Below are 56,946 nucleotides of genomic sequence, written 5' to 3'. Positions count from 1 at the left end.
CATGCGGGGACGGATGGCGGGGTGGTGACGTTGATGCTGCCCCTGGTGCTCGCGTCCTGCGCGAGTCCGTCGCCGAGCGGTCACACGTGTGTGGACACGGTTGTGCTCTCGTCGCCGATCCCTTCCTGGCTGCCGCTCGCAATCCTCGCGGTCATCATCGTGATTGCCGTCGTCGTCAGCTTGATCATGACGCGCCGGAGGCGGACGTGACCAGTGGTACCGATGTCATCTTCATCGGCGGGCGATCCGGGGTCGGGAAGACGAGCGTCGCGGCCGAGGCTTCTCGGATTCTGGCGCACGTAGGCATCCGCCATGCCGTCATCGAGGGCGACAACCTGGACCAGGCGTATCCCGAGCCCTGGCGCAACGGGATCGACCTGGCGGAGCGCAATCTGGCAGCGATGTGGAGGAACTACCAGGCGGTCGGATACTCGCGCCTCCTCTTCACCAACACGGTCAGCGTGCTGCAGCTGCCGGAGTTGAGCGCAGCGCTCGGTGGAGAAGTGCGCGCGTTCCCTGTGCTGCTGATGGCCACCGACGAAACGGTCGCCGACAGGTTGTCACTCCGTGAAGTAGGGAGCGCCCTTCGGGAGCACATCGACCGCAGCCGAGCGGCGGCGGCACAGCTCGACGCGGCCAGCGATGCGCACCGGATCCGGACCGATGGACGTTCCGTCGCAGAGGTGGCGCAAGACGTGCTGGCAGCCGCCGGGTGGGTCCCGTCCGGCGCACATCGCTAAGCCGGAGACCCACGCCGTGCCGATCCCGGGACGGCGTACCCTTCAGGTGTGAGCGAGCTGGAGCCACGCAAGAGCCGGAGTCTTCGCGGCTTCCGGAAGAAGGCCGTCGTCCCGCGGCGCATCCCGAGCGAGGTCGTCCCGGTGCCCTTCGAGGAAGTGAAGGACTTCGTTCGCGACGCCCTGCGGGGAACCAGCCTGCGGGATCCGTTCGCGCAGATACTCGGTGGCTACGCGCTGTTCGCGCCGCAAGTCCGTTTCGTTCCGGTGGATGAGGGGCACACTCGCGTCGAGTTCGACGCGGTTGGACGGGTCGGCGGTGCCGAGACGCTGCTGTACACGCGTCGACTGGGCGAGATCGACCGCTTCTTCGTCGCGCTCCGGGACGAGCTGGACCGGCGCGAGCAGCGGCACCGCCCGCCGACAGGAGACCGGACCATCGGCGACGGCACCTGAATCAGTCGGAACTCCACACCGGACGGGCCTGAGACGCCAGCTGAAGAAGCGGTGCGCTGTCCAGCACGACGTGCGACTCCGGTATGTCGAAGGCCGGCCACTGGACGACAACCTCGAGCGGACCCTCGGGAGGCAGCGGCCAGAGCCACATGCCGTCATCGAACCGGTAGGTGTCCTCGCCACCGCCGCCTCCTCCGCCAGAGCGGGTGAGGCTGTGCTTCTCGGGGGTGACACCGAACATGCCGGGCCCAATATCGGCGATCAGCTGTTGGCCGTCACCGAGAACGACGCCGTAGCGGAGTCGCTTCGGATCCCAGCCGCCGAAGTGATCGTGCATCCGGAACTGCAATCCTTGCCATTCCTGACGACTCCTGCCTGCACGTCGAATACGGCGGTCGATGAGGAACTCGACGCCGTTGCTGTAGACGCGGGCCATGCTCAGGATGAGGGCGACGGTGTCGTTACTGGCGATCGTCTCACCGATCGGGAAGATGGCGGCGAGCTCGTCGTCGGAAGGCTTCCACCATGGCGCAGCGACATGCTCGCCGCTCTCGGTGTCGTCTTCGGGTGGGTCAGGCGGGAAGAAGCTCACAGCGCCCAGACGACCACACAGCGGCTCTCTCTCGCAAGAGCCGATCGACTCGCGGTCTGTACCCCTCTGGCGTCAGGTGTAGCGTCGCCTCGTGACTCGCCAGAATCCCGAAGTTGTGGATCGTTTTTGTGTCCGACCATGAAGACGGGGTCCCGACACCGGATGTCCCTCATCACTGACCGGCGGTGTCGGGCAGCCCGCGGCCGGCGTGGAGTAGCCGCGTTGGTGTGCATCCTGACTGCAAGTCTTCTCGCTGGTTGCTCCCCCTTCTACCCTGCATGCTCCATGCCCGACATCCGCCCGCCTCACATCGCTGTCGAAGCGTCGATCTGGCTCCGTCTGCATGCCGGCGGGACGGTTCACGCCTGTTTCGCCGGCTCCTGCGACGATGAGGACGGAACCAGGCCGTCGTTCGAGGTGCTGGCCCCGAGAGATGTCGACCTCGAGCAGAAGCACGACCTTGTCGTCACGCTGACCGACGAGACGGGCACGACGACTCGGACCGCACGGATGGCGCTCGAGCTCGTCCCGGGTCAGAAGGGTGCGGCATGTCCGATGCCCGACCAGTGGAGCCGACAAGTACTCATCGGGACGGACGGACAGATCCAGGTGGGCGGTGCCGATGACGGGCGCATCATCGTCCCGACTCCGGCGGGTACGGTCGGTTCGTAGACCGGCACACGAGCCCAGGTCCCGCCGTCTCAGCGTCCCCGGCGGACATTCTTCGCTCAAACGACAAAACCCCCGATTTCTCGGGGGTGTCTTTCTGTGGGCGATACTGGGATCGAACCAGTGACCTCTTCCGTGTCAGGGAAGCGCGCTACCGCTGCGCCAATCGCCCGAGCCTGAACGCGAAGCTCAGGATCGAGGTGGATACGGGATTCGAACCCGTGTATACGGCTTTGCAGGCCGCTGCCTCGCCTCTCGGCCAATCCACCGAACGCCACAACACGGAAAAAACCGTACCGTACTTGAGAGAACCCGATCCGAAGATCGGGCCGACTCGAGCGGATGACGAGACTCGAACTCGCGACCCTCACCTTGGCAAGGTGATGCGCTACCAACTGCGCTACATCCGCATTTCGCGCCCCAGTTCCCTGCGGCACTTGAAAGACTCTATCCGATTCGCAGCGGCAAAACAAAACCGGTTACGCCCGCCGGGTGTGTCGTTTGGAGGGGTCGTGTCGATGTGCATCGGGCCCCCTGAGTCGGCTAGTATCGAATCTCGCAGCCGCTCGGCGGTTGCTCTGGGCGATTGGCGCAGTTGGTAGCGCGCTTCCTTCACACGGAAGAGGTCATCAGTTCGAGTCTGGTATCGCCCACCATACGAAACCCCCGGTCACGCCGGGGGTTTTCGTGCGTTCGGGCCCCCGGCTATCGAAGGAGATCGGGTGCCGGATCTCCTTCGATAGGCAGTGGTGAAGGAGATTCGGCCGGGATTCGTTCGACTCTCCTACGGAAACAGACGGGCAGCAGGACCGGCCGCTACCGCCAGCCGTAGCGGGCCGACAGCGCGGCCCGCACCGTGTCGAAGCGGCGCGCGTCGAGAGCGGCGCCCTCTCGGCGCATCCCCGACTGCTGCACCCGGAACACCCGATCGAGCCGCGCGAAGCTGGGCCGGTGCCGGCCATCCCACTCCCCCGAGCCGATCGCCAGATACTCAGGCCGGCCCGGGTGCTCCTGACTCGTCAGCGCCACCGCCAGCACCGCGCCGGACGGCTCGGTGGCGACCACCAGCACCGGGCGGTCCTTGCCGCGGCCGTCGGCCTCCTCGTACGGCACCCACGTCCAGACGATTTCGCCCGGGTCGGCGTCGCCGTCGAGCCGGGGCTCGTACGAGGTGCGGATACGGCCGAGACCCCGCGGGTCGACCTGCACCGTCGCACCCGCACCCGCGGACCCCGGCTCAGCGCGCGGACCCGGGGCCCGGTTCTCCCCCGACGGGCGGAACAGCCCGCTCAGGGCGGACAGGATGCGTCTCATGGATGCCACGAGCGGCACCATAGCGGACCCGCGTGAGCCCGACCGTGAAGCGCAGCGCCAGTGCGAGCAGGAGCGACACGGTCGTCGCGTACAGCAGCACCGACATCCCCGCGATCCCCTGGGCGATGAACAGGTCGAAGTTGCCGCTGTCGACCATCCCACTACCGGTCGCGAAGAGCCCGGGGAACAGGAGACCGACGAGCCCGCCGACGATGGTGATGACGCACAGTGTCAGGGCCGGTCCGAAGCGGGCCCGGGAGGCGAGGTCGACCATGGTCGCGCACGCCAGCGCCGACAGGGCGCCGACGAGCATCGACCAGCCGAGGGTCAGGGCCCCGGAGGCGGCGGTCGCGCCGACCAGCCCCGCGAAGGCTCCGCAGAGGGCACTCGTGAGGGTCGGGTGCCGCAGCAGGACCGCATCCACCAGCATCCACATCAGGACGCCGGTCGCGGAGGCGATGAACGCGCTCATCGCCATCAGCGGCGCGTACTCGTCGAGCGCGCCCTCGGAGCCGACCACCAGTCCGAGCCAGCCGACCCACACCATGGCGCCACCGATCGAAACGAGCGTGGGGCGGCTCGGGTGCGCGGGGAGATGTTCCAGCCGCCCACACGCCAGCAGGATGCCGACTGCACTCCCGCCCGCGGCCACGACGACGAGGGCGCCGCCGAAGTCCACCACCTTCAGGCCCGCGATGGCCCAGCCGTCCTCCAGCGAGAACACTCCGTAAGCGACGGGGACGACGACCAGCGGCAGCCAGAGGATCGAGAACAGGATCCATGCGCGCAGGGTCAGCCGCGAGGCGACGGCGACTCCGACGATCGCGGCGCAGAGCACGACCACGGCGATCAGGTACCCGGCGTGGGCGGCCGGGTACGGGGATGACGCCGCCGGGTGGACGCCCGCGACCGACGCGAGTCCTGGATCCGGCCTGCCGGCCAGGTGCGGCAACAGCGGCGGCCCGGTGATCAGCCCGTACCCGCCCAGCACGGCCAGCGGGATGACGACCGCGGCACCGACCAGGACGAACCGGAGTGCGCGCGCGGCCCTGGCCCGGCCTGCCATGCCGCCGGCGAAGAAGGCCAGCCCGAAGGCGGCCAGCAGAACGAGCGCGCCACAGAAGAACAGGAGCAGCGCATCCACCTGGTCGGGTGTCGCGTGTGCCATGTGCTCCCTCGCCTCGAGAATCCCCACCTCACCCTAGCGACGCTTCGGATGCGCTCACCGCACGACGAAACGGGGCGCCGCCTCCCGGCGACACCCCGTTCCGCTTTCGCGTCCGATGGTCGGATCAGACCGTCTCGAGCGAGTAGCCCTCTTCGCCGTGCACCACGGTGTCGACGCCGGCCAGCTCGTCCTCGTTCTTGATGCGGAACCCAATCGTCTTCTGGATGATCCAGCCGATGGCGTACGCCAGGACGAAGGAGTAGATCAGCACCGAGAAGGCACCGAGCGCCTGCACACCGAGCTGCTGGAAGCTGCCGCCGTACAGCAGGCTCGAGAACGGCTTGGAGGCGTCGCCGTCCACGTGGGTGAAGCCGAAGAAGCCGATCCACAGCGTTCCGATGATGCCGCCGACGAGGTGGATGCCGACCACGTCGAGCGAGTCGTCGAAGCCGAGGCGGAACTTCAGGTCGATAGCGAGGGCGCAGACCGCACCGGCGACGAGGCCGAGGACGATCGCCCAGCCCGGCGTCAGGATGTTACAGGCCGGGGTGATCGCAACCAGACCCGCTACGGCGCCGGAAGCGGCACCGATGGAGGTGGGCTTGCCGTCCTTGAACTTCTCGACGATCAGCCAGCCGATGGTGGCGGCCGCGGGCGCTGCCAGCGTGTTCACCCAAGCCAGAGCGGCGACCCCGTCCACTGCGGCCTCCGATCCGGCGTTGAAGCCGAACCAGCCGAACCACAGCAGGGCAGCGCCGAGGAGGGTCAGCGGCACGTTGTGCGGCTTGTTCATGCCCTTCTGGAAGCCGACGCGCTTGCCGAGCACCAGGGCGAGGGCGAGTCCCGCTGCACCGGCGTTGATGTGCACCGCCGTGCCACCGGCGAAGTCGTTCACGTGGAGGCCCGCGACGATCCAGCCCTGGGAGAGGTTGAAGACCCAGAAGGCGACCGGGAAGTAGACGAGCGTGACCCAGACGCCGGCGAAGACCATCCAGGAGCCGAACTTGGCGCGGTCGGCGATCGCGCCGGAGATCAGGGCGACGGTGATGATGGCGAAGGTGGCCTGGAAGCCCGCAAACGCGAGGCCGCCGAGGTCGGGAGTGATGCCGTCCTTACCCATCAGGCTCGAGAGGAACCAGTCGGGGGTTCCGAGGAGGCCGGGGATGCTGGGCGTGCCGAAAGCGAGTCCGTAGCCGTAGAGCACCCAGAGGACGCCCACCAGGGCCATCGCTCCGAAGCTCATCATCATCATGCTGATGACGCTCTTGGCGCGGACCATGCCGCCGTAGAAGAAGGCGACGCCGGGGGTCATCAGCAGGACAAGGGCTGCGGCGACAAGGAGCCAGAGGGCGTTGACCGTCCCTGCCTCCGCGTAGTCCGCTGCTGTGTGGAGCACCATGCGAATTGTCTACCTCTCTGTGCTTCTGCCCCGCGGGGTGACGCGATCCCGATCCGGGTGGGGGGCGCTTTCGGGGTGGGCCCAGTCTTGACGCGAGAGGTTTCGTCAGAGGGATGCTCGTGTTTCGCGAGTGTTACGCATCCTCACGGTGTGTAAACACTGTGTTTCGGGACCCTGCCGATCCGCTCAGCGGTCCGTCACGAAATGCCGGGAGGCCGTCGTCGAGTGACTCAGGCGGCCAGCTTCTCCCGCACCTGGCGCTTGGCGCGACCGAGCAGGGCGGACATGCCGCGGAGGCGCAGCGGCGACACGGCCTGCGTCAGCCCGAGGCTCTGCGGGTACTCGTCGGGCACGGCGAGGACCTCGTCGGCGGTGAGGCCGGCGAGGCCCTGCACGAGAATGGATGCGAAGCCGCGCGTCGTCGGCGCCTCGCGCGGCGCCGTGGCGAACAGATGCACGATCTGTTCGCCGTCAACCTCCACGAAGATGTAGACCGGCGCCTGGCACTCCTCCACCCGCTCGAGCAGGTCCGGGTGGTCGCGGTAGCGCTCCGGCAGCTCCGGGAGTTCGTCCGAGAACTCCAGCAGCAGCTGCAGGCGGTCGTTCTGCTCCAGTGCCTGGAAGTCGTCGCGGATCTCGGCGAGCGCGCGCGTCAGTTCGGTCATCCCTTAAGGCTACGTCCGTTTTGGAGACGCAGGAGCAGCGTGCAGGATCAGCGCGCGGGAACCTCGCCCGGCTCGGCCCCGGTCGCGATGGGGACGCGCACGGCGGAACCCCACTCCGTCCACGAGCCGTCGTAGTTCTTGACGTTCTCGAAGCCGAGGAGGTGCGTGAGCACGAACCAGGTGTGGCTCGACCGCTCCCCGATGCGGCAGTAGGCGATCACGTCGTCGCCGGGAACGAGCCCCGCGCCGTCGAGGTACACCTCCTCCAGTTCCGCGCGGCGCTTGAACGTCGCATCCGGAGCCGCGGCGCGGGCCCACGGAACCGACTTCGCCGAGGGGATGTGACCGGCGCGCAGGGCGCCCTCGGTCGGGTAGCCGGGGATCTCCGTCCGCTCGCCGCTGTACTCCTCAGGCGAGCGCACGTCGATCAAGGCCGCTCCCCCCGAAGGAACGAGTCCGAGGTGAGTTAGCACGTCCTCCTTGAACGCGCGGATGACGGAGTCGTCGCGCTCCACCACCGGGTACTCGACGGGCGCCGGCTTCGGGACCTCGCGGGTGACCTCCCGGCCCTCGGCGATCCACTTGTCGCGACCCCCGTCGAGCAGGCGGACGTCTTCGTGGCCGAACAGGGTGAACACCCAGAGCGCGTACGCGGCCCACCAGTTGTTCTTGTCGCCGTAGATGACGACCGTGGTGTCGCGCGCGATGCCCTTGGACCCGAGCAATTCGGCGAAGCGCTCGGCGCTCACATAGTCGCGGATCACGGGGTCGTTGAGGTCGGTGTGCCAGTCGATCTTCACCGAGCCCGGGATGTGACCGGTGTCGTACAGCAGCACATCCTCGTCGGACTCCACCACCGCGAGCCCCGGTTCACCCAGGTGCTCTGCCAGCCATTCGGTGGTCACGAGACGCTCCGGGTGGGCGTAGCCGGCGAACTCGGGCGACGGGTCGGTTGCGATGGTCATGCTTCGGTGTCCTCCAGGGATCGGTCGAGATCGCGGGGCTAGGCTGGGAGGCCTGCGACAGCTGCGAATCTATGTCCAGCGTAGGCGGCCCGGAACGGCCGCGGTAAGACTTCGACACAAAGGTGCACAACCCGTCATGACCCTCGAACAGACCGGCGCCCTCCCCCGTCTCTCCGACCGCTCGCCGGCCATCACCGGCGCGGAGATCGCGGAGAGTCTGGTCCCGCCGTCGCAGTTCGAGCACGCCACCTTCGAGTCCTACCGTCCTGATCACGACTACCCCTCGCAGGCGGAGGCGGTGTCCCTGCTGAAGCTGTTCGCGAAGACGTGGGAGCCGCAGCGCCCCGCCGGGCTGTTCAGCCGCAGCCGCAAGAAGGTCGAGGCGATGAAGCCGGGTGTGTACCTGGACGGCGGCTTCGGCGTGGGTAAGACGCACCTGCTCGCGGCGCTCTGGCATGAGGCCCCCGGCCCCAAGTACTTCGGCACCTTCATCGAGTACACCGCCCTCGTCGGCGCGCTGGGATACGCGGGCGCGGTCGACCTGCTCCGCGGATCCACCCTGATCTGCATCGACGAGTTCGAGCTCGACGACCCGGGCGACACGATGATGATGACCCGGATGCTGGGAGAGCTGGTCGCGTCCGGAACCCGCATCGCCGCCACCAGCAACACGCCTCCGAACGCCCTGGGCGAGGGCCGCTTCGCCGCCAGCGACTTCCTGCGCGAGATCCAGTCGCTGTCTGCGAACTTCCAGACGATCCGGATCGACGGACTGGACTACCGCCGCCGCGACACCACGGGCGCCGCGATCACCGTTGAGCAGCCGGAGTACGAGCGCGCCCTTGCGGCGATGGCCGCCCGCGGCGAGACGGTGACGAGCGATGGCTTCCAGGACCTCATCGCGCACCTGGCGACGGTCCATCCGTCCCGATACATCAAGATGATCGGCGGCGTGGATGTGATCGGCCTGCGGGATGTGGAGGTCCTGCACGACCAGATGGCGGCCCTGCGCCTCGTGGCCTTCATCGACCGCGTCTACGACGCCGAGATTCCGATCGTGCAGACCGGCGTGCCGCTCAGCGAGGTGTTCGACGACGAGATGCTCGGCGGCGGCTACCGCAAGAAGTACCTGCGCTCGACGTCGCGCATGATCGCGCTCACCGCGGGTGAGCTTCCGCCGCACGACGAGTAGGCACGTTCTCGGCGAGCCAGCCGGCGATCGCAGCCGTCCACTTGGCCTCGTCGTAGTTCCAGAGCTTCGTGTGGAGGGCCGTGTCGAACGGCACCAGCGTGACGATGTCGCTGCGCGCCTCGGCGAGCGCGCGGGAGCCGGTGGACGGCACGAAGCCATCGTCGTCGCTGTGCAGGATGAGCATCGGCAGGCTGAGCTCGGAGGCGCGAGCGACGAAGTCCATGCTGCGCAGGTCGATCGGCGCGCCCTGGCCCGTGATCGGCCCGCTCCACTCCGCCTCGATGAGGCGCAGGGCCGCGCGGGTCATCACATCCGGCAGTCGTAGGAGGTTGCCCTGGTACTCGAGCGTGTCGATCCAGTCGATCACCGGCGACTCGAGCACGATGCCGGTCACGTGCTCCAGCGACCGGGAGCGCGTGATCGTCTGCAGCACGACCGCTCCGCCCATCGACCAGCCCATCAGCACGATCGACCGGGCGCCGTGCTCCACGGCGTAGTCGATGGCCGCCTCGATGTCGCGCCACTCGGTCCCGCCGAGCCCGTAGCGCCGGTCGGCGCTCTCCGGCGCGTCCCCGTCGTTGCGGTAGGAGGCGAGCAGGCAGCTGAAGCCGGCGTCGTGGTACACCCGCACGGCACGCAGCCCCTCCTGTCGGGACGCGCCCCAGCCGTGCACCTGGATGACCCAGCGGCCCGGGTCGGCATCCTCCGGCGCGGGGAACACCCACGCGGGCGCCTGACCGAGGTCTGTCGGGATCTCGACGCTCGTGACCGGGAGACCGAGCTCCTCCGGCTCCAGGTAGTAGTAGCCGCTGATCCGCGCGCGGCCGGCCCGCAACTGCCCGAACTGGATGCGCTCGAGCTCGCGCGTGACGCTGCCGTCCCCGCGCTCGATGAGTCCCCCGACCTTGGCGAAGCAGGTGTCGCCTCCCCACCACATCCCGAAACGGCCGGGCATGGCTGCGTCCGGCGTCTCCCGCAGGGTCACCGTGCCGAGGGTCTCGTCGAACGAGCGGATGGTCTGGTTCTGCGGGCGCCGGCGCACCGGCGTGATCACGGTGCGGGCGACCCGGGTGGTGGCCCAGGCGGCGAGTCCTGCGGTCGCCAGGACGAGCCCTCCTGCGACGAACGCCGCCGTGCCGACGGTCTTCCCGATCGCTGATCCCGTACCCGTGCCCGCCATAGTGAGCAGCGTACCGGCGGGCCTCCGCACACGCCCTCAGGAGTTCCCCAGGCGGCGTGCCTTACTGCCGCGACACCCGAAAGGCTTCTAGTGTTCGAAGCGTGCCGACACCGACATCCCCACCGCAGCATCCGGCGGAGTTCGCCACGGCGCTGCAGTCCATTCGCGCCGCAGTGTCGCGTCCGGAGCTCGTGATCGAAGAGATCCCCGCTCCCGCGCAGCTCGCGCCGTTCTCCGTCGCGCTCGCCGCGGACGTGCGACCGGCCCGGCACGGCAGCGACTCCGACCTCGGCACCGGACGCTTCATCCTGCTGTACGACCCGGACGAGCCGGAGGCGTGGGGCGGCCCGTTCCGCATCGTGTGCTTCGCCCAGGCGCCGCTGGAGACCGACATCGGGCTGGATCCGTTCCTGGCCGACGTCGCCTGGTCCTGGCTGGTGGATGCGCTGGACGCCCGGCACGCCCGCTACACCGCGGCGAGCGGGACGGCCACCAAGGTCATCTCCACCGGGTTCGGCGAACTCGCTGCCCAGGGTGACGGCGCCCAGATCGAGCTGCGCGCCTCCTGGAGCCCGCTCGAGTCGGACGTCTCCGCCCACGTCGAGGGATGGGGCGAGCTGCTGTGCATGCTCGCCGGCCTGCCCCCGACCGGCGAGGGGGTGAGCCTGCTCAGTTCCCGGGCGGCGACGCCCAGAAAGGCGCCGCGTGGCTGAATACACGGTCATCGATTCGCGCACCGCCTATCTGGCTGCCGTCGACCGCATCGTCGAAGGGACCGGCCCCGTCGCCGTCGACGCCGAGCGCGCGAGCGGTTTCCGCTACTCCCAGCGGGCGTACCTCATCCAGGTGTTCCGTCGCGGCTCCGGCACGTTCCTGTTCGACCCGCCCGCGGTCGGCCGTTTCGACGAGCTGAACGAGGCCATCCACGATGACGAGTGGGTGCTGCACGCGGCCACCCAGGATCTGACCTGCCTGCGCGAAGTCGGCCTGGACCCGTCGATCGTCTTCGACACCGAGCTCGCCGCCCGCCTGCTCGGGATGCCGCGTGTCGGGCTCGGGACGGTCGTGGAGGAGCTCCTCGGCATCCACCTGGCGAAGGAGCACAGCGCCGCCGACTGGTCGACGCGTCCCCTGCCGCAGCCGTGGCTCGACTACGCAGCCCTCGATGTGGAACTGCTGCCGGACCTGCGCGATTCGATCGCCGCACTCCTCGACGAGGCCGGGAAGACCGACATCGCCCGGCAGGAGTTCGCCGACGAGCTGGTTCGCGAGCTGGTCCCCGTGCGCAGCGAGCCCTGGCGGCGGCTGTCGGGCATCCACTCGATCCGGGGTATCCGCAACCTGGCCGTCGCACGCGAACTGTGGCTGGCGCGGGATTCGCTGGCCCGCGACACGGACACCGCCCCCGGCCGCCTGGTGCCGGATGCGTCGCTCACCGCTGCCGCGAAGGCGATGCCGGATAGCAAGCGCGCCCTCGCCGCGATGCGGGAGTTCACCGGTCGCGCCAGCCGCACGGAGCTCGACCGCTGGTGGGCGGCGATCGAGGCCGGCCGCACCACTGACGACCTCCCCGTGCTGCGCGGCAACGGCGACACCCTCCCTCCACCGCGCGCCTGGTCGGACCGGAACCCGGAGGCGGATGCCCGCCTCAAGGCCGCCCGCACGGCGCTCGGCACCGTGTCGGAGGAGCGCGCCATCCCCCTGGAGAACCTGCTGACGCCGGACACCCTGCGCCGTGTCGCGTGGACTCCCCCGGCCGAGATCACGCCGGAGAGCGTCGGGGAAGCGCTCGCGGCGCACGGCGCCCGCCCCTGGCAGGTTGCCGCAACCTCACAGGTGATCGCCCAGGCTTTTGTGGAAAGCACCCAAACGGCCGACGAGGGTCCCGAACCGATTTCGTAGGAAGGATCAAACGATTCTTTTCGTGCACAGCGGTGTACCTAGGATCGTTTCCGACCTTGAAATGGGAGGCACTGTGGCCGAGAAGAACGATGTCGTGTTCGTCGACGGAGTCCGCACTCCGTTCGGACGGGCCGGCGAAAAAGGGCAGTACTGGAACACCCGCGCGGACGACCTCGTCGTGAAGGCGATGATCGGTCTGCTGGAGCGCAACCCCCAGGTGCCCAAGGACCGGATCGACGACGTGGCCATCGCCGCCACCACCCAGCAGGGCGACCAGGGCCTGACCCTCGGCCGCACCGCCGCGCTCCTCGCGGGCCTGCCCAAGTCGGTCCCGGGATTCGCGATCGACCGGATGTGCGCGGGCGCCATGACCAGCGTCACCACCCTCGGCTCCGGCGTCGCGTTCGGCGCCTACGACCTGGTGATCGCGGGCGGCGTCGAGCACATGGGCCGGCACCCGATGGGCTTCGGCGCCGACCCCAACCCCCGCTTCCTCTCCGAGAAGATGGTCGCCGAGGATGCGCTGAACATGGGCATGACCGCCGAGCGCATCCACGACCGGTTCCCGGCCCTCACCAAGGAGCGCTCCGACCGCTTCGCCATGCGCAGCCAGCACAAGCTGGCGGCCGCCTACGAGGCCGGCAAGATCCAGCCGGACCTGGTGTCCGTCGCCATCCGCTCGGAGTCCGGCTGGGGCCTGGCCACCGAAGATGAGGGGATGCGCCCGCAGACCACCATGGAGGGCCTCGCCACCCTGAAGACCCCGTTCCGCCCGCACGGCCGCGTGACGGCCGGCAACTCCTCGCCGCTGACCGACGGCGCGACGGCCAGCCTGCTCGCGTCCTCCGACGCCGTGAAGGAGCTGGGTCTCGCCCCGAAGATGCGCATGGTGAGCTTCGCGTTCGCCGGCGTCGAGCCGGAGATCATGGGGCTGGGTCCCGTCCCGTCCACCGAGAAGGCGCTCCGCAAGGCAGGCCTCACCATCGACGACATCGGCCTGTTCGAGCTGAACGAGGCGTTCGCCATCCAGGTGCTCTCCTTCCTCGACCATTTCGGGATCGACGACGAGGACCCGCGGGTCAACCAGTGGGGCGGAGCGATCGCGATCGGCCACCCGCTCGCAGCGAGCGGCGTGCGCCTGATGATCCAGCTGGCGGCCCAGTTCGCCGAGCACCCGGAGGTGCGGTATGGCATCACGGCGATGTGCGTGGGCCTTGGCCAGGGCGGCACCGTCATCTGGGAGAACCCGAACTACGACAAGCGCGCCGCGCGGAAGGGCTGAGCCACAGTGACCGACTACAGCACGATCGATTTCGGCCCGCTCGCGGCGCTCACCGACGACGAGGTCGTCACCCACTCCCCGGTGAAGGATGTGCGGCTCCCGAGCGGCAAGACCCTCGCCCTGGTCACCCTCGACAACGGCCGCGACCACACGCGTCCGAACACGATGGGTCCGGCCACCCTGCTGGAGCTGGGGAAGACCTTCGACCAGCTGGCCGAGCGCGCGAAGAAGGGTGAGATCGACGCGGTCGCCGTCACGGGCAAGCCGTTCATCCTCGCCGCCGGTGCCGACCTCAGCCGCGTGAACGAGATCCCGAGCGTGGAGGTCGCGAAACTGCTCCCCCAGCTGGGCCACTACGTTCTCGGCAAGCAGGCGACCCTGGGCGTTCCGTCGTTCGTGTTCACGAACGGCCTGGCACTCGGCGGCGGCGTGGAGATCGGCCTCAACGCCGACTACCGCACCATCGACCGCAATGCGGCCGCTTTCGCCCTGCCCGAGGTCTTCCTGGGCCTCATCCCGGGCTGGGGCGGCGCGACCATCCTCCCGAACCTGATCGGCATCGAGAACGCCCTCAAGGTGGTCATCGAGAACCCGCTGAAGCAGAATCGGATGCTGAAGCCGCAGGAAGTCTTCGACCTCGGCATCGCCGACGCGATCTTCGACTCCGCCAACTTCCTCGAGGACTCGCTGAAGTGGGCCGACAAGGTCCTCACCGGCGAGGTCGTCGTCAAGCGACCGAACGAGCCCGGCAAGATCGAGCGCATGGTCAAGTGGGATGCCGCCATCGGCATCGCCCGCAAGATGCTGGAGTCGCGCATCGGCACCATTCCGAAGTCGCCGTACAAGGCGCTCGACCTGCTGAAGGCCGCCAAGTCGAACGACCGCGAGGCCGGCTTCGCCCTCGAGGATGACGCGCTCGCGGAGCTCATCGCGGGCGACCAGTTCCAGGCGAGCATCTATGCCTTCAATCTCGTGCAGAAGCGCGCCAAGCGCCCAGCCGGCGCGCCCGATAAGAAGGTCGCGAAGAAGGTCACCAAGATCGGCGTCATCGGCGCCGGCTACATGGCCAGCCAGTTCGCGCTCCTGTTCGTGCGCCGGCTGCGCGTGCCCGTGGTCATCACGGACCTCGACCAGGCGCACGTCGACAAGGGCGTCGCGTACATCCACGAGGAGATCGGCAAGCTGCAGGAGAAGGGCCGCATCTCCCCCGATGAGTCCAACCGCCTGCGTGCGCTGGTGACGGGCACGACGGACAAGGCCGACTTCGCCGACTGCGACTGGGTCATCGAGGCCGTGTTCGAGGAGCTCGGAGTCAAGCAGGACGTCTTCGAGCAGGTGGAGCAGTTCATCTCCGACGAGGCGGTGCTGGCGACCAACACGTCCTCCCTCTCGGTCGAGCAGATCGGCGCGAAGCTGAAGCACCCGGAGCGCCTGGTCGGCTTCCACTTCTTCACCCCGGTCGCGGTTATGCCGTTGATCGAGGTCGTCAAGACGCCGCTCACGGACGAGGCCACCCTGTCCACCGCGATGGTCACAGCCGCTGCTCTGAAGAAGAACGCCGTCATCACCGCCGACACCCCCGGCTTCGTCGTCAACCGCGTGCTGGCGAAGATCCTCGGGGATGCGATGCACGCCGTCGACGACGGCACGCCGTTCGAGGTCGTGGACGAGGCCATCGCGCCGCTCGGCCTCCCGATGCCCCCGTCCGTCCTGCTCGACCTCGTCGGGCTGAAGGTCGGTGCGCACGTGCTCGACACCCACCACGCGGCGTTCCCCGACCGGTTCTACCGGTCGGAGAACCTCCACAAGCTGGCCGAGTACGGCACGCTGCTGGAGAAGGACGCCAAGGGCAAGGTGAAGGGCCTCGACAAGGGTGCGGCGAAGATCGTCTCGGGCGGCAAGAACCCGTGGACGAAGGAGCAGATCCTCCGCACCCTCGAAGACGGCCTGGCCGACGAGATCCACCGGATGCTGGTCGACGACCACGTCGTCGAGGCGCCGGAGGACATCGACCTCTGCATGATCCTCGGGGCGGGCTTCCCCTTCCAGATGGGCGGGATCACGCCGTACCTGGATCGCGTGGGTGCGTCCGAGCGCGTGTTCGGTGACACCTTCCACCACCCGCCGGTCAAGGGCGTCGCGTAGCCCCGCGGCTTCATTCAGCGAAGGCCCGTCCCGGAGATCCGGGGCGGGCCTTCGTCATGAATTCCCGAACCGTGAGTCCGAATAGGTGAGGGCGTGCCCTCCGGATCGATGACACGACCTCTCCGGCTCACCGGGTGGAGGACACAGCCACCGACGTTCGATGACGAACGAAAGCGGGACTCATGAACAGGACGCGGTTCACGGAGACAACGTCACATCCTGACGTTCACAAGGGCGCGATCTACGACCTCGTCGAGGACTTCGTCGTCTCACTGCTCATCGGTGGTGCCATGGCGGCCGTCTTGGTAATGGTCGACGCGCCGTCCCGAACCGTTCTTGCGACGGTGCTCGGCGCACCGGCGGTGTACTTCATCGGGCAGCGGTTCCGCCGATACCGCTCGCGGAAGCAGTCCGTACGGAGTTGACGCGACACGCCGTCCGGCCGAGCGGCCGGACGGCGTGTCGCGTCAAGACGGCGGTCAACGCACGGCGTGTCGCGTCAAGCGGGAGGTCAGCGGTTGAGCGGGGACATGTCCGGGTAGCGGTCGCCGACGGGCGCCGCGACCTCGTCCAGCCGGGCCAGCTGCTCGGGGCTGAGCTGCAGGTCGGCAGCCGCGACGTTCTGCTCCAGGTTCGCGACCTTCGTGGTGCCCGGGATCGGGGCGATGTCGTCGCCCTTCGACAGCAGCCACGCGAGGGCCACCTGGCCGGGCTTCGCGCCCACCTCGCGCGCGACCTCATCCACCTGCTCCACGATGCGGATGTTCGCCTCCAGGTTGTCGCCCTCGAAGCGCGGGTTGAACCGGCGGAAGTCATCCTCGGAGAGCTCGTCGAGCGAACGGATGGTCCCGGTCAGGAACCCGCGGCCCAGCGGCGAGTAGGGCACGAAGCCGATGCCGAGCTCGCGGACGGTCGGCAGCACCTCCGCCTCGGGGTCGCGTGTCCACAGGGAGTACTCGGTCTGGATGGCCGTGACCGGGTGCACCGCATTCGCGCGGCGGATCGTCGCCGGCGCCGCCTCGGACAGGCCGTAGTGCCGGATCTTGCCCTCCTCGATCAGCTCCTTCAGGGCGCCGACCGTCTCCTCGATGGGCGTGTCCGGGTCCATCCGGTGCTGGTAGTAGAGGTCGATGTGGTCACTCTGCAGCCGCTTCAGCGAGCCCTCGACGGAGAGTCGGATATTCGCCGGCGACCCGTCCATCCCGCGCTCGTCGTTCTCGCGGTGCTTGATCGTGCCGAACTTCGTGGCGATGACGACGCGGTCGCGACGTCCGTCGGCGAACGCCTTCGCCAGCAATTCCTCATTGGTGTACGGGCCGTAGATCTCGGCGGTGTCGAAGAAGGTCACCCCGAGATCCATCGCGCGGTGGATGGTGGCGATCGATCCGGCCTCGTCGGTGCCCGCACCCGTGTAGAAGGCGGACATGCCCATGCAGCCGAGGCCGAGCTGCGAGACCTCCAGCTTTTCCGTTCCCAGTGCGATCTTCTTCATGCGTGATTCCCTTTCGTGACCTTGCCGACCTGCTGCCGGTAGAGGTCGATCTTGTAGTCGATGGCCGCCAAACTCGCCGTCATCTCCTCCAGTTGCCGCATGACCGCCATGCGGTGCAACAGGAGCAGCTCGAGTCGCTCGACTTCCGTCCCCTCGCCCTCCCGCGCGAGCACGACGTACTCGCGCATGGTGGCGATCGGCATCGCGGTCGACCGCAGCCGGGTGAGGAACGTCACCCACGCGACGTCGGCCTCGGTGTAACGGCGGTGGGTCGAGGATGCGCGCTCGACCGGCGAGAGCATCAGGCCTTCGCGCTCGTAGTAGCGCAGCGTGTGGGTGGTGAGTCCGGTCCGCTCGGCGACGTCGGAGATCGACATCGCCGTCCGTGTGTCGGTCATACCGCCACGATAGGACTTAGAGTGCACTCGAAGTCAAGGCGACGGCGTCGCGGCTTCCTCAGGGTCAGCTGCGGCGCTTCTTCGCGGGGACGTCGGCGTCGGCGGAGGCTTCCTCGTCGGGCAGCGGGCGCGCGATCGGCACCCGGCTGCCGAGCACCTGCGCGACGAGGTCGCGGGCGATCTTCTGCGGCGTGAGCCCGGCATCCTCGAGGATCTGGTCGCGCGTGGCATGGTCGATGAACGCGTCGGGCAGGCCGAGCTCGTCGACCGCCGTGTCGATGCCGGCCTCCCGGAGATCCTGGCGGACCCGCGTGCCGATGCCGCCGACACGGATGCCGTCCTCGATCGTCACGACGATGCGGTGCTCGGCGGCCAGCGACAGGATGCTCTTCGGCACGGGCACCACCCAGCGCGGGTCGACGACCGTCGCGCCGATCCCTTGGGCGGCCAAGCGGTCGGCGACCTTCAGGCCGAGGTCGGCCATCGGGCCAACGGTGACCAGCAGGACGTCCTTCCGCTCGCCCTCGCGCAGCACGTCCACGCCGTCGTCGAGCCGGCGCAGCGCCTCCAGGTCGGGCTGCACGGAGCCCTTCGGGAAGCGCAGGACGGTCGGGGCGTCATCCACCGCGACAGCCTCCGCCAGCTCCTCCCGGAACCGGGTGCCGTCGCGCGGAGCAGCAAGCCGGATGTTCGGCACGACCTGGAGGATGGCGAGGTCCCAGATGCCGTGGTGACTCGGGCCGTCGGGGCCGGTGACCCCGGCACGGTCGAGTACGAAGGTGACGCCCGCCTTGTGGAGCCCCACATCCATGAGCACCTGGTCGAACGCGCGGTTCATGAAGGTGGCGTAGATCGCGACGACGGGATGCAGCCCACCGAAGGCGAGGCCGGCGGCGCTGGCCACGGCGTGCTGCTCGGCGATGCCGACGTCGTGGACGCGGTCGGGGAAGCGCTCCGCGAACCGGTGCAGGCCGGTCGGGCGCAGCATCGCCGCAGTGATGCCGACGATCTTCGGGTTCTTCTCGGCGAGCCGGACGATCTCGTCGGCGAAGACGCCGGTCCACGACGGCTTGCTCGATCCCTCCATCGGCTCACCGGTCTCCGGGTCGATCTGCCCGACCGAGTGGAACTGGTCGGCGGCGTCGCGCAGGGCCGGCTCGTAGCCGCGGCCCTTCTGCGTGATCGCGTGCACGATGACCGGGGCGCCGTAGTTCTTCGCCTGACGCAGCGCCTCTTCCATCGCCTCCAGGTCGTGACCGTGCACCGGCCCGATGTACTTGATGTCGAGGTTCGAGTAGAGGGCTTCGTTGTTGACGAAGCGGCTGAGGAAGCCGTGCAGGCCGCCCCGCACACCGCGGTAGAACGACCGGCCCGGCGTGCCCAGCTTGTCGAAGGCGCGCTGGGAGGTCAGGTAGAGGTTGCGGTAGCTCCTCCGGGTGCGGACCGTGTTCAGGAAGCGCGCCATCCCGCCGATCGTCGGGGCGTAGGAGCGGCCGTTGTCGTTGACGACGATGATCAGCCGTCGGTTGTTGTCGTCGGAGATGTTGTTCAGCGCCTCCCACGTCATCCCGCCGGTGAGGGCGCCGTCGCCGACCACGGCGACGACATGGCGGTCCCCCTGGCCGGTGAGCTCGAACGCGCGCGAGATGCCATCCGCCCAGGACAGCGACGAGGAGGCGTGGGAGCTCTCCACGATGTCGTGCTCCGACTCGGACCGCTGCGGGTACCCGGCCATCCCGCCGCGCTGACGCAGCTGCGAGAAGTCCTGCCGACCGGTGAGGAGCTTGTGCACGTACGACTGGTGCCCGGTGTCGAACACGACGGCGTCATGCGGGGAGTCGAAGACGCGGTGGATGGCGATGGTCGTCTCCACGACGCCGAGGTTGGGGCCGAGGTGCCCGCCGGTCTTCGCCACATTCGCGACGAGGAACGCCCGCACCTCGGCGGCGAGCTGGACGAGCTCGCGATCCGTCAGGCGGTCGAGGTCGCGCGGACCGTGGATGGTCTCGAGAATGCCCATGAAATCGAGTCTAGGCTCCGATCCCGGTCCCGTCCTGATCGTCGTGTTCGCCAGGGAGCCCATCCAGGGCTTCCACGGGCGCATGCGCCGTCTGGTGCGCGCAAGAGCGCGCTCGCTACGATCACGGCAACGGCCGGGAGGAGCACGACATGGCTGGTCGATGGGGCGCGGTCACGGCTCTCGGTGCGGCGCAGTTCGTGATGGTGCTCGACAGCACCGTGATGAACGTCTCGATCTCGCAGGTGGTGTCGGACCTCGACACCACGATCGCCGTGATGCAGTCCGCGATCACCTTCTACACACTGACGATGGCGGCCTTCATGCTGCTGGGCGCCAAGCTCGGCGAGCGCTGGGGACGGCGGCGCGCGCTCGTCATCGGCTCCATCATCTACTCGATCGGGTCCGCGACGACGGCGCTCAGCGTGAACGCGGCGATGCTCGTCATCGGGTGGTCGGTCGTCGAGGGTCTCGGCGCGGTGCTGGTGATCCCCGCCATCGCCGGGCTGATCGCCGACAACTACTCCGGGCACGCCCGCGTCACCGCCTTCTCGATCATCGGCGCCGCCTCCGGGGTCGCCGTCGCCGTCGGGCCGCTGGTCGGTGGATTCGTGACAACCTACGCGAGCTGGCGCTACGTCTTCGCCGCCGAGGTGGTCGTCATGGCCGTGGTGCTCATCTTCAACCGGGTGATCCGGCATTCCGGCGAGCCGCTCCCGACGCGCATCGATGTGCTGTCGGTGATCCTGTCCGCCCTGGCACTCTTCCTCATCGTCTACGGTCTGCTGCAGACCAAGACCTGGGGATGGATCCTGCCCACCACGGACACCCAGTTGTTGGGCCTTTCGCCCGTCCCCTTCATCGTCGCTGCCGGCGCTGTGCTGCTCTGGGTGTTCCTGCGCCGCCAGGGTATTCTGCGGCGCAGCGGGAGGACGCCCTTCCTCAACACCGACATGCTGACCATTCGGCACCTGCGCGCTGGGGTGGGCAGCATCGGCCTCCAATACACGGTCACCGCCGGCCTGTTCTTCATCGTCCCGGTCTATCTGCAGTTCACCCTCGGCCTGAACGCCGTGAATACCGGGATCCGCCTGTTCCCGCTCTCGGTCGCACTCGTGCTGTTCTCCATCATCGGCACGGCGCTGGCTCGCCGCCTCTCCCCCAAGCGCATCGCCAGGATCGGACAACTGCTCCTGGTGCTGGCGTCCCTGGTCCTGCTGTTCTCCATCGACCCGGAGCTGCAGAATGGTGTCTTCGCGACGGGCATGTTCCTCGCCGGGGCGGCGCTCGGCCTCCTGGCCTCGCAACTCGGGAACGTCACCATGTCCGCCGTCGACCGCAGCGAGCTCAGCGAGGCCGGTGGAGTCCAGGGTGTGTTCCAGAATCTGGGCTCCTCGCTCGGTACGGCGATCCTGGGCTCCATCATGATCGCCGCTCTAGGGTCGCTGTTCCTCGGCGGCGTCGCAGCGAGCGCGTTGCCGCACGACGTGCAGACCGAGGTCACCCAGCGCACCGAGAGCGGCGTGCCGATCGTCGCGGTGTCCGAGGTCCCCCGGATCGCGAAAGCCGCCGGGCTGAGCGACGAGCAGGGTCGGCAATTGACCGACCTCTACCAGGACGCGCAACTGCAGGCGCTGCGTCTCTCCTTCGCCGTACTGACCCTGATCTCGATCTCCGCGCTCGCGTTCTCCCGCAACCTGCCCTCGACCGTCGCGGCCCAGGAGGACGCGCCTGCCGGGCGGACGGGCCCGAGCCGCGACAGCGCTCCCGCCGCCTGACAGAAATGCCCGGGACCAGCGGCCCCGGGCATTCCGTTGATGCGCGTCCTTAGACGAGGCTCCGCAGCACGTACTGCAGGATGCCGCCGTTGCGGTAGTAGTCCGCCTCACCGGGGGTGTCGATGCGGACGACCGCGTCGAACTCGACCGGCTGCCTGCCTGCCGGCGAGTGCTCGCTCGGCTCGGCCACCACGTGGACCGTCTTCGGTGTGGTGCCCTCGTTCAGCGCTTCCAGCCCCGTGATCGTGAAGACCTCAGTGCCGTCGAGACCGAGCGAGTCGGCGGTCTCACCGGCCGGGAACTGCAGCGGGACGACGCCCATGCCGATGAGGTTGGAGCGGTGGATGCGCTCGAAGCTCTCGGTGATGACCGCGCGGACACCGAGGAGGCTGGTGCCCTTCGCCGCCCAGTCGCGGGAGGAGCCGGAGCCGTACTCCTTGCCGCCCAGGATCACGAGCGGGGTGCCCTGCGCCTGGTAGTTCTGCGACGCGTCGTAGATGAACGACTGGGGCGCGCCCTCCTGGGTGAAGTCGCGGGTGTAGCCACCCTCGACCCCGTCCAGCAGCCGGTTGCGGAGACGGATGTTCGCGAACGTGCCGCGGATCATCACCTCGTGGTTTCCACGGCGCGAGCCGTAGGAGTTGAAGTCCTTGCGTTCGATGCCGTGCTCGGTCAGGTACTGACCGGCCGGGCTGTCGCCCTTGATGGAGCCTGCGGGCGAGATGTGGTCGGTGGTGACGGAGTCGCCGAGCTTGGCAAGCACCCGGGCGCCGACGATGTCGCTGACCGGGGTGGTCTCGAGCGTCATGCCGTCGAAGTACGGGGGCTTCCGCACGTAGGTGGACTTCTCATCCCACTCGAAGATCGAGCCGGTCGGGGTGGGCAGCGACTTCCAGCGCTCGTCGCCTTCGAAGACGGACGCGTACTGGTGGACGAACATCCCCTCGTTGATGGACGAGTCGATGGTCTGCTGGACCTCGGCCGCGTCGGGCCAGATGTCCTTGAGGAAGACGTCGTTGCCCTCGGTGTCGGTCCCCAGCGGGTCGACCTCGAAGTCGAAGTTCATCGAACCGGCGAGAGCGTACGCGATGACGAGCGGCGGGCTCGCCAGGTAGTTCATCTTGACGTCCGGGTTGATCCGGCCCTCGAAGTTGCGGTTGCCCGAGAGCACCGCGGTGACGGCGAGGTCGTTGTCGTTGACCGCCTGCGAGATCTCCTCGGGCAGCGGGCCCGAGTTGCCGATGCAGGTCGTGCAGCCGTAGCCGACCGTGTAGAAGCCGAGCGCCTCCAGGTCTTGCGTCAGGCCGGCCTTCTCGTAGTAGTCGGTGACGACCTTCGATCCAGGCGCCAGGGTGGTCTTGACCCACGGCTTCGCCTTGAGGCCCTTCCGCGCCGCGTTGCGGGCGAGGAGGCCGGCGGCGAGCATGACCGACGGGTTGGAGGTGTTGGTGCAGGACGTGATCGCCGCGATGGCGACGGCACCGTGGTCAAGGACGAAGTCCGCGCCATTCTCGGACAGGGTGACCGGGGTCGGGTTGGAGACGATCTTCGGCGCGTGGCTGTGGTGCGTGTGCTGGTGGGTGCTGCGCGCATCCTCCGGCTGCAGCTCGCCCGGGTCGGAGGCCGGGAACGACTCCGAGATGGTGAGGTCGACCAGGTCGTGGGAGACGTCGGCGTAGTCGACGAGGTCCTTCTCGAACTGGTCCTTGGCGTGGCTCAGCTCGATGCGGTCCTGCGGGCGCTTCGGGCCGGCGATGGACGGGACGACCGTGGAGAGGTCGAGCTCGAGGTACTCGCTGAAGACCGGCTCGACCGAGGGGTCGTGCCAGAGCGTCTGCGCCTTGGAGTACTCCTCGACCAGCTGGACCTGCTCCTCACTACGGCCGGTGAGGCGCAGGTAGTCGAGGGTGACCTCGTCGATCGGGAACATCGCGGCGGTCGAGCCGAACTCGGGGCTCATGTTGCCGATGGTCGCGCGGTTCGCGAGCGGGACCTCGGCGACGCCGGCTCCGTAGAACTCGACGAACTTGCCGACGACACCGTGCTTGCGGAGGATCTGCGTAATGGTGAGCACGACATCCGTCGCGGTCACACCGGTCGGGATGGCACCGGTCAGCTTGAAGCCGACGACCTTGGGGATGAGCATGGAGACCGGCTGGCCGAGCATGGCCGCCTCGGCCTCGATGCCGCCCACGCCCCAGCCGAGGACGCCCAAGCCGTTGACCATCGTGGTGTGCGAGTCGGTGCCGACACAGGTGTCCGGGTAGGCGAGGAGTTCGCCGTCGATCTCGCGGGTCATGGTGACGCGGGCCAGGTACTCGATGTTGACCTGGTGCACGATGCCGGTGCCCGGCGGGACGACCTTGAAGTCGTCGAACGCGGTCTGGCCCCAGCGGAGGAACTGGTAGCGCTCGCCATTGCGCTCGTACTCGAGGTCGGTGTTGCGCTCCAGCGCGTCCGCCTGGCCGAACAGGTCGGCGATGACGGAGTGGTCGATGACCATCTCGGCCGGGGCGAGCGGGTTGATCTTCTTGGGGTCGCCGCCGAGAGCGGAGACCGCCTCGCGCATGGTGGCGAGGTCGACGATGCAGGGGACGCCGGTGAAGTCCTGCATGATCACGCGGGCCGGCGTGTACTGGATCTCGGTGTCGGGCTCGGCGGCCGGGTCCCACCCGCCCAGGGCGCGGATGTGGTCGGCGGTGATGTTCGCGCCGTCCTCGGTGCGGAGCAGGTTCTCGAGCAGGATCTTGAGGCTGAAGGGCAGCCGCTCGTACCCGTCCACCTGGTCGATCGAGTAGATCGTGTAGTCCCTCGACCCGACGGTCAGCGTCTTCTTCGCGCCGAAACTGTTCGTAGCAGCCACAATGCCCTCTCCTTCATCGGCAGGCGATGTTCACGCACGCCTCGTCCATCTTCCTCGTCCGTCGAAGCGCCTTTCCAGCAAGGTAAGCCTAAATCCTGATGCTGCAAAAGTATCTTGACGTCGAGATAAAACTACCACGTTCAGATGCGGTCGAAGACCAGCCCGCGCCGCTTCGCGAACCGGTAGAAGAGCTCGACGCCCGCCGCGCCTACCGCGCCTACCGCGATGCCCCAGGCCAGTGCCCCATCGGCCTTCAGATGCATCTCGAAGAAGGTCGAGGTGAACGGGATGATGCACACCAGCGCGAACGCGACGGCGACCGCCGCGAGCAGCAGCCAGCGGATCCCGGTCAGCGGGCGAGTCAGCACGCACAGGATCCACAGCGACACGCAGAACAGCGCGACGGTCGTCACGCTCCGCGCCTCATGCAGCGGGATACTGCGGTAGAGCGGCGCGTACGCGACGATCGCGGTCATCCCGGCGATCAGTCCGGTCGGGACGGAGTACCTCAGCACCCGGCCGAGCACCCCCGGCGTGTAGATGCGCCGGTTGGGCGCCAGCGCGAGGAAGAACGAGGGGATGCCGATCGCGAGCGTCGACACCAGGGTCAGCTGCCGTGGGAGGAACGGGAACGGCCACAGCACCACCGCGCTGACGAGGGCCAGCAGGATGCCGTAGGTGGTCTTCGCCAGGAAGATGTTGGAGACGCGCTCCACGTTGGCGATCACCCGACGGCCGAAGGCCAGCACGTCCGGCAGCCGGTCGAACCGGTCGTCCAGCAACACGACGCGCGACACCGCCTTGGTCGCGGCCGTACCGGTGCCCATGGCGATGCCGAGGTCCGCATCCTTCACCGCCATGGCGTCGTTGACGCCGTCGCCGGTCATCGCGACCGTTCGTCCGCGCTCCTGCAGCAGACGGACGGCCGTGCGCTTCTGATCCGGACTCACCCGTCCGAGCACGCTCGCGGTCTCGAGCGCCTGGGCGAGCGCTTCGTCGGTCGTGAGGGTGGTGGCGTCGACCGTCTCGCCCTCCAGCTGCAGTTCCCGCGCGATCGCGGCAACGGTGACGGGGTTGTCGCCCGACATGACCACCACCCGCACGGACTGCTCGCGGAAGTACGCGAGCGTGTCGCGCGCCTCGGGCCGCACCGTCTCGGCCAGCAGGACGAGCAGGGCGGGCTGCACCCGCATCCCCGTCAGAGGGGTGTGGACGTCTGCCGGCAACGGGTCGAGCGCCCGCGCGAGCGCCAGCGTGCGCAAACCGGTCGCGGCCAGCGCGGTCGCCCGCTTGAGCACGTCGGGATGCCCCTCCAGCACCCGCTCGGGTGCGCCCAGGACCCAGCCGGTCTCGTCCCCGTCCACCGTCATCGCAAGGGCGCTGTACTTGGTGGCGGAGCTGAAGGGGATGCGTCGCGACACCCGGAACCGGTCGCTGCGGAAGTGCGAGCCCAGGATCCCCGAGGTCGCGTTGCCCGCTTCGTCCGACCCGAACGCCGCCAGCGCCGTCTCCGCCAGTTCGGTGTCAGCTGCACCGGCGCAGACCTCGGTGCCGTGCAGCGCCAGCTCGCCCGTCGTCAGGGTGCCCGTCTTGTCCAGGCACAGCACATCCACCCGGGCGAGGACTTCGACGGCGGCGAGCTCCTGCACGAGCACCTTGCGGGCGGCCAGCTGGATGGCGGCGACACCGAAGGCGAGGCTGGTCAGCAGCACCAGGCCCTCGGGGATCATCCCGACCACTGCGGCCACGGCGTCCAGCAGTGCCCGGCGCCAGCGGTCGTCGGCGAACACCTCCGAGAACCCGCCGTACGCGAATACCCGCCCGAGCAGCGTGATCAGGATGAGCGGGCCGAGGATCCACGAGAGGTAGACGAGGATGCGGTTGGTCGCCTCCCGCAGCTCGGAGCGCACCAGCGAGTGCTTTCGGATCTCACTGGTCAGCTTGCTCGCGTACGAGTCGGCGCCGACCGCGGTGACGACGGCGAGGCCGGTGCCGGTGACGACGTGCGAGCCGGAGAGCAGGGGCGCGTCGGCGTCTTTGAACGTCGGATCGGATTCGCCCGTCAGCATGGACTCATCGAGTGACAGACCGGTGCTCTCGACCACGACCGCATCGGCCGGCACTTGGTCACCAGGCCGGAGGACCAGAAGGTCGTCGAGGACGACGTCCTCCAGCGCGACGGTCACGACCTCGCCGCCGCGGCGCACGCGGCTGTGCGGGGCCGCCAGGAGGGCCGCGCGGTCGAGCACGCGCTTCGCCCGGTACTCCTGCACGATGCCGATCAGCGCGTTGGCGACGACGATGCCGAAGAAGAAGCCGTCACGCAGGTCGCCGAGAAGCAGCACGGCGACGAAGCAGGCGGTGAGGATGCCATTGAACAGCGTGAAGATGTTCTCGCGCAGGATGTCGCCCACCGACCGCGAGCTCGGCTGCGTCTGGGTGTTGACTCGGCCGTCGGCGACCCGTTCGGCCACCTGCGACGCGGTCAGGCCCTGCTGCGTCCCCGCCTCGAGCATCGGTCCCCCTCCGTCGCGCCGCGAGCTGTGTCTACTTGTTCGGACGTGCTTCGGCGCTGGTTCGTGACGGTTTCTGGGGGAACTGACCCTTCACGACGAACCAGGTGACGAGCAGGAGCGGAGCGTAGAGCGGCACGCCCATCAGGAGCTTGGTGAGCGCGAGCGCGCTCGTCGCCGCATCCGTGTGCGCCAGGTACAGCGGGACCTGCACCACCAGCCGCGCGACGAACAACAGCAGCCACAGCAGAGTCAGCGCCTGCATGACGCGGTACTTGCGCTTGTCGCTGCGCCACGCGACGCCGTCGCCCATCAGGTAGCCGGCGGCCAGGCCGATGATCGGCCAGCGCACCAGCATCGAGATCAGGATGCCGGCAGCGTAGGCGGCGTTCGTCCAGATCCCGAGCAGGAAGTTGTCTTCGCCGCGACCGGTGATGAGCGCGAGGATGGCAGAGACGCCGACGCCGATGAGCCCGGCCATGGCCTGGGTGACCGGCGTCTTCCCGATGATGCGCACCGCGGTGAACACGACGGCGACCGCCACCGAGCAGCCGATCGAGAGCGGCACGTTCTGCGTGAAGGTGAACAGGATGAGGAACACCAGCCCGGGCAGGATGGTCTCGCACAGTCCGCGGATGCCGCCGAGGGCGCCCATGAGGGCGGCACCGGTCGAGGCGTCCGTCTCGGCGAGCTGGCCGAGTCCCGAGCGTCGGGCAGCCGCGGCGATGCTGTCGCCGAGCGCCGGCGCCGGGGCGCCGTCCGCGCCTGCCCCATCCGTCTCGCGTTCGGGTCGGTCGTGATCGGTCATTGCGCGCCTACAGAGAGGAGTAGTCGTTCTCGGTGCCCGCAGTGGGTGCGGCGGGCATCCGGAGCGGGATGAGGTCGCGCGGGGGCATCGGGACGGACCCGCGCACCACCACGATGCTGCGGAAGAGGTCTTCGACGAGCGCCGCCGCCTCCGGCTGCACCGCCGCGTCGCCCGCGATCACGCCACGCAGGAACCAGCGCGGGCCGTCGACGCCCACGAAGCGCGCGACACGCGTCTCGACCGGGCCGCCCTGCGGCGCCGCCACGGGGATCTCGGCCACGAGCTCGGGCCCGAAGGCGCCGTCGCGCTCGGTGACGCGCCCGCCCTGGCGCTGCACCTGGTCGGTGATCTGGTCGCGGATCTCGTGCCACAGCCCGGAGGAGCGGGGTGCGGCGAACGGCTGCACCTGCAGCGTCGAATTCGCGTAGTCGAGGCCGACGGCGACGACGCGCTGCGTCTCCTCCTCGACCTCCAACCGCAGGTGCAGGCCTTCGCGCGGCAGGATCTTCACGCCGCCGAGGTCCACGTACGGCCGGACCGGGTTGGCCTCGCTCTCGTCGAGCGGCCCCTCGGTCGCGCGGTCCTCCGGCGCCGACTTCTCGAACTCGACGGCGTCGCCATCCTGCTGTTCGAGCTCTGCGGCCTCCTCGGACCCGCGAGGGGTGTCGCTGATGTCGCTCACGCGTGTTCTCCTGCCTCGGTCACGGTGTACCCGGACGAGCCGAAGCCCGCGGTGCCGCGGTGGCTGTCCGGGAGGGAGTCGACGGGGATGAACCGGGCTCGCGTGATCGGCATGACGATCAGCTGGGCGATCCGGTCGCCGACGGCGATATCGTACGGCATCGACCTGTCCGTGTTGAGGAGGGTGACCCGGATCTCGCCGCGGTATCCCGCATCCACCGTTCCCGGCGCGTTGACGATCGTGAGGCCGTGCCGCATGGCCAGGCCGCTCCGGGGGACGACGAACCCGGCGTAGCCCTCCGGAAGCGCGATGGAGACGCCGGTCGGCATGGTGAAGCGCTCCCCCGGGCCCAGCGTCACGGCCTCCGCGGCGCAGAGATCGGCGCCGGCGTCTCCCGGGTGCGCGTACGCGGGTGAGACAGAGGCGATGATCGGGACGTCGACGGATTCGGTCACGTGTCAGAGGCTAGTGCAGAAGTCTGATCGAATAGAGGTCATGGACCTGTACCGAGAACGGCTGTGGGCGACCCCCTGGCTCTTCATCTCGACCCTGCTCGTCATCCCGGCCGTCATGCTGGTGTTCGCGCCGATCAACTTCACCGTGGGCGTCGTCCTGGCGGTCCTGATCTACGTCGCGTTCGCCATCTTCCTGATCGCGACGGCGCCGGTCATCCGGGTGACGAAGGAGGAGCTGGTCGCCGGCCACGCGCGCATCCCGCTCGCCCTCACCGGCGAGCCGACGGCGTACAGGGGCGAGGAGGCGACGCAGCAGCGCGGACGCCTGCTCGACGCCCGGGCCTGGCTGCTCATCCGCGGCTGGATCAAGCCGGTCGTCAAGGTGCCGCTGGTCGACCAGGACGACCCGGCGCCCTACTGGCTCCTCTCAACAAGAAACCCGGACCAGCTGGTCCGGGTTCTCGATGAGGCTCGCCTCAGTTCTTAGTGTCGACCGACGTCAGGCGGCGCACTCCACGCAGATCGGACCAAGCTTGGTGTCGTGGTCGATCTGGGAGCGGTGCTTCACCAGGAAGCAGTTCACACAGGTGAACTCGTCGGCCTGGGGAGGCAGCACGACGACGTCGAGGTCGAGGTCAGAGAGGTCGGCACCGGGGAGCTCATATCCGCCGGGGTTGTCGGCGTCTTCGACGTCCACGACACCCGACATCTTGTCCGGGACACGCTCCTTGAGGGCCTCGATCGACTCGGAGTCGTCCTCGGTCTTCCGCGGTGCGTCGTAATCCGTTGCCATGCCCATCCACTTCTCGTCGTAACGGCCGATTCTCGCAATCGGCGGCCATAGTTTGCATCAATCGCACCCGAATAGCAAAACTACGCAGGAGCCTTTCAGCGATTGCTCGGTGTGCAACTTCCGGCACGCCCGCTGTATTCCCCGAAATGCCTTCCGTGCCGTGGCATCCTGAGGCCGTACGTACGAGCTCGGAAGGCAATCCACATGCAGGATTTGAAGGTCATCGGGGTCGAGAACGGTGCACTCGTCGCCGTCGGCGACGACGGTGAGCGGTTCCGCATCGCCGTCGACGAGGCGTTGCAGTCGAAAGTGCGCCAGGTGCGTCAGGAGACGCCCGCCGACGCCCCCAAGCTCTCACCGCGCGAGGTCCAGGCGCACATCCGCTCAGGGATGTCCGCAGAGGACGTCGCAGCGGTCACGGGAGCGCCCCTCGAGTACGTGCAGCGGTTCGAGGGACCCATCATCGCCGAGCGCGAGCACATCGTTGCCAGCGCCCTCAGCGTCCCGGTGCACACCTCCGATGCGGTCGATCCGCTGGGCGACCCGGAGACCTTCGGCACCGTCATCCGCGAACGCCTCGCCTCGCTCGGCGTCGCGGGCGAGCGCTGGGCGAGCTGGAAGGACAGCGAGACCGGCTGGATCGTGAAGCTCGAGTTCACGGCCGACACGATCGACCACGACGCCCGCTGGACGTACGACGCGCGCAAGCACGCCCTGGCCCCGATCAACTCGGAGGCGACCACGCTCTCCCAGGCAGGCGAGCTGCGCGGCGGGGCGCTCATCCCCCGGCTGCGCGCCGTGCTGCCCAACGAGGGCGAGCCGGACAACTCCCGCTTCGACAGCGGAGCTTTCACCTTCCCCGCGCCCGCCGCCGACCTCCTCGGCCCGGAGATCACCGCACCGATCGAGCCGCTCCCGCAGGGCCGCACGCCCGGCGCGAACAACTCCATCACGGTGTCGGCGATCAAGCGTGCCGACGACGGTGCCCCGCGCGACCTGCACCAGACCGCCGACCTGCTGGAGGCACTGCGCCGCCGTCGAGGCGAGCGCGAAGCGGCCACCTATGAGGAGCGGCCGACGCTCTCCGAGCCGCAGCAGTCGGCACCGGCGGCTCCAACTGCTCCGCAGGCTCCGCAGGAGACCGCTCCGCTCGACCTGTCGCCGTTCCGCGTCATCGACGAGCGGCCGCCGGCGGCTCAGCCGCCGGTCTCCCAGCCGCCGCTCTCCCAGCAGCCGCCGCTCCCCCTCGACGTGCCGCCCGCGTCGAGCCCACGCTCGAACGACTCCGGCCCGCAGCCGTCCTCCCGTAGGAAGGGACGCGCTTCGATGCCGAGCTGGGATGAGATCGTCTTCGGCGCCCGCACGGACGACGACCTGGCGTAGTCGCTCGCGCATCCGGTAGCGACTGAACTCAGCCTGCCGCTCCGAACCGCAGCAGCGGAACCCGCGTCTCCTCCGGCGTGAGCGAACCGTGCTGGCCGACCATGTTGCGGCCGGTGCGCTGCGGGTCGCGGCCGTCGTAGTAGGCGATCCGTTTGCGGGGGGCGACCAGCACATCCCCGATCCGCGGAGCCACCTCCGGGTGCACCACCGGGCCGAACCACCCTGCGTCGATCGCCTCCGACCGGGTGGCGACCCAGGAGCGGTCGCCCTCCGCGTCGCGCCAGCGCTCAGCGACGGCGGTCGCCGACGCTCCCTCGTCGAGGTACACGTGAAGCAGCCGCGGCTCTCCGGCGATCTCGGCGACCTCGGTCAGAAGCTCGGGCGCGGTGTCGTAGAGGATGTGGCCGCTCTCGGGCACATCCACCACTCCGTGGTCGGCGGTCAGCAGAGCCCCGCGACCCGGCCCGAGCCTGCGAGCGAAGTCGGCGACCAGCGCATCGAGGGTCTCCAGGGCGGCCGTCCAGTCCGACGACTCCCAGCCGCGCGCATGCGCAAGCTGGTCGAGCTCCGCGACGTACAGGTAGGTCAGGCCGGGGCCGGACGCCGCAAGGGCCTCCGCGGCGGCGTCGAAGCGGCCTGCGAGTGACTGCACACCGACGAATTCCGCCCCGCGCAGCACCGCGGCCGTGAATCCCGAGCCGGTGAACTTCGGCAGTCCGATCGCGCGCGTCTTCACGCCCTGCTCGGCCGCGTGCTCGAACACGGTGCGCGACCGCTGCCAGACGGCAGGATCCATCCGCTCGTCCCAGCCGTTCAGCTGGTTGGTCAGGCGGCCGGCGGCGTCGCGCACCCGATAGCCGACCAGGCCGTGCTCGCCGGGCGTCGTGCCGGTCGTCAGGGTGGCGAGCGCCGCGGCCGTCGTCGTCGGAAAGCCGGCGTCGATCGTCGTGGCCTTCCCGAGCATGGGCGCCAGGGTGCGGGCGTGACCGGCACGGGCACGGAGTGCCGCGGCTCCCAGGCCGTCGACGACGATGACGACGACATGCTCCAGACGGGGCAGCCCCAGGTCGTTCTGTGCACCGGAGAGCGCGGCCAGCGAACTCGGCAGAACCGTGGCGAGGCTCGCTCTCGTCGTGAAGGCGGCCGGTAGCATGGGTGGCATCCGGCCCAGTCTGGCACAGCCATCGCGCCGCCGGCCGAGCCGCCCCACCGCGACTCCCCGCCCCTCCCGAGATTGCACGAATGACACCAGCAGACGACCAGCCCGCCGCCGGAACGACGGAACGCATCGAAGACGTCGACGTCACGACAGAGATGCAGGGCTCGTTCCTCGAGTACGCCTACTCGGTGATCTACTCGCGCGCGCTGCCGGACGCCCGCGACGGCCTGAAGCCCGTGCAGCGCCGCATCCTGTACATGATGACCGAGATGGGCCTGCGTCCCGACCGCGGCCACGTGAAGTCGGCACGTGTCACCGGCGAGGTGATGGGAAAGCTCCACCCGCACGGCGACAGCGCGATCTACGACGCACTGGTCCGGATGGCGCAGGACTTCACCCTGCGAGTCCCGCTCGTCGACGGCCACGGCAACTTCGGTTCGCTCGACGACGGCCCGGCCGCCGCCCGTTACACCGAAGCGCGGCTCGCCGCCGCTGCACTGGCGATGACAGAGGACCTCGACGAGGACGTCGTCGACTTCGTCCCCAACTACGACAACCAGCTGATGCAGCCGGACGTGCTTCCCGCCGCCTTCCCGAACCTGCTCGTCAACGGCGCCAGCGGCATCGCGGTCGGCATGGCCACCAACATGGCGCCGCACAACCTGATCGAGGTCGTGGGCGCTGCCCGTCACCTGCTGGAGAACCCGGACGCGACCCTCGACGACCTGATGGCGTACGTCCCGGGTCCCGACCTTCCCGGCGGCGGAACCATCGCCGGGCTCGCCGGCGTGCGCGACGCCTATGCGACGGGCCGCGGCAGCTTCCGGATGCGCGCCAAGGTCACCGTCGAGTCGATCACCGCGCGCAAGAGCGGTCTGGTCGTTACCGAGCTCCCGTACGGCGTCGGTCCCGAGAAGGTCATCGAGAAGATCAAGGACGGCGTCAACGGCAAGAAGCTGAACGGCATCTCCGACGTCACCGACCTCTCCGACCGCCAGCACGGCCTCCGGCTGGTCATCGGCATCAAGACCGGGTTCAGTGCGGATGCGGTGCTCGAGCAGCTCTACCGGCACACGCCGCTGGAGGAGGGCTTCGCGATCAACAACGTCGCGCTCGTCGCCGGCGGCCCGCAGACCCTCGGGCTGCGCGAGCTGCTGCGGGTCTACCTCGACCACCGCATCAGCGTGGTCACGCGTCGCTCCCGGTTCCGCCTGGCCCGGCGCCAGGAGCGCCTGCACCTCGTCGAAGGCCTCCTCGTGGCGATCCTCGACATCGACGAGGTCATCCAGGTCATCCGCAGCTCCGACGACACCGAGCAGGCGCGCGGCCGACTGATGCAGGTCTTCGACCTGAGCACGCTGCAGGCGGACTACATCCTGGAGCTCCGCCTCCGCCGCCTCACCAAGTTCAGCCGCATCGAGCTCGAGACCGAGCGCGACCAGTTGCGCGCCGAGATCGCGGAGCTCGAGGCCCTCCTCTCGTCGCAGCAGCGCATCCACGAGCTGGTGTCGGACGAGCTGGAGCGGGTCGCCGCGACGTTCGGCACCCCGCGGCGCACGCTCCTCACCGAGGCGAAGCCGTCGATCGCCGGCGCTTCACGCAGCAAGGCGGCGACCGTGCAGCTGGAGGTTGCCGACGTCCCGACGCGGGTGTACCTGTCGACGACGGGGCGGATCCTGCGCGTGGATGCCGTGGCCGCCGCGGACGGCGCAGACGGGGGCGAGGGCGGCGGGCTCGACCGCATCCAGCCGCCCGCGCGGCGCAGCAAGCACGACGCGATCCTGTCGCAGCTCGACACCACCAGCCGTAGCGAGATCGGTGCGGTGACCAACAGGGGCAGGCTCATCCGCTTCTCCCCCGTCGACCTGCCCGGGGTGCCCGCCAACTCCATCCAGCTCGGAGCCGGGGTCAAGATCGGCGATTACTTGGCGCTGGCGGACAAGAAGGAGCGCATCCTCGCGCTCGTCTCGCTGGACTCGGAGCAGACCATCGCGCTCGGCACCAAGCAGGGCGTCGTGAAGCGCGTGACCGCCGGCGACTGGGCCAACAAGCCCGACTTCGAGGTCATCGCGCTGAAGCCGGGCGATGAGGTCGTCGGGGCCACCACGGTGACGGATGCGGACGAGCTGGTGTTCGTCTCCAGCGACGCGCAGTTGCTGCGGTTCGCCGCATCCAGCGTGCGTCCGCAGGGTCGGGCGGCCGGCGGCATGGCCGGGATCAACCTCGGCGCGGGTGCGCACGTCATCTTCTTCGGCGCCGTCGCGTCGGGCGAAGCCGAGGAGGCGGTCGTGGCGACCATCGCGGCCAGCGATGCCACCCTCCCCGGGGCCGACCCCGGCACGGCGAAGGTCAGCGACCTGTCCGAGTTCCCGGCCAAGGGACGCGCCACCGGCGGCGTCCGTGCGCAGCGGTTCCTGAAGGGCGAGAGCGAGCTCGTCCTCGCCTGGGCCGGACGCGGACCGGCCCTCGCGGTCGCGCCGGACGGCGTGGCACGCACGCTCCCCGAGGGCGGCGCGCGTCGCGACGGCTCCGGCACCCCCCTAGACACCGTCATCGGCTCCATCGGCCGCCGCATCGCCTGACCGCGGACCCACGCTCCAAGCCAACAGCTCCTGACTTTTTCGGCCTCCAGCGGTATTTGGAGGCGAAAAACTCAGGAGCTGTTGGCTTGGGAGGTGGGGACGCCGGGGTTACGCGTCGATGCGGGCGCGGCTGAGGTCGTCGGCGCCGGCGATGATGAACTCCTTGCGCGGGGCCACGTCGTTGCCCATCAGCAGCTCGAAGACGCGGTTGGCCGACTCGGCGTCGGGGACGCGCACCCGGCGGAGCGTCCGGTGGGCGCGGTCCATCGTCGTGGTCGCCAGCTGGTCCGCATCCATCTCGCCGAGTCCCTTGTAGCGCTGGATCGGCTCCTGGTACTTCTTGCCGCGCTTCTTCAGGTCGGCGAGCACGGCCTGCAATTCGGCCTCGGAGTACGTGTAAATCGTCTCGTTCGGCTTCGACCCCGGGTTCACGACCACCACGCGGTGCAGCGGGGGCACCGCGGCGAAGACGCGGCCCTCCTCGATCATCGGCCGCATGTAGCGGAAGAACAGCGTGAGCAGCAGCGTCCGGATGTGCGCGCCATCCACGTCGGCGTCCGACATGATGATGACCTTGCCGTAGCGGGCGACCGACAGGTCGAAGCTGCGGCCAGAGCCGGCGCCGATGACCTGGATGATCGCGGCGCACTCGGCGTTCGACAGCATGTCCGAGATGGATGCCTTCTGCACGTTGAGGATCTTGCCGCGGATGGGCAGCAGAGCCTGGTATTCGCTGTCACGCGCACGCCGGGCCGTGCCGAGCGCGGAGTCGCCCTCGACGATGAACAGCTCGCTGTTGGCGACATCGTTGGAGCGGCAGTCGACGAGCTTCGCCGGGAGGGATGAGGTCTCCAGCGCGTTCTTGCGGCGCTGGGTCTCCTTGTGCGCCCGGGCGGAGATGCGCGACTTCATCTCGGCGACGACCTTGTCGAGCACGAGGGCCGACTGCGCCTTGTCGTCGCGCTTGGAGGAGCCGAACCGCTCGGCCATGGCCTTCTGCACGACGTTGGCGACGATCGCGCGCACGGCCGGCGTGCCGAGGATCTCCTTCGTCTGGCCCTCGAACTGCGGCTCGGGGAGGCGCACGGTGAGCACGGCTGTGAGGCCGGCCATCACGTCGTCCTTCTCGAGCTTGTCCGTGCCGGCCTTCAGGCGGCGTGCGTTCTGCTCCACCTGCTGGCGGAGGAACTTCAGCATCCCCTGGTCGAAGCCGGCCTGGTGGCTGCCGCCCTTCGGCGTCGCGATGATGTTCACGAAGCTGCGCATGACGGTGTCGTAGCCGGTGCCCCAGCGCAGAGCGATATCGACCTGACAGTCGCGCGTGAGCTCGGTGGGCATCATCGCGCCCGTCTCGGAGAGCACCGGGACGGTCTCGGTGAAGTGTCCCTCGCCCGTCAGGCGCCACGTCTCGGTGATCGGGCTGTCCGGCGCGAGGAAGTCGACGAACTCCGAGATGCCGCCCTCGTAGCGGAAGGTCGTGCGACCCGGAGCCGCCCCGTCGGCGGCCGGGCGCTTGTCGTCGATGGAGATGGAGAGGCCGGGCACCAGGAACGCCGTCTGGCGGGCGCGGCCGACCAGGTCGTCGGTAGAGAACTCGGCGCCCTTGGTGAAGATCTGACGGTCGGCCCAGTAGCGGATGCGCGTGCCTGTTCTCCCCTTGGCGACCTTGCCGACGACACGCAGCTCACTGCCGCTGACGAACGGGGTGAACGGGCTGTCGGGACCGGGCTCGCCCTTCTTGTCGTCGAAGATGCCGGGCTCGCCGCGGTGGAACGACATCGCCCACGTCTTCCCGTCGCGGTCGACCTCCACGTCGAGACGCTCGGACAACGCGTTCACGACCGAGGCGCCGACGCCGTGCAGGCCGCCGGAGGCCGCATAGGAACCGCTGCCGAACTTGCCGCCGGCGTGGAGCTTGGTGAACACCACCTCCACACCGGAGAGCCCGGTCTTTGGCTCGATGTCGACGGGGATGCCGCGAGCGGTGTCGCGCACCTCCACGCTGTCGTCCGAGTGGAGGATGACCTCGATGTCGGTACCGTGGCCGGCGAGGGCCTCGTCGACCGAGTTGTCGATGATCTCCCAGAGGCAGTGCATGAGACCGCGGGAGTCGGTGGAGCCGATGTACATACCCGGGCGCTTGCGGACGGCCTCCAGCCCCTCGAGCACCGACAGGTGCCTGGCCGAATAGTCCGAACTCGCCACGGGCGCTCCTTCTTAGGGATCGTGGGCGCCCATCCGGGTGCGGGCGCACGTGCTCTTCCAGAGTAAGCGCCGGGCGGCCGGAGCCTACGCCACGACACCCTTTCCGGCCGCTTGGCTACGCGTTGAGCGAAATAGCAGGCGATACGCGCCTGGTTACCGAACATCCGTGGTTCTATAGACGTACCGAGTTCAAGCGGTTGCGACGGAAAGGAGCATCACATGTCGACACTCACCTCGGAGAACGGGGCGGTTGACGAGCTCGCATCGGGGCCGCAGTTGACGGCTGCCGACCGTTGCGATAGCTGCGGCGCGCAGGCTTACATTCGCGTCGTCGTCAACAACGGAGAACTCCTCTTCTGCGCCCACCACGGCAAGAAGCACCAGGAGAAGCTCTCGCAGATCGCCCACAGCTGGCACGACGAGACCGCTCGCCTGTTCGAAGAGCAGCGCGCGTAACGCGGCCGCGTCGCGAAACGCGAGGCTGACCGGAGGATGGCGACAGGTACAGGCGTGCGCAGGCGCGCCCACATCGACCTCTCCGTCATCCGTTCGGCCGTAGCGTCTTCGCTCCCCGACTGCACCGCCGATCTCCGCGCCGACGCGTACGGACACGGGCTCATCCCCGTGGCTCGTACGCTGACGGACGCGGGGGTCGGCGGTTTTCTCGTCTCACGGGTCGAGGATGCTGCGGCTCTCGCCGACGAAGGACTGCCCGCACGGGTGGCCGTCGCTCGGACGCCCGCCGACATCCCGTCCGGCACCCTGGTCGGCCCTGAACTCTTCGGGCTCGACCCCGCGCAGCGGTCGGCTCCGGCCATGCGGCTGGAGGCCGAGGTCATCGCGGTCAAACGCGTACCCGCCGACCGCGGCGTCTCCTACGGCTACACCTACCGCACCGCGCGGCCCACCACGCTGGCGTTGGTGGCCCTCGGCTACGCCGACGGCATCCTGCGCGTGGCGTCCAATAAGGCTCCTGTGAAGGTCGGCGACACGGTCGGGCGAATCACCGGACGGATCGCCATGGACCAGTTCGTGGTCGACATCGGCGACGACGCGGCTGCACCCGGCGATCCGGTCATCCTCTTCGGTGACGCCCGGAACGGCGAACCGACCGTGCTCGACTGGGCGGATGCGCTCGGCGTCGCCGCCCCCGTGATCACCAGCCGCCTGGGCCGGCGCATCGAGAGGACGTACAGCGAGTGACCATCGTGGACGCCGTCGCCGAACCGCTCCCTGCCGCCGTCATCGATCTGGCGGCGCTGCGGCACAACGTCGCCCACCTGACGCGGCTGATCGCCCCCGCAGAGACCATGCTCGCGGTGAAGGCGGACGCGTACGGGCACGGCCTGCTCCCGATCGCAGAGGCCGGGCTTGAGGCCGGAGCGACCTCCCTCGCCGTCCTCGAGATCTCTGCGGGGCTGGTGCTTCGCCGCGCCGGGATCGGCGTCCCCCTCCTCGCCTGGCTGCACGGCCGCGACACCGACTGGCGCGCCGGAATCGAGGCCGACATCGAGCTGGGCGTGTCCGCGCTCTGGCAACTGGAGGCGATCGCCGGGGCAGGCGCCGACCGCCCGGCGGTCGTGCACCTCAAGGTCGATACCGGACTCAGCCGCAACGGCGCCACGCGCGAGGAGTGGCCGGGCCTCATCGGTGCCGCGCTCGAGTTCCAGGACGCGGGGGCACTGCGCATCCGCGGCGCTTGGTCGCATCTCGCCGACGCCTCGATCGCCGACGACGAGGCCGCGCTGGCCGAGTTCCGGGATGCTGTGGCCGAGGCCGAACAGCTCGGCGCACGCTTCGAGGTGCTGCACCTCGCCGCCAGCTCCGCGGGGATCCGGATGCCGGAGGCCCGCTTCGACTTCGTGCGCTTCGGGATCGCCGCGTACGGCTTCTCGCCCTTCGACGACTCCACGGGTGCCGAGCTCGGCCTCATCCCTGTCATGCGTCTGGAGGCGCCCGTCACCGAGGTCCATGTGGGCGGCACCACGCTCGCCCGGCTGGGCATCGGTTACGCGGACGGCGTCCCGACCCTCGGCATCGCGAAGACGTCGGTGCAGCTCGGCGGCCGTCGCTGCCAGGTCGTGGAGGTCGAGGCCGACAGCATGCTGGTGGAGGCAGGACCGCACCGCGTCGAGGTGGGCGACACCGCCATCCTCTTCGGTCAGGGAACCGACGGCGAGCCGACCGCCGAGAAGTACGCCGATTGGGCCGAGACCATCGCCGACGAGATGGTCACGGGCGTCGCCGCGCGGGTCCCCCGCGTCTACGTGAACTGACGCTAGAGCGAGACGCCGAGGCGGTCCGCGATCGCGCGGCGCGCGTTGGTCGCGTAGCGGTCGACCCGCTCGGTCTGCGCGACCGGCGGCAGCTCCGCGCGCAGCGCCGTCGCCAGCAAGCGGTCGGCGAGCACCGGGTTCATCGGGAGCACCGGGCCGTGCAGGTGCGTGCCGATCGACTGCGCGACGACAACGCCCTCCAGGCTTCCGTCGTTTCCCATCCCTCTGACGACCCGGCCGAGAGGCTCAGCGCCGTCGAGGATCGTCCGGGCCGAGTGGTTCTCGAATCCCGCGACGGCGGTGCCGTCGGCCAGGCGCACGACGATCTCACCGACGTGACGCGTGACGCCGAGCACGGTGCGCGTCGGGAACACGGCGGCTCCCGCGAGCACCTCGCCCTCGCCGGTCTCCAGCTCCGTGCCGAGCAGCTGCCAGCCGCCGGCGATCGCCAGGATCGGGATGCCCGCGTCGCGCCACTCACGCAGGCGGGGCGCGATGCGCAGCACGTCGTCGTGAACGGCACGCTGACCGGACAACGGCCCTGACCCGATGTGGACGAGGTCCACGGTCTGCGGCAAGTCGTCGCCGATACCGTGGGTCACCACATCCACGTCGACCCCGCGCCAGCGGGCGCGCTCGCTCAGCGCCAGCACGTTGCCCGCGTCGCCGTTGATGCCGAGTTCGGCCGGGTACAGGTGCAGGATGCGCAGCACGCTCATCGGTCCCCGCCCTCCAGGTCGAGGAACCCGAGCTGCTTGCGGATCAGCATCATCTGCTCGTAGTTCACGATCATCGTCTTGGTTCCGCGCGACGGCTTCGGGAGGGCCAGGAACGCCTGCAGTGCGGGCTTCAGCTCCGGCACCACCTGGTCGACCTCGATGCCGGCATACGCGAAGCGGGTCGCGAACTGCCACGCCTTCGTGCCGGACGCCACATCCACATGGGTCAGCTTCGACAGGTCGATGTCGTATACCCACGACGGGTCGGGCGTTCCTTCGTCGACCGAGACGAAGACCTGCTCCGGCGACTCGCTCAGGTAGTCGAGGTTCAGCTGGAGACTCGGCGGGTTCTTCATCATGATGATCTCGATGTCCTCGTCGCCGACGCGCAGCGTCTCGCCGCGGCCGTAGACCGTGCGAAGCGCCCCCATCGCGGCGACGACACCCGTGGGCTGGAAGCGGGCGCCCAGCAGCCGCTGGGCCATCGCGGTCGCGCCCGCCGCATCCACCGCGTAGTGCAGCCCGCGCGCGGGGAGCCCGATCCGGACGCTCTCGCCGCCGATGGTCAGCTGCGCGCTCTGCCCTTCGAGCTTGCTGACGAACACCGACGGGATGGGAAGGGTGCCGGCGACAGCGCCGGAGAGGTCCTTGACGTTAGCCAGCCCGTTCGGAGAGGACTCGATGATGGACGGGGCGACGGCGAAGGTCGTGACGTCGCGTCCCTGAGCGGCAAGGTCCGCACCCACGCGGGCCAGACTGTCGTCGTCGGCGTTGACCACGACGAAGTCGGCGGACGCGTCGGCGATGGAGCGCAGCATCCCGATGACGCGGGTCGGCTCGAAGAAGCGGTTCAGCTGGTCGATCTGCACGTTGAGCAGCAGAGAGCCGCGCGGCTTCAGCACGCGCGCCAGATCGACGCCGTAGGCCTCGTCCACCTCGATGACCCCGACATCTCCACCAACGTAGCCGTCGAGAGGGACGTCGGCGAGCAGCGCCGAGGCGATGCCCTGCGGGAGGTTGCCTCCCGACGGGTTGGTGAAAACGTCCAAGCCGTGCTCGCGCAGGATCGCCGTGAGCATGTTCGTGGTCGTCGACTTGCCGTTCGAACCCGAGACGAAGACCACACCGAGGGGAAGCCGGCTGACCGCGCGCTCCAGGAACTTCGGCGCGATCGCGAGCGCGACCCGGCCCGGCACCGCGGAGCCGCCTCCCCGCAGGCGCAGAAGCCAGCGGGCGAGGCGGCCGGCGATGACCGCCAGTCGGTACCGCAACGGTTTACTCGAGGTAGTCGCGCAGCGACTGCGAGCGCGACGGGTGGCGCAGCTTCGCCATGGTCTTGGACTCGATCTGACGGATGCGCTCACGCGTCACACCGAAGGTGTCGCCGATCTGGTCCAGCGTCTTCGGCATGCCGTCGCCGAGCCCGAAACGCATGCGGATCACGCCCGCCTCACGCTCGGACAGCGAGTCGAGGAGGCTCTCCAGCTGCTTCTGCAGCATGGTGAAGCCGACCGCGTCGGCCGGGACGACCGCCTCGGTGTCCTCGATCAGGTCGCCGAACTCACTGTCGCCGTCCTCACCCAGAGGGGTGTGGAGCGAGATGGGCTCGCGACCGTACTTCTGCACCTCGACGACCTTCTCCGGCGTCATGTCGAGTTCCTTCGACAGCTCTTCCGGGGTGGGCTCGCGACCGAGGTCCTGCAGCATCTGGCGCTGCACGCGCGCCAGCTTGTTGATGACCTCCACCATGTGGACCGGGATGCGGATGGTGCGCGCCTGGTCGGCCATCGCACGCGTGATCGCCTGACGGATCCACCAGGTGGCGTAGGTGGAGAACTTGAAGCCCTTCGTGTAGTCGAACTTCTCGACGGCACGGATGAGGCCCAGGTTGCCCTCCTGGATGAGGTCGAGGAACTGCATCCCACGGCCGGTGTAGCGCTTCGCAAGGCTGACCACCAGACGCAGGTTCGCGCCCAGCAGGTGGCTCTTGGCACGCTGGCCGTCGCGGGCGACCCACTTCAGCTCGCGCTCCAGCTCCTTGGTGAGGTTGGGCGTGTTGGCCAGCTTGTCCTCGGCGAACAGACCCGCCTCGATCCGCATGGCGAGCTCGACCTCTTCGGCCGCGTTCAGCAGGGGGACCTTACCGATCTGCTTCAGGTAGTCCTTGACCGGGTCGGCGGTGGCGCCGGTGATCGTCGTCGAGTAGACGGGGATGTCATCCTCTTCGTCGACCGCACGCAGCACCAGGGCGTCGCTCGGCAGCGGCTCGTCGACCGGCGCAGCCGCAGCGGGCTTCTTGGTCTCGGAGTCGTCGGAGTCGGAGTCCTCCGCGTCGGCGTCGTCGGCCGTCTCGGTCTCGTCCGCCGTCTCGGTCTCGTCCGTCGCCTCGGTGTCGTCCGCGACCGCGACGACCTCTTCATCGTCGATCTCGACTTCGGCGTCGTCGTCGAGGTCGTCGTCGGTCGCCTTGCCCTTGGTCGCGGTCTGCTTCTTCGCAGCCGTCTTCGCGGTACCGGCCTTCGCCGTCGCCTTCTTGGGCGCTGCCTTCGCGCCCGCCTTCTTCGCTGCGGGCTTCGTCGTCTCGTCCGCGGCGACGGTCACGGTCTCTTCGACCTCGACCTCCGCATCGCGGGTCTTCGTTGCTGCACGGGTTGCCATGTGAACACCTTTCATACCAAGCAGAGGGGCCGGGATCCTGACGGCCGAGCCTGGCTCAGGGTTTGCGTGCGGACACTACTAAGACCCATGTCAAGTCCTGGGTGGTTGCGCCGGGCATCGTCGAATGCTCCGGCCCAGGGACATGAACGGGTCCAGACGTTAATTATTGCACGTTCCACGTGAGCCCCCGACCACGATTGGCCATCTCGGATCGAATCGGGACGCTGTTCTCGCGCCCTACAGCGCTTCGCGCCCCCCGCGCCTCCTCCACGCTCCGACGAGTGCAACCCACAGAGGGGCCACTTCTATTCCCTCTTCGTCCTTCAGAACGCGCCGGGTGCGCCGCCGCGCGCGCACCAGGAAGCCCACGCCGATCCCGACGATGACGTACTGGATGGCGAACGCCCAGCGGAAGTGGTCGAGCTGGTACAGCTGCGCGTCGCCCTCGGCGCCGTGCGCCTGGACGTCGAGCGAGACCCCGATCAGGAACATCATCACGAAGCTCGCGAGGAAGCCGCCGACGTTGACGATCCCATTCGCCGATCCGAGGCTGTGCAGCGGATTGAAGGTGCGCGCGAAGTCGAACCCGATCAGCGAACCGGGGCCGCCGATCCCGATGGCCGCGATCAGGACGATCACCGTCCACAGCGGTGGTTCGCCCGGCCAGAGCAACACCAGCGTCCATGCCGCCGCCATCAGGGCGACGATCCCGAGCACCAGATTGCTGCGCCGCAGCGGGAACCGCGCGGTGAGGATGCCGAGGATCGGTCCTGAGATCAGGCCGGCGCCCACCAACACGGTGAGCAGCGCTGAGGCCTCCGCCGGCTCGATGCCGATCGCGAACACCAGGAACGGGATGCCCCACATCAGGCTGAACACGGTCCCGGACGACTGGGTCACGAAGTGCGACCAGAAGCCCAGCTGGGTGCCGGGCCGGGAAAGGCTGATGCGCAGCTGCCGCAACGAATCCGACCAGGTCGCCGGCCGCGGCCCCTCGCTCGCGCCCACCGGACGGTCGGAGACACCGATCAGGATGCCCACGAGCGCGACGAGCGAGAGCGACGCGGCGGACAGGAACGCGACCGTCCACCCCGAGAGGTGCAGCAGCAGGGCGAACGGGACGGCCGACAGCACCTGGCCGAGCTGACCGACGTTGCCGATCCACTGCGACAGCTGCGGCACGATCCGCCCGCGGAACCACGAGTTCGTCAGCCGCATCAGCGACGTGAAGACGGTGGCATCCCCCGCCCCGACCAGGATGCGTCCGACGATCGCGATGGCGATGGTCGGTGCGAGCGCTACAGCGACCTGCCCGATCACCATGAGCGCGGTGCCGACGAGCATCAGGACGCGCGAACCGATCCGGTCGATCAGCACGCCGACCGGCACCTGCATGCCCGCGTACACGATGAGCTGGACGACCGCCAACGTCGACAGAACAGACGCCGAGACGTGGAACCGGTCGGTCGCAGCGACGCCCGCGACACCGATCGTGGTGCGCTGCATGACCGCGATGAGGTAGGCGAAGACGCCGATCCCGTAGACGACCCAGGAGCGACGCGAATTCACCGAACGATCCTACGCCCGCCTGCGGATCGGGTCGGCCCGGATCGATGCCCCGACGACCGCGGGGTGTGCGCTCAGCGCTCCCCGCGCGGGTTCTCCTCGTCGCCGTGACGGCGGAAGGCGAGGAAGTTCTCCAGCTCCGCCGCGATCTCGTCGGCGCTCGGCAGCTCGCCGTCGCTGTCGGTCAGCGGCGAACGCAGCTGCGTGTCCTCCATATAGGAGTCGTGACGCTCCTCCAGCGTTCCCACCAGACGGCCGAGCTCGGCGTTGCCGGCTACCTGCTCGTCGATGTTCGCGATGAAGTCGCGGTCCTCCTGGCGCAGCCGGTCGGTCGGGAAGATGAGGGCCGTCGCGGCGCTGATCGAGTCGAGCGCCGCTACCGCGGCTGCCGGGTACTCGGTGTCCGCGAGGTAGTGCGGGATGAGCAGGATGAACCCGGCGATGGGATAGGACAGCTTCTGCAGCCGGTACTCGAGCAGGTGCAGCGCATTGGCGGGGACCTGCGTGTGCGGCTTCCAGATGGACATCGACTCGATGAGCTCGGTGCGGTTGCCGCTGACCGTTACGCCGATCGGACGGGTGTGCGGCACGGGCATCGGGATGGCGTGCACCCAGGTGATGCTCTTCACCTTGAAGCGCTCGATCAGTCCGAGAACGGCGTCGGTGAACGCCTCCCACCGGAAGTCGGGCTCGAAGCCGGACAGCAGCAGGAACGGCTGGCGGAGCTCGTCGTAGGCGAGGTACAGCTTGAGCGTCGCGGGCTGGTAGTCGGTCAGGTGGTCCTGGTCGAAGTAGATGATCGGACGGCGCGCGCGGTAGTCGAGCAGGATGTCGGCATCGAAGGTGGCGACCACTTCGCTGTCCAGCGTTCCGAGCAGATAGGTGCCCAGTTGGCTCACGCCGGAGCCCGCATCCGCGAAGCCGGTCAGGCCGGCCACGAGCGGCAACCCTTCCGGCACCTGGAGGGCCGGATTGAGCTCGAACAGTTCGCCGGGGTCACGCATACGTCAACTCTAGAGCGGACCCCGGTGGCGGATGCCGGCTCCGGGCCGCGTGCGGGCACGCCCACAGCGAACACGCGCGCGAGCCGTCCGCCCGCCGGCTGCGGGTTAGGGTCGAGGCATGACCGCTCCTGCACTGAACGTGACCGACGCATCCACCCCCACCACCTCGGCCGACGTGCTCGTGGTCGCCGCCCGGGCCGGGCGCGACGGCGTGACCGTGCTCTCCGGGTCACGACAGGAGGAGCTCGCGCAGCAGCTGCGCGAGGTCGGCTTCGCGGGCGGCAAGGACGAGCTGGTGCGGCTGCCCGGGGACGGGTCCGGCCCGTCGCTCGCCGTGATCGGCCTCCCCGACGGCGGCGAGGACGGCCTGCGGTACGCCGCGGGCAGCGCCGTGCGGCAGCTGGCCGGCACCGCGGCCGTCGCGATCGACTTCCCCGCCGAGGACGACGCCCAGCTCGGGGCGATCGTCGAGGGCGCGGCCCTGGGCGCCTACGCCTTCACGGAGTATCGGGAGAAGAGCCGGGCCGCCGCGAAGGATCCGGTGGCCTCCATCGAGGTGCTGGGTGCGACCGCGGGAGCCGACACGGATGCGCTGGTCGCGCGCGCCGGCGCGGTGGCCGAGGCGGCGGCGCTGGTCAAGGACCTGGTGAACACTCCCCCGCTGGACCTCTACCCCGAGACCTTCGCGGACCGCGCCGAGCGGGCCGCATCCGACCTTCCCGTGACGGTGACCGTCTGGGATGAGGAGCAGCTGGCCGCCGACGGGTTCGGCGGCATCCTGGGCGTCGGCCAGGGCTCGACGCGTCCGCCCCGCCTGGTGAAGGTGTCGTACGCCCCCGAAGGCGGGGCGCGCCAGCTCGCGCTCGTGGGCAAGGGCATCACCTTCGACTCGGGCGGGCTCTCGCTGAAGCCTGCCACCGGGATGGTCGGCATGAAGTACGACATGACGGGAGCCGCGACGGTGCTCGCCGTCGCCCTGGCGGCCGCGCGGCTCGCGCTGCCGGTGCGGGTGACGGCCTGGCTGTGCCTCGCCGAGAACATGCCGTCCGGCTCGGCGATCCGGCCCAACGACGTGCTCCGCATCCGCGGCGGACGCACCGTCGAGGTGCTCAACACCGACGCCGAGGGCCGCCTGGTGCTCGCCGACGGCCTCGTCGCCGCCAGCGAGGAGCACCCGGATGCGATCGTCGACGTGGCGACCCTGACCGGGGCGGCCATGGTCGCGCTCGGCACGCGGTACGCCGCCGTGATGGGCTCCGACGACCTCGTCGACGACGTGCTCACCGCTGCGAAGGAGACCGGCGAACTGCTCTGGCCGATGCCGCTCCCGGGCGAGCTGCGCGCCACGATCAACTCGGATGTCGCCGACATCGCGAACGCAAATCCGGGCAACACCGCCGGCGGAGCCCTGCTCGCCGGAGTGTTCCTGCAGGAGTTCGTCGGGCGCACCGGCGAGGAGGACGACGCGCCGCGCATCCCTTGGGCGCACCTCGACATCGCAGGTCCCGCGAAGAGCCCCGCCGCGCCTTACGGCTTCACCGGCAAGGGCCCGTCCGCCGTCAGCGTACGGGCGCTCATCCGTCTGGCCGAGAGCTTTTCCGGGAAGTAGTAGGGTCGTATGGGCGGGAAATCCCGCCCATCAACACGCCTCCCGGAGCCACCCCTCCTGGGCGGCACATCGTGTCACATGATCCTGATGCGCGAGGGAGTAGCTGGGTGTCTGAGCAGAACTTTGACATTGTGGTGCTCGGCGGTGGGAGTGGAGGCTACGCAGCAGCGCTGCGTGCGGCCGAGCTCGGATTCACCGTCGGCATGATCGAGAAGGACAAGGTCGGCGGCACCTGCCTGCACCGCGGCTGTGTCCCGACCAAGGCGCTGCTCCACGCGGCCGAGGTCGCGGACTATTCGCGGGAGTCGTCCAAGTACGGCATCGTCACGCAGCTGCAGGGCGTCGACATCAACGGCGTGACCCAGTACCGCCAGGGCATCGTCGCGAAGAAGTACAAGGGCCTCCAGGGCCTGGTGAAGGCCCGTGGCATCACCGTCATCGAGGGCGAAGGCCGTCTCGTCTCCCCCACCACCGTTCAGGTCGGCGACGACAAGATCGTCGGCAAGAACGTCATCCTGGCCACCGGCTCCTACTCGCGCTCGCTTCCGGGCCTCGAGATCGGCGGCCGCGTGATCACCAGCGAGCAGGCGCTCGAGCTCGACTTCGTCCCGAAGAAGGTCGCCGTGCTCGGCGGCGGTGTCATCGGCGTCGAGTTCGCGAGCGTCTGGAAGTCGTTCGGCGCCGAGGTCACGATCATCGAGGCGCTGCCGCACCTCGTCCCGAACGAGGACGAGTCGATCAGCAAGTCGCTCGAGCGTGCGTTCCGCCGCCGCGGTATCGACTACCGTCTCGGCATCCGCTTCCAGGGCGTCACTCAGAACGAGGAGGGCGTCGTCGTCACCCTCGAGAACGGCGACACCGTCGAGGCCGACCTGCTGCTCGTGGCCGTCGGCCGCGGCCCGCTGACCCAGGGTCTGGGCTTCGAGGAGGTCGGGGTCACCATGGACCGCGGCTTCGTCATCACCGATGAGCGCCTCGCGACCAACATCCCCGGCGTCTACGCCGTGGGCGACATCGTTCCCGGCCTGCAGCTCGCCCACCGCGGCTTCCAGCAGGGCATCTTCGTCGCTGAGGAGATCGCCGGGCTCAACCCGATCGTCATCCCCGACGTCAACATCCCCAAGGTCACGTACTGCGACCCGGAGGTCGCGTCCATCGGCCTGACCGAGGCGAAGGCCGTCGAGAAGTACGGCGCCGAGGGCGTCACCAGCTACGACTACAGCCTCGCCGGCAACGCCCGCAGCGAGATCATCGGCACCAACGGCAGCGTCAAGGTCGTGCGCGTGAACGACGGCCCCGTGGTCGGCGTGCACATGATCGGCGCCCGCGTCGGCGAGCTCATCGGAGAAGCGCAGCTCGCCGTGAACTGGGAGGCCTACCCCGAGGACATCGCTCCGCTGGTGCACGCGCACCCGACGCAGAACGAGTCGCTCGGCGAGGCGTTCCTGTACCTCTCCGGCAAGCCGCTGCACACCCTCTAGGACGACCAGGCGGGTCCGTCTCGCGCGGACCCGCCTGCAATAAGCTACTGAACGATCAGGTTTTGAAGGAGAGAAGCTCATGAGCGAATCCGTCAGCCTCCCGGCGCTCGGCGAGAGCGTCACGGAAGGCACGGTCACACGCTGGCTGAAGAATGTTGGCGACCGTGTCGAGGTGGACGAGCCCCTGCTCGAAGTCTCGACCGACAAGGTCGACACCGAGATCCCGTCGCCGGTCGCCGGCGTCATCGAGGCGATCCTGGTGCAGGAGGACGAGACCGTCGAGGTGGGTACAGCGCTCGTGACGATCGGTGACGGCTCCGGCGCGGGCGCTGAGGCGCCTGCTGCTCCGGCCGCCGAGGCCGCTCCGGCGGAGGCTGCGCCCGCCCAGGAGGCCGCGCCGGCTGAGCAGCCCGCGCCGGCCGAGCAGGCGGCGCCGGCTGAGCAGCCCGCCCCGGCCCAGGAGGCCGCGCCGGCCCAGGCCGAGCCCGCCCAGGAAGCAGCTCCCGCTGAGGCAGCGCCCGCAGAGCAGGCCGCTCCCGCACAGGAGGCAGCTCCCGCACAGGAGGCGACTCCCGCTGAGGCTGCCCCCGCTCAGCAGGCTGCGCCCGTGGCGCAGGCCGCGCCCGCGCCGGAGGCGCCTGCGCAGCAGGCTCCCGCCCAGGCCGCTCCCGCCCCTCAGGCGCCGGCTCCGGCGGCTCCGGCCCAGCCCGCCGCCGCCCCCGCATCATCGGGCGGCGCCCACGCCGGCAACGCCGGCTACGTGACCCCGATCGTCCGCAAGCTCGCGAACGAGCAGGGCGTCGACCTCTCCACCGTCACCGGAACCGGTGTCGGCGGGCGCATCCGCAAGGAGGACATCCTCTCGGCTGCCGCTCCCGCCGCGTCCGAGTCGGCGGCTCCGGCGGCCGCGGCCGCTCCGACTCCGGAGGTGTCGCCGTTGCGTGGCACCACGCAGCCGATGTCGCGCCTGCGCAAGGTCGTCGCCGAGCGCGCCGTCGTCTCCATGCAGTCGACCGCACAGCTCACCAGCGTGGTCGAGGTCGACGTCACGAAGGTCGCCGCTCTCCGCGACCGCGTGAAGGGCGACTTCCTGGCCAAGACCGGCGTGAAGCTCTCTTTCCTCCCGTTCTTTGCTCTGGCCGCCGCCGAGGCGCTGAAGACGTACCCCGTCATCAACGCGACGGTCGACGGCGACAGCATCGTCTACCCGGATCACGAGAACCTCTCGATCGCGGTCGACACCGAGCGTGGCCTCCTCACCCCGGTGGTGCGGAACGCCTCGGAGCTGGACATCGCGAGCCTCGCCGCGGAGATCGCTGACCTGGCCGAGCGGACCCGGAACAACCGGCTGAAGCCCGACGAGCTCGCCGGCGGGACGTTCACGCTGACCAACACCGGTTCGCGTGGCGCCTTGTTCGACACCCCGCTCGTGTTCCTCCCGCAGGTCGCGATCCTGGGTACCGGCATCGTTGCCAAGAAGCCGGTCGTCGTCTCGGCCGACGGCAGCGACTCGATCGCCATCCGGTCGACGGTCTACCTCGCCCTGTCCTACGACCACCGCATCGTGGACGGCGCCGACGCGGCCCGCTTCCTCGTCGCGGTGAAGAACCGCCTCGAAGGCGGCAACTTCGAGGCCAACCTGGGTATCTGACCCGCTCACGGGAACACCGCCCGCAAGCGCCAACCGGCTTCGCTCCTCACCAGCAGGAGCGAAGCCGGTTTGCTTTTCGGCGTCCGCGCTGCGTCGGGCACGACACTCACCAGAGCAGCGCCGCCCCAGCTCTCCACCAGACTCAACCGGGCACCCGAGTAGTCCCGCGATGCTCCGGCGCCGGTGGCACCGAGCGCCGCGCTCTCTTCTCCCATCAGGGCCGAGGTGCCGTCAAGCACGTCCTCCAGGCATGCCGCTGCGGGCGGTCGGGCCCGAAAGCAGGCCAGCCGCGCGCCCAGCAAGGCGCGTGCCGCATCCACCGGATCGTCCGCCGCGGCCGTTGCTCCGGCCGCTGTCTTCGCGGGTGGCGCCTCCGTCGTGGCGGGGGCTGACGCCACAGGCACGTCCGTCGACGCGGGAGTCGGTGACGCCGTCGCTCGGTGCGCGTCCTCGACCGACGAAGCTCGAGTTGGAGGCGGACTCCCCACGGCAGACGCACTTTCCGCGGGAGAGGCGGGCAGCAGCACGATCAGCGCCAGCGCCGCCGCGACGGGCACGAGTCCGATCACGACGAGCGCGGGCTGGCGCCGCACCCGTCCGCGCAGCCAGTTGACCAGGACCCGACCAGGGCTGTCGTCCAGAGCATCCATCGCCGAGCCGAGCAGCGAGCCGAGCCTTCCGCCAACGCCCACTTCCCTTCCTCTGCTCCGAGGCGCACCGGCTTCGGGGGAACGTGCCGACGCGATGCCCGCGGCCGGCACCGCGTCCACCGAATCGCCGGGCAGTGACTCGCCCGTCAGGCGCACCGCCTCCGGGGCGACCGTCCTCAGGATCGATTCCTCAACCGCGCTCCAACTCCCCTCACGCAGCCCCGTCTCGACGGAGGACAGCAGCATCATCCCCGTCCCATCGGCGACCTGCAGACAGAGGCCACGGGCGAGCCCGTAGAACGCTTCGGCATCGGCGACGGCGCTCGACGGCGTCCACTCGACGGCCTGGTCCAGAGCGTCCAGAGCCGGACAGCCGTCGCCCACGAACACGACGCTCGCCGGCGTCAGTTCTGGTGCGCTCCATCCGCCCTCGTGCAACGAACGGATACCCGCGGCCACGCCGAGCAGGATCGTCGCCGCCTCCCCTCCCCGCACTCCGCGGCGCACGGCGAGCAGCGTCTCGAGAGTGCCACCCTGGGCGTGCCCGAGCAGCACGGCATCGAACTCGGCGCCCCGCAGCCGTGGCACCGGCGGCTCGTCCACCACACCCACCACGTGCTCGCTCGCACCTGCCCGGCGCGCGAGCACATCCACGGCCGGACCGAAGGCGACCCGACGCGGGCGCACACGGAGGAGACAGCGCCCGGGCAGCCCGCTGCCCGAAACGACGAGGCGCGTCTCGCCGGGAGGATCGTCGGGAGTTCCGCCGGGACTCCCGTGCACCTCCCACCCCCGGCGGGAGGCGATAGCCCTCCCCGCGCGCAGGAGTTCAGCGGGGCCCACGGGCCGGGAACGCGATGACAAGCGAAGGGGAATCACCTGTTCATTCCAGCCCGAATCGCCCGTCGCAGGCCTTCCGCCGAATTATCTGTGGAGAGTTCCCCTCGCCATCCTGCTGTGAGCACATCGGCACATCCCGCACCTACATCTCTCGACACGTCGGCGATCGGCGGGACGCCCGCATAGACTGACCGGGTGACCACGTATGACGTCACGGGGCTAAGCGCCAACTCCGTGCCGTATCTCGAGGCCCTTCAGCAGCAGCGTGCCCTGCACGCCGCTGTCGTCGCAGGCCGGGCGCCCGATACCGTCATCCTCCTCGAGCACTCGCCCGTGTACACCGCGGGCAAGCGCACCGACCCGAGCGAACGTCCGACCGACGGAACCCCCGTCGTCGACGTCGATCGCGGCGGAAAGATCACCTGGCACGGGCCAGGGCAGCTCGTGGGGTACCCGATCCTCCGCCTCCACGATCCCATCGACGTCGTCGGCTACGTCCGCGCGCTCGAACGGGTCCTCATCGACGTCCTCGCACGTCTCGGGGTCACCGGCGAGCAGATCGAAGGCCGATCCGGCGTCTGGATGCGACCCGCGCACAGCCCCGGAGCCGACCGCGACGAGAAGATCGCCGCCATCGGCATCCGTGTCGCTGAAGGCGTCACGATGCACGGCTTCGCGCTCAACTGCTCCAACAGCCTCGACGCGTACGACCGCATCGTCGCGTGCGGCATCCGAGACGCCGGGGTGACCACGATCTCGCGCGTGCTGGGCCGCACCGTCACCCCGCAGGAGGTCGCGCCACTGGTTCAGGATGCGTTCGACCTGGAGTTCACCTCAGCGGAGGCCGTCGCGTGAGCGCCGTTCCCGAGGGGCGCCGGATGCTGCGCCTCGAGGTCCGCAACGCCCAGACCCCGATCGAGCGCAAGCCCGAGTGGATCAAGACGAAGGCCAAGATGGGGCCCGAGTACCGCCAGCTGCAGAGCCTGGTGAAGTCGGAGGACCTGCACACCGTGTGCCAGGAGGCGGGCTGCCCGAACATCTACGAGTGCTGGGAGGACCGCGAGGCCACCTTCCTCATCGGCGGCTCGCAGTGCACGCGCCGCTGCGACTTCTGCCAGATCGACACCGGGAAACCGGCCGATTTCGACCGGGACGAGCCCCGGCGTGTCGGTGAGTCCGTCCAGCGGATGGGGCTGCGCTACGCGACCGTCACCGGGGTCGCCCGCGACGACCTGGAGGACGAGGGATCGTGGCTGTACGCCGAGACGATCCGTGAGATCCACCGGCAGTCGCCGGGAACCGGCGTGGAGATCCTGGTGCCGGACTTCTCCGGCAACCCCCAGCACCTAGCCGAGGTGTTCTCCGCGCGGCCGGAGGTCTTCGCGCACAACGTCGAAACCGTCCCGCGCATCTTCAAGCGCATCCGCCCGGCGTTCCGCTACGAGCGGTCGCTGGATGTGCTCACCCAGGGACGCGCCGCCGGACTGATCACCAAATCCAACCTCATCCTCGGGATGGGCGAGGAGCGTCATGAGATCAGTACCGCCCTGCGCGACCTGAACGACGCAGGAACCGACATCATCACCATCACGCAGTACCTGCGGCCGAGTCCGCGCCACCTGCCGGTCGCCCGCTGGGTCCATCCGGACGAGTTCGTCGAGCTGAAGGAGGAGGCGGAGGAGATCGGGTTCCTCGGCGTTCTGGCGGGCCCGCTGGTGCGGTCGTCGTACCGCGCCGGGCGGCTGTGGGCGCAGTCGATGGCGGCGAAGGGACGACCGGTGCCGGCCGAGTTGCAGCACCTGGCCGACGCATCCCTCGGCTTCGCGCAAGCGGTCTCCTGAGACCGCTCTCCCCGTAGCGAACGGGTCATCTGAAACCTCGCCGAGCCGGTATCCTTGGAGCTATGGCAAAGGACAAGTCCACCAAGGAGCCCGGCCGTCTGAAGCAGATGTGGCAGGTCTTCCAGATGACCCGTCGCTACGACGACCGTGCGGTGCTGTACATCGCGCTCGGGGCTGTCCTCCCGATCCTTCTCGGCGTCCTGCTCGCCGTGTTCCTCTCCGGCGGCAACATCTTCACGATGGTGCTGTGGATCGTCGCGGGCGTGCTCGCCGGCGTCCTGCTCGCGCTCATCATCCTGGGCCGCCGTGCCGAGCGGGCCGCCTACTCGCAGATCGAGGGTCAGCCCGGCGCCGTGGGCGCTGTGCTGCGCTCGTCGCTGAAGCGTAGCTGGCGCGGTTCCGAGATGCCGGTCGCGGTCAACGGCAAGACGCAGGATGCGGTGTACCGGGCGACCGGCCGCGGCGGCGTCGTCCTCATCAGCGAGGGCCCCGCGACCCGGACCAAGCGCATGGTCGACGAGGAGCGCCGCAAGGTCAACCGCGTGCTGCCGAATGTGCCCGTCACGATCATCAGCGTGGGCCCGGATGCGGACTCGGTTCCGCTCCACAAGGTCCCGCGCAGGCTGGCCAAGATCAAGCCGACCCTCACCAAGGCCGAGGTGCTCGCGATCAGCAACCGCCTCCAGTCGATGGAGAACCAGATGCCCATCCCGAAGGGCATCGACCCCATGAAGGTGCGCGCGCAGCGCGCACGCTGACCTAGCCCTTCGCGCGTCGTCCCGCGGACGTCAGGCGCGGATGAGGACGGTTCCCGCGATCTTGTCGTGAAACCCGCGCTGGTCCGAATCCCAGACCAGGGCCGGGATGACGATGCACAGCAGCAGCGTGCGGACGACCGGCCGCCAGACGCCGACCCAGCCCCCGCGCACCGCGACCACGCGCATCCCGAGCACCCGATGCCCGATGCTGCCGCCGATGGTCGGGATGAAGACGACCTGGAGAGCGGCGAAGATGAGGATCGTCGCCCACGAGTCGTAGCGGAAGAACGCGAACGACAGCAGGGACCCGATCGCCCAGTCGATCGCGATGGCCCCGATTCGACGGCCGACCCGCCCGACCGAGCGTGGACCGGCCTCGGGAAGGCCGAGTCGCTCGCCCGGATAGCGGCTGGGGGCGATGTTGCCCGGACGGTTCGTGGGGTTCTGCGGCACGTGCCCGATTGTAGCGAGCGCGACAGGGCCGATCCTGAACTCAGGAAATCAGCGCCGCCCATCCCCGGCCCGGGTACCCGTAACATGCCGGAAACATTCGCGTGACCCCCGGGAAACCCCCTCCCTCTAGCTTTGACGTGGGCTGCACGCGCAGTCCGGTCACCCGCAAAGCCATTGGGAGTCGTCCGCATGTTCCGTGATTCGTCTGAGGTGCTCAAGTTCATCAAGGACACCGACGTCAAGTTCCTTGATATCCGCTTCACCGACCTTCCTGGCGTGCAGCAGCACTTCAACATCCCCGCCTCGACCGTCGACGAGGAGTTCTTCTCCGTCGGACAGCTGTTCGACGGCTCCTCGATCCGCGGCTTCGCGTCGATCCACGAGTCCGACATGCAGCTGATCCCGGACGTGTCGACCGCCTACGTCGACCCGTTCCGCGCCGAGCGCACGCTGATCATGGTGTTCGACATCTACAACCCGCGCAACGGCGAGATCTACTCGAAGGACCCGCGCCAGGTCGCCAAGAAGGCCGAGAAGTACCTCGCCTCCACCGGCATCGCCGACACCGCGTTCTTCGCCCCGGAGGCGGAGTTCTACATCTTCGACGACGTGCGCTACGAGGTGAAGCAGAACTCCAGCTTCTACTCCGTGGACTCGGAGGAGGGCGCCTGGAACTCGGGCCGCGTCGAAGAGGGCGGCAACCTGGCCAACAAGACCCCCTACAAGGGCGGCTACTTCCCGGTCAGCCCGGTGGACAAGCAGGCCGACCTGCGCGACGACATCTCGCTCAAGCTGATCGACGCGGGCCTCATCCTGGAGCGCGCACACCACGAGGTGGGCACCGGCGGCCAGGCCGAGATCAACTACCGCTTCGACACGATGGTCCACGCGGCGGACGACATCCTCAAGTTCAAGTACATCGTCAAGAACACGGCTAACGAGTGGGGCAAGACGGCCACCTTCATGCCGAAGCCCCTGTTCGGCGACAACGGCTCCGGGATGCACACGCACCAGTCGCTGTGGAACGACGGCAAGCCGCTGTTCTACGACGAGGCGGGCTACGGCGGGCTCTCGGACATCGCGCGCTGGTACATCGGCGGTCTGCTGAAGCACGCCCCCGCGGTTCTCGCCTTCACGAACCCGACGGTGAACTCGTTCCACCGCCTGGTCCCCGGCTTCGAGGCCCCGGTCAACCTGGTCTACTCGGCCGGCAACCGCTCGGCGTCGATCCGCATCCCGATCACGGGCAGCAACCCGAAGGCGAAGCGCATCGAGTTCCGTGCGCCCGACGCCTCCGGCAACCCGTACCTCGCGTTCGCCGCCCAGCTCATGGCCGGCCTCGACGGCATCAAGAACCGCATCGAGCCGCACGAGCCGGTCGACAAGGACCTCTACGAGCTCCCGCCGGAGGAGGCACGCAACATCCCGCAGGTGCCGGCGACGCTCGGCGAGGCGCTCGACGCGCTCGAGGCCGACCACGACTTCCTCACGGCGGGCGGCGTGTTCACCCCGGAGCTCATCGAGACCTGGATCGAGTACAAGCGCGAGAAGGAGATCAAGCCCCTCGCGCAGCGTCCGCACCCGTTCGAGTACGAGCTGTACTACGGGGTCTGATCCGCGAATCGTTCACCGGAAGGGCCGCATCCACTACGGATGCGGCCCTTTCTGCGTATCCGGCCCTCCCGCGGATGACAGCAGAAGCGTCAGACGTTCTCCTGCGCCACCGGCACGACCGGCGCGGGCCGCCGGGCCTCGATCGCCCGCCCGACCTTGCGCGAGAGGGTGATCGAGGGACGTTCGACGAAGCGGTGGAACACCTCGGCCGTCAGCAGGATGACCGGGATGAGCGCCGCCGCGATGAGCAGCCACCACCAGCCGTTCGCACCGACGAGCAGCGCGGCCGCGACCAGGATCGGCTCGTGGACGAGGTAGATGCTGAAGGAGCGCGTTCCCGCCCACTGCACCGGTCGCGCCTCCAGCGGTCGCTGCACAGGGGAAGCGAAGGCGAGCACCACGATGGCGGCGACACCGGTGAGACTGAGTAGGTAGGCGAACGCCTGGAGCGGTCCATAGCCGTTCGGGGCGATGACCGTCGGGCTGACCGTGAGCAGCAAGGCTCCGGCGACGATCGGCCACCAGGTGCGGATGCGGGACGCCGTCGCGGTGAGCCGGTCGCGGTTGAAGGCCAGCAGCATCCCGATCGCGAAGACGGGCAGGTACTGCAACAGGTCCGCGGTGATCCACGCGGCAGGCAGCGCGTGGCGGAAGGCATCGAACCGCGCCACCGCCGAGATGACCATCAGCAGCGGGATGGCCGCCCACCACCAGCGCGCAGCACGGGTCGCCCGGATGAGCAGGAACATCACCGGCATGAGCAGGGAGAACCAGACCTCCCAGGTGAGCGACCAGAGCGGGCTGTTCAGATTGGAGGTTCCGAACAGCAGGGTCAGGTCATGCCACGTGCTGCTCAGCGTCGGGGCGTGGTGAGTACCCATCCAGCCGCCCATCGACGGGTCGCGGGGCACGGCCACGGCCAGACCGAACGCCAGCGCGACCGAGGCCCAGACCGGCACATACAGGCGCACGATGCGGCGTCCGTAGTACGCGAGGGTGCTGCGCCCGGTCGGTGGCCTCTTGAGGAAAGGC

At 69.1% G+C, this 56,946-nt stretch carries 50 protein-coding genes and 4 tRNA genes (1 of these 54 cut by a window edge); 25 read left to right on the top strand and 29 right to left on the bottom strand.

What is annotated here, in order from left to right:
- Positions 1 to 21: 21 nt before the first annotated feature.
- Genes AB4Z18_RS07280 through AB4Z18_RS07270 form a run of 3 tightly spaced genes read left to right on the top strand, consistent with a single transcriptional unit; the run spans position 22 to position 1,193 of the window.
- Positions 22 to 210, top strand: coding sequence for a hypothetical protein (locus tag AB4Z18_RS07280; RefSeq protein ID WP_441782018.1), 189 nt, complete (start codon positions 22 to 24; stop codon positions 208 to 210).
- Positions 207 to 740: an adenylyl-sulfate kinase gene (locus AB4Z18_RS07275; RefSeq protein ID WP_441782017.1), complete on the top strand. Its 534-nt coding sequence runs from the start codon at positions 207 to 209 to the stop codon at positions 738 to 740. The genes AB4Z18_RS07280 and AB4Z18_RS07275 overlap by 4 nt, the downstream gene beginning before the upstream one ends.
- A gap of 48 nt (positions 741 to 788) precedes the next feature.
- Positions 789 to 1,193, top strand: a complete 405-nt coding sequence (locus AB4Z18_RS07270; protein WP_441782016.1) for a hypothetical protein — start codon at positions 789 to 791, stop codon at positions 1,191 to 1,193.
- A gap of 1 nt (position 1,194) precedes the next feature.
- Here AB4Z18_RS07270 and AB4Z18_RS07265 read toward each other — a convergent pair whose 3' ends face one another.
- Positions 1,195 to 1,785, bottom strand: a complete 591-nt coding sequence (locus AB4Z18_RS07265) for a hypothetical protein (RefSeq protein ID WP_441782015.1) — start codon at positions 1,783 to 1,785, stop codon at positions 1,195 to 1,197.
- 285 nt (positions 1,786 to 2,070) lie between these two features.
- On the opposite strand from AB4Z18_RS07265, the gene AB4Z18_RS07260 reads away from it, so the two are divergent.
- Positions 2,071 to 2,457: a hypothetical protein gene (locus AB4Z18_RS07260; RefSeq protein WP_441782014.1), complete on the top strand. Its 387-nt coding sequence runs from the start codon at positions 2,071 to 2,073 to the stop codon at positions 2,455 to 2,457.
- Positions 2,458 to 2,554: 97 nt separating this feature from the next.
- Here the strand turns inward: AB4Z18_RS07260 and AB4Z18_RS07255 are convergent.
- The 3 genes from AB4Z18_RS07255 to AB4Z18_RS07245 all read right to left on the bottom strand — a co-directional run bounded on the left by AB4Z18_RS07255 (position 2,555) and on the right by AB4Z18_RS07245 (position 2,864).
- Positions 2,555 to 2,626 (bottom strand) — tRNA-Val (locus AB4Z18_RS07255).
- A gap of 26 nt (positions 2,627 to 2,652) precedes the next feature.
- Positions 2,653 to 2,723: transfer RNA gene (locus AB4Z18_RS07250), tRNA-Cys, on the bottom strand.
- 68 nt (positions 2,724 to 2,791) lie between these two features.
- A tRNA-Gly gene (locus AB4Z18_RS07245) sits at positions 2,792 to 2,864 on the bottom strand.
- Between the two features lie 170 nt (positions 2,865 to 3,034).
- Here AB4Z18_RS07245 and AB4Z18_RS07240 point away from each other — a divergent pair.
- Positions 3,035 to 3,110, top strand: a tRNA-Val gene (locus tag AB4Z18_RS07240).
- A 160-nt stretch (positions 3,111 to 3,270) separates the two neighbouring features.
- Here AB4Z18_RS07240 and AB4Z18_RS07235 read toward each other — a convergent pair.
- The 5 genes from AB4Z18_RS07235 to AB4Z18_RS07215 form a co-directional block, all read right to left on the bottom strand.
- A complete protein-coding gene (locus AB4Z18_RS07235) occupies positions 3,271 to 3,663 on the bottom strand; it encodes a type II toxin-antitoxin system PemK/MazF family toxin (RefSeq protein ID WP_441782013.1) in 393 nt (130 codons plus the stop codon).
- 28 nt (positions 3,664 to 3,691) lie between these two features.
- The gene (locus AB4Z18_RS07230; protein ID WP_441782012.1) at positions 3,692 to 4,936 is read right to left on the bottom strand and encodes an ammonium transporter; all 1,245 of its coding nucleotides are present in this window, start codon (positions 4,934 to 4,936) and stop codon (positions 3,692 to 3,694) included.
- A 124-nt stretch (positions 4,937 to 5,060) separates the two neighbouring features.
- Positions 5,061 to 6,335: an ammonium transporter gene (locus AB4Z18_RS07225; RefSeq protein WP_441782011.1), complete on the bottom strand. Its 1,275-nt coding sequence runs from the start codon at positions 6,333 to 6,335 to the stop codon at positions 5,061 to 5,063.
- A gap of 230 nt (positions 6,336 to 6,565) precedes the next feature.
- Positions 6,566 to 7,000, bottom strand: coding sequence for a SufE family protein (locus tag AB4Z18_RS07220; RefSeq protein ID WP_441782010.1), 435 nt, complete (start codon positions 6,998 to 7,000; stop codon positions 6,566 to 6,568).
- 47 nt (positions 7,001 to 7,047) lie between these two features.
- Positions 7,048 to 7,965, bottom strand: a complete 918-nt coding sequence (locus AB4Z18_RS07215) for a sulfurtransferase (RefSeq protein WP_441782009.1) — start codon at positions 7,963 to 7,965, stop codon at positions 7,048 to 7,050.
- A 136-nt stretch (positions 7,966 to 8,101) separates the two neighbouring features.
- Between AB4Z18_RS07215 and zapE the strand changes: the two genes are divergently transcribed.
- On the top strand, positions 8,102 to 9,157 hold the full coding sequence (zapE, locus tag AB4Z18_RS07210; protein ID WP_441782008.1) for a cell division protein ZapE: 1,056 nt from the start codon (positions 8,102 to 8,104) through the stop codon (positions 9,155 to 9,157).
- Here the strand turns inward: zapE and AB4Z18_RS07205 are convergent.
- Complete coding sequence (locus AB4Z18_RS07205) at positions 9,123 to 10,337, bottom strand: alpha/beta hydrolase family protein (protein WP_441782007.1); 1,215 nt, start codon at positions 10,335 to 10,337, stop codon at positions 9,123 to 9,125. The two genes, zapE and AB4Z18_RS07205, sit on opposite strands and share 35 nt — an antisense overlap.
- A 101-nt stretch (positions 10,338 to 10,438) precedes the next feature.
- Here AB4Z18_RS07205 and AB4Z18_RS07200 point away from each other — a divergent pair, with 101 nt between their 5' ends.
- From AB4Z18_RS07200 to AB4Z18_RS07180, 5 genes are all read left to right on the top strand, one after another.
- Positions 10,439 to 11,050, top strand: a complete 612-nt coding sequence (locus AB4Z18_RS07200) for a DUF3000 domain-containing protein (RefSeq protein ID WP_441782006.1) — start codon at positions 10,439 to 10,441, stop codon at positions 11,048 to 11,050.
- Positions 11,043 to 12,239, top strand: a complete 1,197-nt coding sequence (locus AB4Z18_RS07195; protein WP_441782005.1) for an HRDC domain-containing protein — start codon at positions 11,043 to 11,045, stop codon at positions 12,237 to 12,239. The genes AB4Z18_RS07200 and AB4Z18_RS07195 overlap by 8 nt, the downstream gene beginning before the upstream one ends.
- Positions 12,240 to 12,312: 73 nt before the next feature.
- A complete protein-coding gene (locus AB4Z18_RS07190) occupies positions 12,313 to 13,521 on the top strand; it encodes a thiolase family protein (protein ID WP_441782004.1) in 1,209 nt (402 codons plus the stop codon).
- A 6-nt stretch (positions 13,522 to 13,527) separates the two neighbouring features.
- A complete protein-coding gene (locus AB4Z18_RS07185) occupies positions 13,528 to 15,666 on the top strand; it encodes a 3-hydroxyacyl-CoA dehydrogenase NAD-binding domain-containing protein (RefSeq protein WP_441782003.1) in 2,139 nt (712 codons plus the stop codon).
- A 182-nt stretch (positions 15,667 to 15,848) separates the two neighbouring features.
- The gene (locus AB4Z18_RS07180; protein WP_441782002.1) at positions 15,849 to 16,091 is read left to right on the top strand and encodes a hypothetical protein; all 243 of its coding nucleotides are present in this window, start codon (positions 15,849 to 15,851) and stop codon (positions 16,089 to 16,091) included.
- 86 nt (positions 16,092 to 16,177) lie between these two features.
- On the opposite strand, the gene AB4Z18_RS07175 is transcribed toward AB4Z18_RS07180, so the two are convergent.
- The 3 genes from AB4Z18_RS07175 to dxs form a co-directional block, all read right to left on the bottom strand.
- Entirely contained in the window at positions 16,178 to 17,158 is a 981-nt protein-coding gene (locus AB4Z18_RS07175; protein ID WP_441782001.1) for an aldo/keto reductase, read from the bottom strand.
- Positions 17,155 to 17,556 carry a MerR family transcriptional regulator gene (locus AB4Z18_RS07170; protein WP_441782000.1) on the bottom strand — a complete coding sequence of 134 codons (402 nt, stop codon included), beginning with the start codon at positions 17,554 to 17,556 and terminating at the stop codon, positions 17,155 to 17,157. Before AB4Z18_RS07170 ends, AB4Z18_RS07175 begins: the two co-directional genes overlap by 4 nt.
- 64 nt (positions 17,557 to 17,620) lie before the next feature.
- Positions 17,621 to 19,576, bottom strand: a complete 1,956-nt coding sequence (gene dxs, locus AB4Z18_RS07165; protein WP_441781999.1) for a 1-deoxy-D-xylulose-5-phosphate synthase — start codon at positions 19,574 to 19,576, stop codon at positions 17,621 to 17,623.
- Between the two features lie 149 nt (positions 19,577 to 19,725).
- Between dxs and AB4Z18_RS07160 the strand changes: the two genes are divergently transcribed.
- On the top strand, positions 19,726 to 21,351 hold the full coding sequence (locus AB4Z18_RS07160) for an MFS transporter (protein ID WP_441781998.1): 1,626 nt from the start codon (positions 19,726 to 19,728) through the stop codon (positions 21,349 to 21,351).
- 49 nt (positions 21,352 to 21,400) lie between these two features.
- On the opposite strand, the gene acnA is transcribed toward AB4Z18_RS07160, so the two are convergent.
- From acnA to dut, 5 genes are all read right to left on the bottom strand, one after another.
- Positions 21,401 to 24,214 carry an aconitate hydratase AcnA gene (gene acnA / locus AB4Z18_RS07155; RefSeq protein ID WP_441781997.1) on the bottom strand — a complete coding sequence of 938 codons (2,814 nt, stop codon included), beginning with the start codon at positions 24,212 to 24,214 and terminating at the stop codon, positions 21,401 to 21,403.
- A 140-nt stretch (positions 24,215 to 24,354) separates the two neighbouring features.
- The gene (locus AB4Z18_RS07150) at positions 24,355 to 26,730 is read right to left on the bottom strand and encodes an HAD-IC family P-type ATPase (RefSeq protein ID WP_441781996.1); all 2,376 of its coding nucleotides are present in this window, start codon (positions 26,728 to 26,730) and stop codon (positions 24,355 to 24,357) included.
- 31 nt (positions 26,731 to 26,761) lie between these two features.
- Complete coding sequence (locus AB4Z18_RS07145; protein WP_441781995.1) at positions 26,762 to 27,535, bottom strand: DUF3159 domain-containing protein; 774 nt, start codon at positions 27,533 to 27,535, stop codon at positions 26,762 to 26,764.
- 7 nt (positions 27,536 to 27,542) lie between these two features.
- Positions 27,543 to 28,217, bottom strand: a complete 675-nt coding sequence (locus AB4Z18_RS07140) for a DUF3710 domain-containing protein (protein WP_441781994.1) — start codon at positions 28,215 to 28,217, stop codon at positions 27,543 to 27,545.
- Positions 28,214 to 28,672 carry a dUTP diphosphatase gene (dut, locus tag AB4Z18_RS07135; RefSeq protein ID WP_441781993.1) on the bottom strand — a complete coding sequence of 153 codons (459 nt, stop codon included), beginning with the start codon at positions 28,670 to 28,672 and terminating at the stop codon, positions 28,214 to 28,216. The genes AB4Z18_RS07140 and dut overlap by 4 nt, the downstream gene beginning before the upstream one ends.
- A 40-nt stretch (positions 28,673 to 28,712) precedes the next feature.
- On the opposite strand from dut, the gene AB4Z18_RS07130 reads away from it, so the two are divergent.
- Positions 28,713 to 29,159, top strand: a complete 447-nt coding sequence (locus tag AB4Z18_RS07130; RefSeq protein ID WP_441781992.1) for a DUF3093 domain-containing protein — start codon at positions 28,713 to 28,715, stop codon at positions 29,157 to 29,159.
- Between the two features lie 12 nt (positions 29,160 to 29,171).
- On the opposite strand, the gene AB4Z18_RS07125 is transcribed toward AB4Z18_RS07130, so the two are convergent.
- Positions 29,172 to 29,465 carry a DUF4193 domain-containing protein gene (locus AB4Z18_RS07125; protein WP_285116440.1) on the bottom strand — a complete coding sequence of 98 codons (294 nt, stop codon included), beginning with the start codon at positions 29,463 to 29,465 and terminating at the stop codon, positions 29,172 to 29,174.
- Between the two features lie 204 nt (positions 29,466 to 29,669).
- Between AB4Z18_RS07125 and sepH the strand changes: the two genes are divergently transcribed.
- Entirely contained in the window at positions 29,670 to 30,848 is a 1,179-nt protein-coding gene (gene sepH / locus AB4Z18_RS07120; RefSeq protein ID WP_441781991.1) for a septation protein SepH, read from the top strand.
- Between the two features lie 28 nt (positions 30,849 to 30,876).
- Here the strand turns inward: sepH and AB4Z18_RS07115 are convergent, their stop codons facing one another.
- Positions 30,877 to 32,010, bottom strand: coding sequence for an alkaline phosphatase family protein (locus AB4Z18_RS07115; RefSeq protein WP_441781990.1), 1,134 nt, complete (start codon positions 32,008 to 32,010; stop codon positions 30,877 to 30,879).
- A gap of 80 nt (positions 32,011 to 32,090) precedes the next feature.
- On the opposite strand from AB4Z18_RS07115, the gene AB4Z18_RS07110 reads away from it, so the two are divergent.
- Positions 32,091 to 34,589: a DNA gyrase/topoisomerase IV subunit A gene (locus tag AB4Z18_RS07110; RefSeq protein WP_441781989.1), complete on the top strand. Its 2,499-nt coding sequence runs from the start codon at positions 32,091 to 32,093 to the stop codon at positions 34,587 to 34,589.
- A gap of 108 nt (positions 34,590 to 34,697) precedes the next feature.
- Here AB4Z18_RS07110 and AB4Z18_RS07105 read toward each other — a convergent pair whose 3' ends face one another.
- A complete protein-coding gene (locus AB4Z18_RS07105; protein ID WP_441781988.1) occupies positions 34,698 to 36,794 on the bottom strand; it encodes a DNA gyrase/topoisomerase IV subunit B in 2,097 nt (698 codons plus the stop codon).
- A gap of 219 nt (positions 36,795 to 37,013) precedes the next feature.
- Between AB4Z18_RS07105 and AB4Z18_RS07100 the strand changes: the two genes are divergently transcribed.
- The 3 genes from AB4Z18_RS07100 to AB4Z18_RS07090 are packed head-to-tail and all read left to right on the top strand — an operon-like array spanning position 37,014 to position 39,070.
- A complete protein-coding gene (locus tag AB4Z18_RS07100) occupies positions 37,014 to 37,250 on the top strand; it encodes a DUF7455 domain-containing protein (protein ID WP_018191296.1) in 237 nt (78 codons plus the stop codon).
- A 36-nt stretch (positions 37,251 to 37,286) separates the two neighbouring features.
- Positions 37,287 to 37,997, top strand: a complete 711-nt coding sequence (locus AB4Z18_RS07095; RefSeq protein WP_441781987.1) for an alanine racemase — start codon at positions 37,287 to 37,289, stop codon at positions 37,995 to 37,997.
- Positions 37,994 to 39,070, top strand: a complete 1,077-nt coding sequence (locus tag AB4Z18_RS07090; protein WP_441781986.1) for an alanine racemase — start codon at positions 37,994 to 37,996, stop codon at positions 39,068 to 39,070. Before AB4Z18_RS07095 ends, AB4Z18_RS07090 begins: the two co-directional genes overlap by 4 nt.
- Before the next feature lie 2 nt (positions 39,071 to 39,072).
- Here the strand turns inward: AB4Z18_RS07090 and AB4Z18_RS07085 are convergent, their stop codons facing one another.
- The 5 genes from AB4Z18_RS07085 to AB4Z18_RS07065 all read right to left on the bottom strand — a co-directional run bounded on the left by AB4Z18_RS07085 (position 39,073) and on the right by AB4Z18_RS07065 (position 45,017).
- On the bottom strand, positions 39,073 to 39,789 hold the full coding sequence (locus AB4Z18_RS07085; RefSeq protein ID WP_441781985.1) for a type 1 glutamine amidotransferase: 717 nt from the start codon (positions 39,787 to 39,789) through the stop codon (positions 39,073 to 39,075).
- Positions 39,786 to 41,060: a MurT ligase domain-containing protein gene (locus tag AB4Z18_RS07080; protein WP_441781984.1), complete on the bottom strand. Its 1,275-nt coding sequence runs from the start codon at positions 41,058 to 41,060 to the stop codon at positions 39,786 to 39,788. Before AB4Z18_RS07080 ends, AB4Z18_RS07085 begins: the two co-directional genes overlap by 4 nt.
- Positions 41,061 to 41,064: 4 nt before the next feature.
- Entirely contained in the window at positions 41,065 to 42,447 is a 1,383-nt protein-coding gene (locus tag AB4Z18_RS07075; RefSeq protein ID WP_441781983.1) for an RNA polymerase sigma factor, read from the bottom strand.
- A gap of 237 nt (positions 42,448 to 42,684) precedes the next feature.
- Positions 42,685 to 44,016, bottom strand: a complete 1,332-nt coding sequence (locus AB4Z18_RS07070) for an MFS transporter (RefSeq protein WP_441781982.1) — start codon at positions 44,014 to 44,016, stop codon at positions 42,685 to 42,687.
- Positions 44,017 to 44,087: 71 nt separating this feature from the next.
- The gene (locus tag AB4Z18_RS07065) at positions 44,088 to 45,017 is read right to left on the bottom strand and encodes a proteasome assembly chaperone family protein (RefSeq protein ID WP_441781981.1); all 930 of its coding nucleotides are present in this window, start codon (positions 45,015 to 45,017) and stop codon (positions 44,088 to 44,090) included.
- A gap of 118 nt (positions 45,018 to 45,135) precedes the next feature.
- Here AB4Z18_RS07065 and AB4Z18_RS07060 point away from each other — a divergent pair, with 118 nt between their 5' ends.
- From AB4Z18_RS07060 to sucB, 3 genes are all read left to right on the top strand, one after another.
- Positions 45,136 to 46,626: a leucyl aminopeptidase gene (locus AB4Z18_RS07060; protein ID WP_441781980.1), complete on the top strand. Its 1,491-nt coding sequence runs from the start codon at positions 45,136 to 45,138 to the stop codon at positions 46,624 to 46,626.
- Positions 46,627 to 46,733: 107 nt separating this feature from the next.
- The gene (lpdA, locus tag AB4Z18_RS07055; RefSeq protein ID WP_441781979.1) at positions 46,734 to 48,107 is read left to right on the top strand and encodes a dihydrolipoyl dehydrogenase; all 1,374 of its coding nucleotides are present in this window, start codon (positions 46,734 to 46,736) and stop codon (positions 48,105 to 48,107) included.
- A gap of 79 nt (positions 48,108 to 48,186) precedes the next feature.
- Entirely contained in the window at positions 48,187 to 49,758 is a 1,572-nt protein-coding gene (sucB, locus tag AB4Z18_RS07050; RefSeq protein ID WP_441781978.1) for a 2-oxoglutarate dehydrogenase, E2 component, dihydrolipoamide succinyltransferase, read from the top strand.
- Between the two features lie 5 nt (positions 49,759 to 49,763).
- Here sucB and AB4Z18_RS07045 read toward each other — a convergent pair whose 3' ends face one another.
- Positions 49,764 to 51,062, bottom strand: a complete 1,299-nt coding sequence (locus tag AB4Z18_RS07045; protein ID WP_441781977.1) for a hypothetical protein — start codon at positions 51,060 to 51,062, stop codon at positions 49,764 to 49,766.
- Positions 51,063 to 51,443: 381 nt separating this feature from the next.
- Between AB4Z18_RS07045 and lipB the strand changes: the two genes are divergently transcribed.
- The 3 genes from lipB (at position 51,444) to AB4Z18_RS07030 (ending at position 53,847) form a co-directional block, all read left to right on the top strand.
- Positions 51,444 to 52,103 carry a lipoyl(octanoyl) transferase LipB gene (gene lipB, locus AB4Z18_RS07040; protein WP_441781976.1) on the top strand — a complete coding sequence of 220 codons (660 nt, stop codon included), beginning with the start codon at positions 51,444 to 51,446 and terminating at the stop codon, positions 52,101 to 52,103.
- Positions 52,100 to 53,089, top strand: coding sequence for a lipoyl synthase (lipA, locus tag AB4Z18_RS07035; protein WP_441781975.1), 990 nt, complete (start codon positions 52,100 to 52,102; stop codon positions 53,087 to 53,089). The genes lipB and lipA overlap by 4 nt, the downstream gene beginning before the upstream one ends.
- A gap of 62 nt (positions 53,090 to 53,151) precedes the next feature.
- Positions 53,152 to 53,847 (top strand): DUF4191 domain-containing protein, encoded by a 696-nt coding sequence (locus tag AB4Z18_RS07030; protein WP_441781974.1) that lies wholly within the window; start codon positions 53,152 to 53,154, stop codon positions 53,845 to 53,847.
- Between the two features lie 30 nt (positions 53,848 to 53,877).
- On the opposite strand, the gene AB4Z18_RS07025 is transcribed toward AB4Z18_RS07030, so the two are convergent.
- Positions 53,878 to 54,300: an RDD family protein gene (locus AB4Z18_RS07025; protein WP_441781973.1), complete on the bottom strand. Its 423-nt coding sequence runs from the start codon at positions 54,298 to 54,300 to the stop codon at positions 53,878 to 53,880.
- A 189-nt stretch (positions 54,301 to 54,489) separates the two neighbouring features.
- Between AB4Z18_RS07025 and glnA the strand changes: the two genes are divergently transcribed.
- Positions 54,490 to 55,914 carry a type I glutamate--ammonia ligase gene (glnA, locus tag AB4Z18_RS07020; RefSeq protein WP_441781972.1) on the top strand — a complete coding sequence of 475 codons (1,425 nt, stop codon included), beginning with the start codon at positions 54,490 to 54,492 and terminating at the stop codon, positions 55,912 to 55,914.
- An 89-nt stretch (positions 55,915 to 56,003) separates the two neighbouring features.
- On the opposite strand, the gene AB4Z18_RS07015 is transcribed toward glnA, so the two are convergent.
- A protein-coding gene (locus tag AB4Z18_RS07015) for an acyltransferase family protein (protein ID WP_441781971.1) crosses the window boundary here: on the bottom strand, positions 56,004 to 56,946 show its 3' portion. 245 nt of this gene lie beyond the right edge of the window; 943 of the gene's 1,188 nt are visible here — the last part of the coding sequence; its start codon lies beyond the right edge, outside the window — the gene reads right to left on this strand; it ends in the stop codon at positions 56,004 to 56,006.

Source organism: Leifsonia sp. 2TAF2, assembly GCF_052115085.1.
In the GTDB taxonomy this organism is placed as follows: Bacteria; Actinomycetota; Actinomycetes; order Actinomycetales; family Microbacteriaceae; genus Leifsonia.
This window is presented reverse-complemented; position numbering and strand designations above follow the sequence as displayed.

Bases quoted from the DNA above. Each gene is read 5' to 3' on its own strand.
- AB4Z18_RS07060 (WP_441781980.1), top strand. From the start codon at position 45,136: ATGACCGCTCCTGCACTGAACGTGACCGACGCATCCACCCCCACCACC.
- AB4Z18_RS07260 (WP_441782014.1), top strand. From the start codon at position 2,071: ATGCCCGACATCCGCCCGCCTCACATCGCTGTCGAAGCGTCGATCTGG.
- AB4Z18_RS07065 (WP_441781981.1), bottom strand. From the start codon at position 45,017: ATGCGTGACCCCGGCGAACTGTTCGAGCTCAATCCGGCCCTCCAGGTG.
- sucB (WP_441781978.1), top strand. From the start codon at position 48,187: ATGAGCGAATCCGTCAGCCTCCCGGCGCTCGGCGAGAGCGTCACGGAA.
- AB4Z18_RS07205 (WP_441782007.1), bottom strand. From the start codon at position 10,337: ATGGCGGGCACGGGTACGGGATCAGCGATCGGGAAGACCGTCGGCACG.
- AB4Z18_RS07225 (WP_441782011.1), bottom strand. From the start codon at position 6,335: ATGGTGCTCCACACAGCAGCGGACTACGCGGAGGCAGGGACGGTCAAC.
- AB4Z18_RS07110 (WP_441781989.1), top strand. From the start codon at position 32,091: ATGACACCAGCAGACGACCAGCCCGCCGCCGGAACGACGGAACGCATC.
- AB4Z18_RS07075 (WP_441781983.1), bottom strand. From the start codon at position 42,447: ATGGCAACCCGTGCAGCAACGAAGACCCGCGATGCGGAGGTCGAGGTC.
- AB4Z18_RS07220 (WP_441782010.1), bottom strand. From the start codon at position 7,000: ATGACCGAACTGACGCGCGCGCTCGCCGAGATCCGCGACGACTTCCAG.
- dxs (WP_441781999.1), bottom strand. From the start codon at position 19,576: ATGGGCATTCTCGAGACCATCCACGGTCCGCGCGACCTCGACCGCCTG.
- AB4Z18_RS07115 (WP_441781990.1), bottom strand. From the start codon at position 32,010: ATGCCACCCATGCTACCGGCCGCCTTCACGACGAGAGCGAGCCTCGCC.
- AB4Z18_RS07180 (WP_441782002.1), top strand. From the start codon at position 15,849: ATGAACAGGACGCGGTTCACGGAGACAACGTCACATCCTGACGTTCAC.
- AB4Z18_RS07125 (WP_285116440.1), bottom strand. From the start codon at position 29,465: ATGGCAACGGATTACGACGCACCGCGGAAGACCGAGGACGACTCCGAG.
- AB4Z18_RS07145 (WP_441781995.1), bottom strand. From the start codon at position 27,535: ATGACCGATCACGACCGACCCGAACGCGAGACGGATGGGGCAGGCGCG.
- AB4Z18_RS07100 (WP_018191296.1), top strand. From the start codon at position 37,014: ATGTCGACACTCACCTCGGAGAACGGGGCGGTTGACGAGCTCGCATCG.
- AB4Z18_RS07085 (WP_441781985.1), bottom strand. From the start codon at position 39,789: ATGAGCGTGCTGCGCATCCTGCACCTGTACCCGGCCGAACTCGGCATC.
- glnA (WP_441781972.1), top strand. From the start codon at position 54,490: ATGTTCCGTGATTCGTCTGAGGTGCTCAAGTTCATCAAGGACACCGAC.
- AB4Z18_RS07170 (WP_441782000.1), bottom strand. From the start codon at position 17,556: ATGACCGACACACGGACGGCGATGTCGATCTCCGACGTCGCCGAGCGG.
- AB4Z18_RS07130 (WP_441781992.1), top strand. From the start codon at position 28,713: ATGGACCTGTACCGAGAACGGCTGTGGGCGACCCCCTGGCTCTTCATC.
- AB4Z18_RS07175 (WP_441782001.1), bottom strand. From the start codon at position 17,158: ATGAAGAAGATCGCACTGGGAACGGAAAAGCTGGAGGTCTCGCAGCTC.
- zapE (WP_441782008.1), top strand. From the start codon at position 8,102: ATGACCCTCGAACAGACCGGCGCCCTCCCCCGTCTCTCCGACCGCTCG.
- AB4Z18_RS07150 (WP_441781996.1), bottom strand. From the start codon at position 26,730: ATGCTCGAGGCGGGGACGCAGCAGGGCCTGACCGCGTCGCAGGTGGCC.
- AB4Z18_RS07160 (WP_441781998.1), top strand. From the start codon at position 19,726: ATGGCTGGTCGATGGGGCGCGGTCACGGCTCTCGGTGCGGCGCAGTTC.
- sepH (WP_441781991.1), top strand. From the start codon at position 29,670: ATGCAGGATTTGAAGGTCATCGGGGTCGAGAACGGTGCACTCGTCGCC.
- AB4Z18_RS07095 (WP_441781987.1), top strand. From the start codon at position 37,287: ATGGCGACAGGTACAGGCGTGCGCAGGCGCGCCCACATCGACCTCTCC.
- AB4Z18_RS07230 (WP_441782012.1), bottom strand. From the start codon at position 4,936: ATGGCACACGCGACACCCGACCAGGTGGATGCGCTGCTCCTGTTCTTC.
- AB4Z18_RS07030 (WP_441781974.1), top strand. From the start codon at position 53,152: ATGGCAAAGGACAAGTCCACCAAGGAGCCCGGCCGTCTGAAGCAGATG.
- AB4Z18_RS07215 (WP_441782009.1), bottom strand. From the start codon at position 7,965: ATGACCATCGCAACCGACCCGTCGCCCGAGTTCGCCGGCTACGCCCAC.